50 protein-coding genes (1 of these 50 cut by a window edge) are annotated in these 55485 nt (G+C 74.0%); 30 read left to right on the forward strand and 20 right to left on the reverse strand.

The features are described 5' to 3' along the window. Window positions 1-342 precede the first annotated feature (342 nt). The gene (locus ABTX81_RS17045) at window positions 343-3318 is read right to left on the reverse strand and encodes an AfsR/SARP family transcriptional regulator (RefSeq protein ID WP_350545840.1); all 2976 of its coding nucleotides are present in this window, start codon (window positions 3316-3318) and stop codon (window positions 343-345) included. A gap of 177 nt (window positions 3319-3495) precedes the next feature. Here ABTX81_RS17045 and ABTX81_RS17050 point away from each other — a divergent pair, with 177 nt between their 5' ends. Then, window positions 3496-3927, forward strand: coding sequence for a carboxymuconolactone decarboxylase family protein (locus tag ABTX81_RS17050; protein ID WP_350545844.1), 432 nt, complete (start codon window positions 3496-3498; stop codon window positions 3925-3927). 101 nt (window positions 3928-4028) lie between these two features. Beyond that, on the forward strand, window positions 4029-4646 hold the full coding sequence (locus ABTX81_RS17055; protein ID WP_350545848.1) for a DinB family protein: 618 nt from the start codon (window positions 4029-4031) through the stop codon (window positions 4644-4646). Here the strand turns inward: ABTX81_RS17055 and ABTX81_RS17060 are convergent. Then, window positions 4619-5620 (reverse strand): helix-turn-helix transcriptional regulator, encoded by a 1002-nt coding sequence (locus tag ABTX81_RS17060; protein WP_350545853.1) that lies wholly within the window; start codon window positions 5618-5620, stop codon window positions 4619-4621. The two genes, ABTX81_RS17055 and ABTX81_RS17060, sit on opposite strands and share 28 nt — an antisense overlap. 127 nt (window positions 5621-5747) lie before the next feature. On the opposite strand from ABTX81_RS17060, the gene ABTX81_RS17065 reads away from it, so the two are divergent. After that, window positions 5748-6161, forward strand: a complete 414-nt coding sequence (locus tag ABTX81_RS17065; RefSeq protein ID WP_350545857.1) for a DUF3224 domain-containing protein — start codon at window positions 5748-5750, stop codon at window positions 6159-6161. Window positions 6162-6181: 20 nt separating this feature from the next. On the opposite strand, the gene ABTX81_RS17070 is transcribed toward ABTX81_RS17065, so the two are convergent. Further along, complete coding sequence (locus ABTX81_RS17070; RefSeq protein WP_350545861.1) at window positions 6182-7015, reverse strand: class I SAM-dependent methyltransferase; 834 nt, start codon at window positions 7013-7015, stop codon at window positions 6182-6184. Between the two features lie 91 nt (window positions 7016-7106). Next, window positions 7107-7508 (reverse strand): YciI family protein, encoded by a 402-nt coding sequence (locus tag ABTX81_RS17075; protein WP_350545864.1) that lies wholly within the window; start codon window positions 7506-7508, stop codon window positions 7107-7109. 151 nt (window positions 7509-7659) lie between these two features. On the opposite strand from ABTX81_RS17075, the gene ABTX81_RS17080 reads away from it, so the two are divergent. Beyond that, window positions 7660-8613 (forward strand): oxygenase MpaB family protein, encoded by a 954-nt coding sequence (locus ABTX81_RS17080; RefSeq protein WP_350545866.1) that lies wholly within the window; start codon window positions 7660-7662, stop codon window positions 8611-8613. Between the two features lie 78 nt (window positions 8614-8691). Here ABTX81_RS17080 and ABTX81_RS17085 read toward each other — a convergent pair whose 3' ends face one another. Beyond that, on the reverse strand, window positions 8692-9129 hold the full coding sequence (locus tag ABTX81_RS17085; protein ID WP_350545868.1) for a MarR family winged helix-turn-helix transcriptional regulator: 438 nt from the start codon (window positions 9127-9129) through the stop codon (window positions 8692-8694). A 97-nt stretch (window positions 9130-9226) separates the two neighbouring features. Between ABTX81_RS17085 and ABTX81_RS17090 the strand changes: the two genes are divergently transcribed. The 3 genes from ABTX81_RS17090 (at window position 9227) to ABTX81_RS17100 (ending at window position 12968) form a co-directional block, all read left to right on the forward strand. Beyond that, entirely contained in the window at window positions 9227-10342 is a 1116-nt protein-coding gene (locus ABTX81_RS17090) for a substrate-binding domain-containing protein (RefSeq protein WP_350545870.1), read from the forward strand. A gap of 170 nt (window positions 10343-10512) precedes the next feature. After that, a complete protein-coding gene (locus tag ABTX81_RS17095; protein WP_350545874.1) occupies window positions 10513-11952 on the forward strand; it encodes an APC family permease in 1440 nt (479 codons plus the stop codon). Then, the gene (locus tag ABTX81_RS17100) at window positions 11949-12968 is read left to right on the forward strand and encodes an acetamidase/formamidase family protein (RefSeq protein WP_350545878.1); all 1020 of its coding nucleotides are present in this window, start codon (window positions 11949-11951) and stop codon (window positions 12966-12968) included. The genes ABTX81_RS17095 and ABTX81_RS17100 overlap by 4 nt, the downstream gene beginning before the upstream one ends. Window positions 12969-12975: 7 nt before the next feature. On the opposite strand, the gene ABTX81_RS17105 is transcribed toward ABTX81_RS17100, so the two are convergent. Then, on the reverse strand, window positions 12976-13410 hold the full coding sequence (locus ABTX81_RS17105; RefSeq protein ID WP_350545881.1) for an SgcJ/EcaC family oxidoreductase: 435 nt from the start codon (window positions 13408-13410) through the stop codon (window positions 12976-12978). A 171-nt stretch (window positions 13411-13581) separates the two neighbouring features. On the opposite strand from ABTX81_RS17105, the gene ABTX81_RS17110 reads away from it, so the two are divergent. From ABTX81_RS17110 to ABTX81_RS17120, 3 genes are all read left to right on the forward strand, one after another. After that, a complete protein-coding gene (locus tag ABTX81_RS17110) occupies window positions 13582-14346 on the forward strand; it encodes a MerR family transcriptional regulator (RefSeq protein WP_350545884.1) in 765 nt (254 codons plus the stop codon). A 348-nt stretch (window positions 14347-14694) separates the two neighbouring features. Further along, window positions 14695-15747: an isopenicillin N synthase family dioxygenase gene (locus ABTX81_RS17115; protein WP_350545887.1), complete on the forward strand. Its 1053-nt coding sequence runs from the start codon at window positions 14695-14697 to the stop codon at window positions 15745-15747. 130 nt (window positions 15748-15877) lie between these two features. After that, window positions 15878-16669, forward strand: coding sequence for a MerR family transcriptional regulator (locus ABTX81_RS17120; protein WP_350545890.1), 792 nt, complete (start codon window positions 15878-15880; stop codon window positions 16667-16669). On the opposite strand, the gene ABTX81_RS17125 is transcribed toward ABTX81_RS17120, so the two are convergent. From ABTX81_RS17125 to ABTX81_RS17140, 4 genes are read right to left on the reverse strand one after another with little or no spacing between them, the layout of a single operon-like run. Further along, window positions 16670-18847 carry a 3-hydroxyacyl-CoA dehydrogenase NAD-binding domain-containing protein gene (locus tag ABTX81_RS17125; RefSeq protein ID WP_350545893.1) on the reverse strand — a complete coding sequence of 726 codons (2178 nt, stop codon included), beginning with the start codon at window positions 18845-18847 and terminating at the stop codon, window positions 16670-16672. It abuts the gene before it with no gap. A gap of 40 nt (window positions 18848-18887) precedes the next feature. Next, window positions 18888-20102 (reverse strand): acetyl-CoA C-acetyltransferase, encoded by a 1215-nt coding sequence (locus tag ABTX81_RS17130; RefSeq protein ID WP_350545896.1) that lies wholly within the window; start codon window positions 20100-20102, stop codon window positions 18888-18890. A gap of 53 nt (window positions 20103-20155) precedes the next feature. After that, on the reverse strand, window positions 20156-21298 hold the full coding sequence (locus ABTX81_RS17135) for an acyl-CoA dehydrogenase family protein (protein WP_350545899.1): 1143 nt from the start codon (window positions 21296-21298) through the stop codon (window positions 20156-20158). A 27-nt stretch (window positions 21299-21325) separates the two neighbouring features. Then, window positions 21326-22501 (reverse strand): CaiB/BaiF CoA transferase family protein, encoded by a 1176-nt coding sequence (locus ABTX81_RS17140; RefSeq protein WP_350545902.1) that lies wholly within the window; start codon window positions 22499-22501, stop codon window positions 21326-21328. A gap of 234 nt (window positions 22502-22735) precedes the next feature. Between ABTX81_RS17140 and ABTX81_RS17145 the strand changes: the two genes are divergently transcribed. The 6 genes from ABTX81_RS17145 to ABTX81_RS17170 all read left to right on the forward strand — a co-directional run bounded on the left by ABTX81_RS17145 (window position 22736) and on the right by ABTX81_RS17170 (window position 29670). Continuing rightward, on the forward strand, window positions 22736-23206 hold the full coding sequence (locus tag ABTX81_RS17145; protein ID WP_350545904.1) for a hypothetical protein: 471 nt from the start codon (window positions 22736-22738) through the stop codon (window positions 23204-23206). A gap of 30 nt (window positions 23207-23236) precedes the next feature. Then, entirely contained in the window at window positions 23237-25378 is a 2142-nt protein-coding gene (locus tag ABTX81_RS17150; RefSeq protein WP_350545907.1) for a DUF6571 family protein, read from the forward strand. After that, window positions 25378-26448: a hypothetical protein gene (locus tag ABTX81_RS17155; RefSeq protein ID WP_350545910.1), complete on the forward strand. Its 1071-nt coding sequence runs from the start codon at window positions 25378-25380 to the stop codon at window positions 26446-26448. The genes ABTX81_RS17150 and ABTX81_RS17155 overlap by 1 nt, the downstream gene beginning before the upstream one ends. Before the next feature lie 113 nt (window positions 26449-26561). After that, entirely contained in the window at window positions 26562-27635 is a 1074-nt protein-coding gene (locus ABTX81_RS17160; RefSeq protein WP_350545913.1) for a hypothetical protein, read from the forward strand. Further along, window positions 27632-28933 (forward strand): sensor histidine kinase, encoded by a 1302-nt coding sequence (locus tag ABTX81_RS17165; protein WP_350545916.1) that lies wholly within the window; start codon window positions 27632-27634, stop codon window positions 28931-28933. Before ABTX81_RS17160 ends, ABTX81_RS17165 begins: the two co-directional genes overlap by 4 nt. An 80-nt stretch (window positions 28934-29013) precedes the next feature. After that, entirely contained in the window at window positions 29014-29670 is a 657-nt protein-coding gene (locus ABTX81_RS17170; RefSeq protein WP_350546142.1) for a response regulator transcription factor, read from the forward strand. A 42-nt stretch (window positions 29671-29712) separates the two neighbouring features. Here ABTX81_RS17170 and ABTX81_RS17175 read toward each other — a convergent pair whose 3' ends face one another. Further along, window positions 29713-30084 (reverse strand): toxin Doc, encoded by a 372-nt coding sequence (locus ABTX81_RS17175; RefSeq protein WP_350546145.1) that lies wholly within the window; start codon window positions 30082-30084, stop codon window positions 29713-29715. 31 nt (window positions 30085-30115) lie between these two features. Next, window positions 30116-30328, reverse strand: a complete 213-nt coding sequence (locus tag ABTX81_RS17180) for a hypothetical protein (protein ID WP_344322900.1) — start codon at window positions 30326-30328, stop codon at window positions 30116-30118. A gap of 243 nt (window positions 30329-30571) precedes the next feature. Here ABTX81_RS17180 and ABTX81_RS17185 point away from each other — a divergent pair, with 243 nt between their 5' ends. Further along, window positions 30572-32047 carry a S41 family peptidase gene (locus ABTX81_RS17185; RefSeq protein WP_350545919.1) on the forward strand — a complete coding sequence of 492 codons (1476 nt, stop codon included), beginning with the start codon at window positions 30572-30574 and terminating at the stop codon, window positions 32045-32047. On the opposite strand, the gene ABTX81_RS17190 is transcribed toward ABTX81_RS17185, so the two are convergent. Beyond that, window positions 32048-33655 (reverse strand): ABC-F family ATP-binding cassette domain-containing protein, encoded by a 1608-nt coding sequence (locus tag ABTX81_RS17190; protein WP_350545921.1) that lies wholly within the window; start codon window positions 33653-33655, stop codon window positions 32048-32050. A 460-nt stretch (window positions 33656-34115) separates the two neighbouring features. Here ABTX81_RS17190 and ABTX81_RS17195 point away from each other — a divergent pair, with 460 nt between their 5' ends. From ABTX81_RS17195 to ABTX81_RS17210, 4 genes are all read left to right on the forward strand, one after another. Beyond that, window positions 34116-35363 (forward strand): hypothetical protein, encoded by a 1248-nt coding sequence (locus tag ABTX81_RS17195; RefSeq protein ID WP_350545924.1) that lies wholly within the window; start codon window positions 34116-34118, stop codon window positions 35361-35363. Between the two features lie 85 nt (window positions 35364-35448). After that, the gene (locus ABTX81_RS17200) at window positions 35449-37086 is read left to right on the forward strand and encodes an ABC-F family ATP-binding cassette domain-containing protein (protein WP_350545926.1); all 1638 of its coding nucleotides are present in this window, start codon (window positions 35449-35451) and stop codon (window positions 37084-37086) included. A gap of 79 nt (window positions 37087-37165) precedes the next feature. Beyond that, window positions 37166-37855, forward strand: coding sequence for a nitroreductase family protein (locus ABTX81_RS17205; RefSeq protein WP_350545928.1), 690 nt, complete (start codon window positions 37166-37168; stop codon window positions 37853-37855). Between the two features lie 74 nt (window positions 37856-37929). Further along, window positions 37930-38583, forward strand: a complete 654-nt coding sequence (locus tag ABTX81_RS17210) for a GNAT family N-acetyltransferase (protein ID WP_350545930.1) — start codon at window positions 37930-37932, stop codon at window positions 38581-38583. A gap of 4 nt (window positions 38584-38587) precedes the next feature. Here the strand turns inward: ABTX81_RS17210 and ABTX81_RS17215 are convergent, their stop codons facing one another. Both ABTX81_RS17215 and ABTX81_RS17220 read right to left on the reverse strand, forming a co-directional pair. Further along, window positions 38588-39544: an aldo/keto reductase gene (locus ABTX81_RS17215; RefSeq protein ID WP_350545933.1), complete on the reverse strand. Its 957-nt coding sequence runs from the start codon at window positions 39542-39544 to the stop codon at window positions 38588-38590. 83 nt (window positions 39545-39627) lie between these two features. Continuing rightward, window positions 39628-40293: a GDSL-type esterase/lipase family protein gene (locus tag ABTX81_RS17220; protein WP_350545936.1), complete on the reverse strand. Its 666-nt coding sequence runs from the start codon at window positions 40291-40293 to the stop codon at window positions 39628-39630. Between the two features lie 201 nt (window positions 40294-40494). On the opposite strand from ABTX81_RS17220, the gene ABTX81_RS17225 reads away from it, so the two are divergent. Then, the gene (locus ABTX81_RS17225; RefSeq protein ID WP_350545939.1) at window positions 40495-42021 is read left to right on the forward strand and encodes a carbohydrate binding domain-containing protein; all 1527 of its coding nucleotides are present in this window, start codon (window positions 40495-40497) and stop codon (window positions 42019-42021) included. Window positions 42022-42149: 128 nt separating this feature from the next. On the opposite strand, the gene ABTX81_RS17230 is transcribed toward ABTX81_RS17225, so the two are convergent. Beyond that, on the reverse strand, window positions 42150-42869 hold the full coding sequence (locus ABTX81_RS17230; protein WP_350545942.1) for a hypothetical protein: 720 nt from the start codon (window positions 42867-42869) through the stop codon (window positions 42150-42152). 249 nt (window positions 42870-43118) lie between these two features. Beyond that, window positions 43119-44216, reverse strand: a complete 1098-nt coding sequence (locus ABTX81_RS17235; RefSeq protein WP_350545945.1) for a restriction endonuclease — start codon at window positions 44214-44216, stop codon at window positions 43119-43121. 228 nt (window positions 44217-44444) lie between these two features. Between ABTX81_RS17235 and ABTX81_RS17240 the strand changes: the two genes are divergently transcribed. After that, a complete protein-coding gene (locus ABTX81_RS17240) occupies window positions 44445-45146 on the forward strand; it encodes a hypothetical protein (protein ID WP_350545949.1) in 702 nt (233 codons plus the stop codon). Between the two features lie 24 nt (window positions 45147-45170). Next, the gene (cutA, locus tag ABTX81_RS17245) at window positions 45171-45506 is read left to right on the forward strand and encodes a divalent-cation tolerance protein CutA (protein ID WP_350545951.1); all 336 of its coding nucleotides are present in this window, start codon (window positions 45171-45173) and stop codon (window positions 45504-45506) included. 382 nt (window positions 45507-45888) lie between these two features. On the opposite strand, the gene ABTX81_RS17250 is transcribed toward cutA, so the two are convergent. After that, the gene (locus tag ABTX81_RS17250) at window positions 45889-47127 is read right to left on the reverse strand and encodes a GNAT family N-acetyltransferase (protein ID WP_350545954.1); all 1239 of its coding nucleotides are present in this window, start codon (window positions 47125-47127) and stop codon (window positions 45889-45891) included. 400 nt (window positions 47128-47527) lie between these two features. On the opposite strand from ABTX81_RS17250, the gene ABTX81_RS17255 reads away from it, so the two are divergent. Beyond that, a complete protein-coding gene (locus ABTX81_RS17255; RefSeq protein WP_350545957.1) occupies window positions 47528-47962 on the forward strand; it encodes a hypothetical protein in 435 nt (144 codons plus the stop codon). A 4-nt stretch (window positions 47963-47966) separates the two neighbouring features. On the opposite strand, the gene ABTX81_RS17260 is transcribed toward ABTX81_RS17255, so the two are convergent. Continuing rightward, a complete protein-coding gene (locus ABTX81_RS17260; RefSeq protein WP_350545961.1) occupies window positions 47967-48767 on the reverse strand; it encodes an SDR family NAD(P)-dependent oxidoreductase in 801 nt (266 codons plus the stop codon). Window positions 48768-48906: 139 nt separating this feature from the next. Here ABTX81_RS17260 and ABTX81_RS17265 point away from each other — a divergent pair, with 139 nt between their 5' ends. The 5 genes from ABTX81_RS17265 to ABTX81_RS17285 all read left to right on the forward strand — a co-directional run bounded on the left by ABTX81_RS17265 (window position 48907) and on the right by ABTX81_RS17285 (window position 53497). Beyond that, window positions 48907-49506 carry a TetR/AcrR family transcriptional regulator gene (locus tag ABTX81_RS17265; RefSeq protein WP_350545964.1) on the forward strand — a complete coding sequence of 200 codons (600 nt, stop codon included), beginning with the start codon at window positions 48907-48909 and terminating at the stop codon, window positions 49504-49506. Window positions 49507-49739: 233 nt separating this feature from the next. Further along, entirely contained in the window at window positions 49740-50945 is a 1206-nt protein-coding gene (locus ABTX81_RS17270) for a cytochrome P450 (RefSeq protein ID WP_350545967.1), read from the forward strand. A 111-nt stretch (window positions 50946-51056) separates the two neighbouring features. Further along, window positions 51057-52217, forward strand: a complete 1161-nt coding sequence (locus ABTX81_RS17275; protein ID WP_350545969.1) for a type III polyketide synthase — start codon at window positions 51057-51059, stop codon at window positions 52215-52217. Continuing rightward, window positions 52214-52945 carry an NUDIX hydrolase gene (locus ABTX81_RS17280; RefSeq protein ID WP_350545972.1) on the forward strand — a complete coding sequence of 244 codons (732 nt, stop codon included), beginning with the start codon at window positions 52214-52216 and terminating at the stop codon, window positions 52943-52945. The genes ABTX81_RS17275 and ABTX81_RS17280 overlap by 4 nt, the downstream gene beginning before the upstream one ends. A 129-nt stretch (window positions 52946-53074) precedes the next feature. Next, complete coding sequence (locus ABTX81_RS17285; RefSeq protein ID WP_350545974.1) at window positions 53075-53497, forward strand: SHOCT domain-containing protein; 423 nt, start codon at window positions 53075-53077, stop codon at window positions 53495-53497. A gap of 115 nt (window positions 53498-53612) precedes the next feature. Here the strand turns inward: ABTX81_RS17285 and ABTX81_RS17290 are convergent, their stop codons facing one another. Next, on the reverse strand, window positions 53613-55485 hold the 3' portion of the coding sequence (locus tag ABTX81_RS17290) for a Tex family protein (RefSeq protein WP_350545976.1). It continues 605 nt past the right edge of the window; only the last 1873 of its 2478 coding nucleotides appear in the window; its start codon lies off the right edge, out of view; its stop codon occupies window positions 53613-53615.

A 55485-nucleotide genomic window follows, 5' to 3' on the forward strand; every position in this document is an offset into this window, starting at 1 on the left:
CCCGCCCACCGCACAGGCCGGGACCACCGAGCCAAAGCATCACCACGCACACGGCCACCGGAGCACCTGCCGGAGGCGGCTTGCCGGGTGCCGCCGCCCGACAGGCCCGGCATCCGCCCGGACCGGGTCGACGCCTCAGACCGAGAGCCAGGTGGCCACCGCCGAGTAGCACCACCGGCGTTCGGCCTCCAGCCGTCCAACCGGAGCCGGAATGCCAGGCACCTCCGCCCAACACGCCCCGCCCACCGCACAGGCCGGGACCACCGAGCCAAAGCATCACCACGCACACGGCCACCGGAGCACCTGCCGGAGGCGGCTTGCCGGGTGCCGCCGCTCGGCAGCTCAGGCGGGGAGCCAGGAGGGCCAGGAGCGGCGGGGTGGGCCGGGTGGGGGGAGGGTGCCGAGGAGGGGGGTGAGGCGGTCGGCTTCCGGGGAGCCGATCGGGGCCAGGATGCCGTGTGCCTCGGTCCAGCAGGCGCGGGCTCGGGACAGGTCGTTCGGGTGGTGGGCCGCCAGGGCGTCGCCGAGGGCGGCCAGGGCCAGGCCGCGGCCGCGGTGGTCGCCGTCCAGGGTGAGCGCCTCGACCGCGTGCTCCGCCGCCTCGACCGCCTCCGGGCCGCGTCCGGCCGCGCGCAGTGACTCGCCGAGCCGCAGCAGGAGCCGGCCGGTGCGCCGGTGGTCGTCCGGGTCGGTCAGGGCGAGGGCGGCCCGCCGGTGGGCGGCCGCCTGGTCGTGCCGGCCGAGGTCGTGGGCGATCGAGCCGAGCGAGTCCCGGGCGCGGGCCTCCAGTTCGCGGTCGGCCAGGTCGTGGCCGATCACCAGGGCCTGGTCGACCACCCGGCCCGCCGCGCCGAAGCGGCCCTGCCGGGCGAACGCCGCCGCCAGCTCCAGCAGTTCGGCGGCCAGCGCGCGCCGGTCGCCGATCCGCTGCCGGACCGCGACGGCGGCCGAGAACCCGGCCACCGCCTCGTCCGGGCGGCCGAGCTGGACGAAGCAGGCGGCGAGCGAGCCGTGGGTGAGCGCGAGCAGCGGCTGCGGCAGCCCGTGCGCGGTGCACAGGTCGCGGGCCCGGAGCAGCTCGGCGAGGGCCGACGACGCCGAGCCGACCTCGGCCAGCAGCCGGCCGAGCACCAGCCGCGCCCGGGCCTCCGCGGTCCGGTCGCCCTCCCGCAGCGCGGCCCGCAGCAGGGCGTTGGCGGCGTGCCCGAGCGGGCGGGTGGCGTGCCCGGAGTCCGCCGACAGGCAGACGCCCAGCAGGAGTTCGGCGAGCCGGTCGAGGCCGGGCGCCGCCTGCGGGGCGCGGCTCCGGAACTCCGCGCACTGGCGCACCAGCGCCCCGACGGCCACGTACCCCCCGACCGCCCGGGAGGCGGCCGGCGCGGTCGGCGAGCGGAGCGCGGCCGTCACCCTGGCGTGATGGTGGTCCACCAGCCGGGCCAGCGCGGCGGCCCGCTCGCCGTCCCGCTCCGCCTCGTCGCGCGGGCCGCCCGGGCAGACCCGGTCGACCCGCTGGGCGAAGGCCCGCAGCAGATCGTGGTAGCGGTAGCGGTCGGGACTCGCCGAGACCTCCAGCATCGAGCAGTCCACCAGCGATTCGGCCAGCGTCTCGGCGGCCGGGTCCGGCCGGTCCAGGACGGCGGCCACCTCCGCCGCCGACAGGTCCGGCACCTCCGGGACGGCCAACAGCCGGAAGGCGCGCGCCTGTTCGGCGTCCAGCAGGTCGAAGCCGAAGCGGAACGAGGAGTCGACGGCGAGGTCCCCGCTGCGCAGTGCGTCCAACCGGTAGCGCTCACCGCCCAGTTGCTCGACCAGTCGGGCGACGCTCCAGCCCGGGCGGCAGGCCAGGCGCGCCGCGAGGATCCGCACCGCGAGCGGCAACTGCCCGCAGAGGCTGACGAGTTCACGGGCCGAGGAACTCTCGGCGGCCACCCGCTCGGCACCGACCACCCGGGTCAGCAGGGTGACCGCCTCCTCGACGGGCAGCACCGGCAGTTCGGTGAAGCGGGCGTTGGGCAGTGCCCCGATCCGGGTCCGGCTGGTGACCAGGACGGCGCAGCCCGCGCCGCCCGGGAGCAGCGGCCGGACCTGCTCGGCGTCGCGCGCGTTGTCGAGCAGCACGAGGACCCGCCGCCCGGCGAGCAACGACCGGTAGCGGGCGGCCCGTTCGGCCGGTCCCGCCGGGATCGCCTCGCCGGGGACGCCGAAGGAACGCAGGAAGACCGCCAGCGCCTCCTCGGGCCGGGTCGGGCGGCCGTCCGCGCCGTGCAGGTCGAGGTAGAGCCGGCCGTCCGGGAACTCCTCGGCGAGGCCGTGCGCGACGTGCAGGGCGAGCGCGGTCTTGCCGACCCCGCCCATGCCCGCGATCGCCGCCACGGGCATCCGGCCCGGTTGCCGCAGGGCCGTCCGCACCTCCTCGACCTCGGCCTCCCGGCCGGTGAAGTCAGCCATGGCGGCCGGGAGTTGGTCGGGCCTGAGGACGGTGGGCGGATCCGTCGCGGCCGGCGGTCCGACCTCGGTAGCGGCACCGGTCGCGGGCGACGGCACCGGCCCCGTCAGGCTCTCGTCCGCCGCGAGGATCCGCCCGTGCAGGTCGCGCAGCCCCGGGCCGGGGGCGACGCCCAGCTCGGTGCGCAGCCGGCGGTCCGCCGCCCGGTACACCTCCAGCGCGTCCGCCTGCCGTCCGGAGCGGTACAGCGCGAGCATCAGCAGCTCCGAGAGGCGCTCGCGCAGCGGGTGCTCCTCGGCCAGGGCGGTCAGCTCGGCGACCGACTCCGCCCACCGGCCGCCCTCGACCTCCGCCTCCAGGGACGACTCCAGGACGGCGAGCCGGCGCTCCTCCCACTCCCGGCGCTGGCGCTGCACATAGGGGCCGGGCACCCCGGACATCGGCTCGCCGCGCCAGAGCGCCAGCGCCGTCCGCAGGACGCCCGCCGCCTCGGCGGGCCGGCCCTCGGCCCGCAGCGTCCGGGCCCGGGCCAGCAGCGTCTCGCAGCGCGCGGTGTCCAGGCTCCCGGGGTCGGCCACCAGCAGGTACCCGCCGCCGAGCGAGGTCAGCACCTCGGGCCCGAGCACCCGGCGCAACCGGTGCACATAGGTGCGGATGACGCCGTGGGCGCTGGCCGGCGGCTCCTCGCCCCACAGGTCGTCGATCAGCTGGGCGCCCGAGACCTGCCGGTTCGCCCGGAACAGCAGGGCGAGCAGCAGCCCCTGCTGCTGCGGCGAACCGAGCGCCAGCTCCACCCCGCCCCGCAGGCCCCGCACCGGCCCGAGCACTTCGAACCGCAGCCCGTCCGACCGCGTCCCCTGGTCCATCGACATCCCCCCGTACCTGCGCGACTCCCCCGTCCGCATGATAACCACCGGCATTCCCGCTGCTCAGCTCCGGCGGAGCGGCGCCGCCGCGGCCGCACTGGCGATGCTTGCCTTCGAGTGGACTCCAACTCGTAGCTTCGATCGCACCACGCACCGCGCACGACCCGGGAACGGAGAACCCCCATGAGCACGGACAAGGACAATGACACCGCCGCCGCCACGCGGGAGGAGCGATTCGAACGGGGGCTGGCCGTCCTCACCTCCGTCGACGGCGAGGCCGGGCGGCGGGTGGTCGACGCGCTCGCCGACATCCACCCCGAACTCGCCCACCAGATCGTGGCCTGGGGCTTCGGCGAGATCTACAGCCGGCCCGGACTGCCGCCGCGCGACCGGCAGTTGGTCACCCTGGGCATGCTCACCGCGCTCGGCGGCTGTGAGCCGCAGCTCGAGGTGCACCTCAACGCCGCCCTCAACGTCGGCCTCACGCCCACCGAGATCACCGAGGCCCTGCTGCACTCCGCCGCCTACTGCGGCTTCCCCAAGGCCCTGAACGCCACCTTCGTCGCCAAGAAGGTCTTCGGCGAGCGTGGCCTGCTCCCCGTGGACGGGCGGTGACCGCGGACGGGCGGTGACCGCGGACGGGCCGCAGGCCGCGCCGAACTCCCGGGCCGGGAAAAGGTGGTGAAGGGCGGGAGGGGCGGCGGCAGACTGACCGGATGACCGAGGAAACGTTCGAGACGTTCAAGAAGGACCTGCTCGTCTATCTGCAGGACGCCCGGGACGCCCTGCTGTGGAAGCTCGAAGGGCTCTCCGAGTACGACATCCGCCGGCCGCTGACACCGACCGGGACCAATCTGCTGGGGCTGGTCAAGCACGCGACGGCGGCGGAGGCCCTGTACTTCGGGGAGACCTTCGGGCGGCCGTTCGACGCGCCCCGGCCGTGGATCACCGGGGACGCCGAGCCGAACTCCGACTTCTGGGCGACCCCGGAGGAGAGCCGGGAGCAGATCGTCGACCTCTACCGGGCGGCCTGCGCGCACGCCGACGCGACGATCGCCGCGCTGCCGCTGGACGCGGTCGGCCGAGTGCCGTGGGGAGGGCGGAGCGAGGTGACACTGCACCACAGCCTCGTCCACATGACCGCCGAGACCCAGCGGCACGCCGGGCACGCCGACCTCGTCCGCGAACTCGTCGACGGCGCGACCGGCCAGCGGCGGGGCGGGGAGAACACGGCCCCCGGCGACGAGGCCTGGTGGGCCGCCCACCGGGAGCGCGTCGAGCACGCCGCCCGGGAAGCCTCCCGGTCTCAGGCGGAGCCGTCGGCCCAGGCGTAGTGACGGGCGACGGCGGTGGCCGCCGCCGCGACGGCCTCGCGCAGGCCGGGCGGGCCGAGCACCACGGCCTCCGCCCCCAGCCGCAGCAGGTCCCCGACGGCCACCGTCGTGCTCTCGACGGCGAGGTCCACCTCCACCCACCCGTCGGCGTCGGGCGGGCCTGCGGTGGCCAGCGCCCGGGTGCCGGCGGCGCCGAACTGCATCGGGAGCAGCCGGCGGGCCTGCGGGGAGACCCGCAGCCGGGCGGTCTGCTGGTGGAGGGCGGCGGTCAGCCGGCGGGCGGTCTCCGCCCAGTGGGCCGCCAGGTCGAAGCCGGCGGGGCGCTCGAAGGCCTCCTCGGCGACCTCGACGGCGAGCAGCCGGGAGACCCGGTAGGTGCGGACGGCCGGCTCGGCGGCGCCCGGCGTGTCCACCGCACCCGCGACCAGGTACCAGATGCCGCCCTTGAGGACGAGGCCCAGCGGGTGCAGCTCCCGGTGCACCTCGCCGCGCCAGCGGCGGTAGTGCACGCGCAGCACCCGCTGCTCCCAGACCGCCCGCGCGACCGGGGCCAGGTGGGCGACCGGGTCGGCGTCGCGGAACCAGGCCGGGGCGTCGAGGTGGAAGCGGTCCTGGACGCGGCGGGTGCGGTCGGCGAGTTCGGCGGGCAGCGCGGCCTGGAGCTTGAGCTGGGCGGTGGTCAGCACGGCGCCGAGGCCGAGGTCGCGGGCCGGTCCGGGGGCACCGGTGAGGAACAGCGCGTCGGCCTCGGCGTCGGTGAGCCCGGTGAGCCGGGTGCGGTAGCCGTCCATCAGCCGGTAGCCGCCGTCGGGCCCCCGGTCGGCGGTCACCGGGACGCCGGACGCGGCCAGCGCCTCGACGTCCCGGTAGACGGTGCGGACCGACACCTCCAGCTCGGCGGCGAGGTCGCCGGCGGTCATCCGGCCCCGGTTCTGGAGCAAGAGCAGCAGGGCGAGGAGCCGGTCGGCGCGCATGGCCCCATTCTGGCGCCCGTACCTGACAAAAGGTGTCAGGTACGGGCGCCAGAGTGATCACCGAGCGCCCGGCACACCCGTCGCGCGCCGGCCCGTGCACCACGCACGCACCACCCCGAGGACGACCATGAGCGCATCCACCACCGTCACCGGCAGCTTCGGCTACGCCGACTGGACGGAGACCCCGATCGGCCCGGCGGAGGTCCTGCCCCGGCTGGCCCGGGCCTCCGTCGTCAACGCCTTCACCGGCGGCATCGAGGCGGCGGCCACCGTCTGCGAGTACGTCTTCGTGTACGCCACCGAGAAGACCGGCACCTTCTCCGGCCTCCAGCAGCTCACCGGTCGGCTGGACGGCCGGGCCGGCGGCTTCGTCGTGGAGGAGCGCGGCACCTTCGCGGAGGACGGCACCGTCCGCTGCGCCTTCGAGGTGGTCCCCGGCACCGGCACCGGCGACCTCGCCGGCCTGCGCGGGACCGGCGGCTACCTCTACCACCCCGGCGAGTCCCCCGTCCCGTACACCTTCAGCTACGAGCTCGACTGACCCCGGCGGGGGCGGCGGCGCTACGCCCGGCCGGTGAGCAGGGAGACCCGCACCTGCTCCGGGTAGCCGGCGGCGGTGGGCGGGGCGGGCAGGGCGGCGCGCAGGCGGGCGGCGAAGGCCGGGCGTTCGGCCGGGGAGGGGAGCTGCGGGGCGGGGATGGCGGAGTAGAGGGTGCCCAGGAGCTGATCGGGGGTCAGGGCGTCCTCGTACGCGATCACCGTCTCCCGCACGTCCGTGAAGCCGGCGCCCGCCAGCGCGGCGGCGTAGCCCTCGCGTTCGGCGGCGCCGGTACCGCAGGAGGCGGTGATCGGGCGGCCGAAGTGCTCCTCCAGCGCGGCCCGCAGGGCACGCGACCAGTCGGTGTCCTGGGCCCAGACCGGGGCGCCGTTGGCGATCACGGCGACCCCGCCGCCGGGGCGGGTGAGCGGACGCAGCGCGCGGAACAGCTCCGCGGGCCGCATCCAGTGCAGGGCGTTGCCGATCACGGTGACGCCGAGCGGGCGGTCGCCGGACAGCAGCGCCGCGAGGGCCGGGACGTCCGTGTCGGTGCCGAGCAGCCAGAGCGCGTTGCGCACGCCCGCCCGGTCGGCGGCGGCCCGCGCCTCACGGAGCATGTCCGGCTCCGGGTCCATGCCGATGACGCTCCGCACGCGGCCGGCGAGCGGCAGGGCGAGTTGGCCGGTGCCGCAGCCGAGGTCGAGCGCGAGGTCGCCGATGCCGGGGTGGGCGTCCAGGCCGAAGGTGTGGGCGAGGGTGTCGAGCACGGCCGGCGGATAGCCGCGGCGGTACTCGGCGTAGTGGGTGGCCACCTCGCCGGAGAAGTCCGGGAGGGCGGGGGCGGAGGAGGAGGTCATGGCCGGGAACCTGCCCGCCCGGGCCGGGCCCACGCGGCTGATCGCTGTGGGCGGACGGCCCGGGGCCGGGCTGCCGGGCCGGACCGGGTGCTCAGACCTCGACGGGCGGCTCGGACATGATCCGGCGCACCTCGACCGGCATGCCGAGCGGCCCGCCCCCGGGACCGGGCGCGGCGGAGACCCTGGCCGCGATCTCGACCGCGCGCGACTCGGCGTCGCAGTCCACGATCCACCAGCCGGCCACCCACTCCTTGGTCTCCGGGAACGGCCCGTCGGTGACCACCGGCGCGCCGTCGCCGCCGGCCCGGACGAGCCGGGCGGTCTGCGGCATGGCCAGGCCCTGGGCGTCGACGAGTTCGCCGGTGGCGTGGAGTTCGGCGTTCAGGTCCCGCATGTACCGCACATGGATCCGGACGTCCTCGATCGGCCACTCCTCGACCTTGGGGATGTCCAGGTCCTGCGCGCTGAACTGCATCAGCAGCATGTACTTCATCGTTCCGCTCCTCGGTCGTCCACGGGCTCTCACCGTAAGGTCGGCGCACGCCGCGCGATCTCGACATCCCCGACCGGAATCCGCGGGGAAGAGTCAGCCCCGGCGGCGACCGCCTGGCGTGACCCGGAAGAGAGGGCCTAGGGTCGGGACGGTGAAGCGATACGACTGGCTGAAGAAGATTCAGCGCATGGACCCGGAAACCGAGTTCACCGAGATCTACCGGATCAGCAGCTGGTACGAGTTCCCCTGGGACTACACCCAGTCGCTCGGCTTCGCGCTCTACCGCACCTACGCCGTGCCCAGCATCGGCCGGCTGCTCGCGCGGACCGGCGAGTTCACCGGGCGCACCCAGAAGCGGTACGACGACACCCTGCTGATCCTGGAGGCGGTGGTCGAGCACGGCTTCGACTCCTCCCAGGGGCGCGAGGCGATCCGCCGGATGAACCAGATGCACCGCCGGTACGACATCTCCGACGACGACTTCCGCTACGTGCTCGCCACCTTCGTGGTGACGCCCAAGCGGTGGATGGACGACTACGGCTGGCGGCGCCTGTCCCCGCACGAGATCCGGGCGGCGGTCAACTACTACCGCGAGCTCGGCCGGCACATGGGCATGACCGGCATCCCGGAGACCTACGAGGAGTTCGAGCGGCTGCTCGACGACTACGAGCGCGAGCACTTCGCCTTCGACCCGGGCAGCAGGGCGGTCTCCGACGCCACGCTCGGCCTGATGGCCTCCTGGTACCCGGCGCCGCTGCGGCCGTCGATGCGGACCTCCTCGGTCTGCCTGCTCGACGACCCGCTGCGCGAGGCGTTCGGCTACCCCGCCCCGCCCGCCGCGCTGCGGAGCGCCGTCCGCGCGGGGATGCGGCTGCGCGGGCGCTTCGTGCGGCTGCTGCCGCCGCGCCGCAGGCCGCACCTGGGCCGGGACGGCTGGCAGGTGCGCAGCTACCCCGGGTACCCGTACGGCTATCGGATCGGCGACCTGGGGACCTTCGAGACCAAGGGCCGCACCGGACCCTCCTCCGGCGGCTGCCCCTTCCCGCACGCCGCGGCCGCCGGGGACGAGGGCGGGAGCGGGACGGGCGGCCCGGACATCGGCTGAGCCGCAACAGCCGCAACCGCCACGGCGGGCCGCACCGTGGACTGGCACCGCGGCCCCCGGCCCCTCAGGGGCGGGGGGCTACACCCCCGTGAGGTGGCGCAGCAGCGGGCCCGGGTCGTGGCTGCCGCAGGCGGTGCGGACGGCGGCGTCGTGGGCGGCGGCGAGGGCGTCGAGGCGGGCGAGCCGGGTGTGGCCGAGCCGGGACAGGTGGGCGGTGACGCGGCGGCGGTCGTGCTCGTCCTGCCGGCGGTAGACCCAGCCGGCCTCGGTGAGGGCGTCGACGATGCGACTGAGGCTGGCCTGCGGGATGAGCAGGCTCTGGGCGAGGTCGCCCATCGAGCGGCCGGTGCCCTCGGTGAGGGCGCGCATCACGCGCCACTGGTCGAGGGTGCAGCCCTCGGCCTCCAGCCGGGCGGCCAGATCGCGGGCGAGGCGGCGCTGGGCGACGGTGAGCAGCTCGATCAGCAGGGGCTGGTCGGTGGCCACGGCGTCGGGGGTGGTGACTGGTGGTGTCATGGCCGTGTCTCTTTCCCCGTCGCTCGTCCTGGTCGCCGGTCCCGGTGGTGCGGCCTCGTTTGGCCGGATCGGCTGGCCATGACGATACTCGCAAGCGATGAGCGCCGATGTGAAGCTGCTGGAGCCGCTCGACGCGCGGTTCCTCCCCCGGGAGACGCCGGCGCTGCGGGTGTGCCTGGTCGTGCCGCAGTCCGGCCCGCTCGGCCTGACCGGGCCGTCGGCGCTGGACGGGGCGCTGCTGGCCGCGCACGAGGTGAACGCGGGCGGCGGGGTGCGCGGGCTGCCGCTGGAGCTGGTCCTGGTGGACGGCGGCGGCGCGCCGGCGGCGGTGGCCCGGGAGGTGGCGCTGCTGCTGGACGCCGGGGCGGTGGACGCGGTGGCGGGCTGCCACTCCAGCGATGTGCACCGGGCCGTGGAGCCGGTGACCACCGGGCGGAGCGCGTACGTCTACACGCCGCCGCACGAGGGCGGTGACCGGCTGCCGGGCGTCTTCTGCACCGGGACGGACCCGGCGCGGCAGCTGGCGGGGGTGGTGGAGCGGCTCACCGGGCGGCACCGGCTGCGCCGGTGGGCGCTGGTCGGCAACGACTACATCTGGCCGCACGCGGTGCACCGGGCGGCCGGGCGGGCGGTGGCCCGGTCCGGGGCGCGGGTGGTGCTGGAGCGGCACCTGCCGTTCGGGACGGCGGAGCGGGCGCTGGAGCCGCTGCTGGACGCGCTGCGCGCGGAGCGGGCGGACGCGCTGCTGCTGAGCCTGATCGGCGCCGACCTGGTGCGGTTCAACCGGGCGCTGCGCCGCACCGGCCTGGACCGCCGGCTGGTGCGGCTGTCCGGCGCGCTGGAGGAGAACAGCCTGCTCGCGTACGGAGGGGACGCCACCGGCACGCTGTACGCCGCGATGCCGTCGTTCGCGTCGCTGACGGAGGAGCGCCGGGTGCGGCTGGCGGAGCAGCACCGGGCGGTGTTCGGGCCGTTCGCGCCGGTGCTGGACGCCTACGCGGTCGGCTTGTACGACGGGCTGCACCTGCTGGCGGCGCTGGCGGCGCGCGGGGAGCTGGTCCCGGACGACGGGCTGGGGCGGGCGGCGGCGCGGCTGCTGCGCGGGGACGGCGCCGCGGTGCGGCAGGCATGGGCGCGGGCGCCGCTGGGGCCGGCCCGCGGCGGGGTGCACCTGGCGCGAGCGGAGGGACTCGGGTTCACGGTCCTGCCGTAGGACCGCCACCGGCGCGGCCGTGATCCGCCGCACGCCCGTGTCCCGCTCTGAGCCCGTGTCCCGCCATGCGGACACGGCCGCCAAACCCTTCCATTTGGAAATAACTGGCTCTAGTGTCTCCCCACCACCTCGGGTCGCCCCGCCACGGGTCGTCACGGAAGAGAGCCCCCATGCCCGAAGCACCCCCTTCCCCCGCCGGCATCGAGAGCTACGGCTACAAGCAGGAACTGCGCCGCTCCCTGCGCTTCACCGATCTGCTGGTCTACGGCCTGGTCTTCATGGTGCCGATCGCCCCCTTCGGCATCTTCGGCAGCGTCTTCCAGGGCTCGGGCGGCATGGTCGCCCTGGCCTATGTGCTCGGGATGGTGGCGATGATGTTCACCGCCCTCTCCTACGCCCAGATGTCCCGGGCCTTCCCGATGGCCGGCTCGGTGTACACCTACGCCGGGCGCGGCATCGCGGCGCCGGTCGGCTTCCTGTCCGGCTGGATGATCCTGCTGGACTACGTGCTCGTCCCCGGCCTGCTCTACCTGATCGCCGGCGTGGCGATGAACTCGCTGGTGCCGGCGGTGCCGGTCTGGCTCTGGCTGGTCGGCTTCGTGCTGCTGAACACCGCCGTCAACTACCTCGGCGTCGAGATGACGTCGAAGGTCAACAAGGCGATGCTGATCGGCGAGCTCGTGGTGCTGGTCGTGTTCATCGGCTTCGGCGTGGCGGCGCTGGCCTCCGGCAAGGGCCGCGGCTTCGACTTCACGCCCGTCTACAACTCCCAGACGTTCTCCTGGAGCCTGGTGTTCGGCGCGGTGTCGATCGCGGTGCTGAGCTTCCTCGGCTTCGACGGCATCTCCACCCTGTCCGAGGAGAACCGGGACTCCACCAAGGCCATCGGCCGGTCGATGATCGCCGCGCTGGTGCTGGCCGGCTCGCTGTTCATCGCGCAGACCTGGATCGCCTCGCTGCTCGTCCCGGACCCGGACGCGCTGATCGCCGACGGCGATCCGAACGGCACCGCCTTCTACGACGCGGCCCGGGTCGCCGCCGGCGGCTGGCTCGCCACCGTCACCGCCGCCGCGACCGCCGTGGCCTGGGGCTTCGCCAACTCCCTGGTCGCCCAGGCGGCCACCTCGCGGCTGCTGTTCGCGATGGCCCGCGACCGCCAGCTGCCCGCGTTCCTCGCCAAGGTCCACCCGCGCCACCGCGTCCCGGTGAACGCGACCCTGCTGACGGCGGGCGTCTCGCTCGTCCTCGGCCTCTACACCGCCTCCCGCGAGGACGGCATCACTCTGCTGTCCACGCTGGTCAACTTCGGCGCGCTGACCACCTTCCTCGTGCTGCACGTGTCGGTCGTGGTGCACTACGTCTTCCGCCGCCGCAGCCGCGACTGGTGGCGCCACCTGATCGCCCCGGTCATCGGCTTCGCGATCCTCGCGTACGTGGTGATCAACGCCGACATCGCCGCCCAGCGGCTCGGCTTCGTCTGGCTGGCGGTCGGCGGGCTCGTCCTGACCGGGCTGCTGCTGTCCGGCCGCCGCCCGAACCTGGCGGCGGTGGCCACCGACGCGACCCCCGATTCCGCCTCCGCTTCCGCCCCCGGCAAGGAGAACCCGTGAACCTGCCCGACGTCGTCTCCCTCTCCCCCGAGCCCGACGCGTACGCCTACACCTTCGGCGGACGCGCCCCGCTGGTGACCGTCCAGCCCGGCACGGTGGTCGAGCTGACCACCGAGGACTGCTTCGGCGGCCGGGTCCGCGACGTCACCGATCTGCCGAGCGCGGTCTGCGAGTTCCCCTACCTCAACCCGGTCACCGGGCCGATCGCGGTGGCCGGCGCCGAGCCCGGCGACACCCTGGCCGTGCACTTCGTGGAGATCACCCCGGCCCGCGACTGGGGCATCTCCAGCACCTTCCCGCACTTCGGCGCGCTCACCACCACCCACAGCACGGCGATGCTGCACGCCCCGCTGGAGGAGCGGGTCTGGGTGTACGAACTGGACGTCGCGGCCGGCGTCTGCCGGTTCCGGGCCCGCAACAGCGACTTCACCGCCGACCTGCCGCTGGACCCGATGCACGGCACGGTCGGCGTCGCCCCGGCCGGCGGCGAGACCCTGATGTCGATCACCCCGGGCGCCCACGGCGGCAACCTCGACACCCCCGAGATGCGGGCGGGCACCACCGCCTACTTCGGCGTCAACGTGCCCGGCGGACTGCTCGCCATCGGCGACGGCCACGCCCGCCAGGGCGAGGGCGAGGTGTGCGGGACGGCGATCGAGACCGCGATGCGCACCACGGTGGTGGTCGACCTGATCAAGGGCGGCGGGCCGGCCTGGCCCCGGCTGGAGGACGACCGGTACCTGATCTCCACCGGCTCGGCCCGGCCGCTGGAGGACGCCTTCCGGATCAGCCAGCACGATCTCGTGTGCTGGAGCGGCGAGTTGCTCGGCCTGGACACCCTGGACGCCTACCAGCTGGTCAGCCAGGCCGGCCTGGCCCCGGCGGCCAACGTGTGCGACACCAACTACACGATGGCCGCCAAGCTGCCCAAGTCCCTGCTGGGCCGTGTCCGGGCGTACGACGGCCTGCACGACCGGCTCCGCGCGATCGCCGCCGGCTATCTGCGCGGCCGTTGAAGAGGGGTCAGGTTCCCTGCACAACGGTGTTCTGATTGGCGGTGAGCAGCCACCGGCCGTCCTCCTTCGCCATGACGTACAGCGGGCTCCCCTCCTCCCCGATCTGCCCGCCGTCGCCGTCGAGGTAGCGCTGGCGCACCTTGACGGCGGCGACGTCGGGCCGGATGAAGAGCACGTGCACCACCTCGTAGCCGGCCGTGGTGCCGCTGCCCGCGAAGGTCCCGGGCAGCACCTTGCGGGTGAACTCCGCGATCTCCTCCCGCCCCCGCAGCAGCAGGCCGTGGCCGGTGGTCCAGATCGCGTCCGCCCGGAACAGGCCGATGAACTCCTCGGTGAGCTCGTTGACCTGCGCGTGCTGGACGGTGGCGACCACCTGCCGGATGGCGGCGATCTCGGTCTCGACGGAGCCGGCGTTCATCAGGGTGTTCCCGTTGGTGTCCATGACGTCCATGATGAAACCTCACGCCGACTTCAGGTCAAGGGCGGACGTGACCGGGGTGACTCCGGACGGCTCGTGCGCGCCGCGGACTTGAAGCTGCCGCAGCGGCAGCTTCTACCGTTCTCGACGGGGCCGGACGGACCGGCCCCGGTGAGGGACGTGAGGGAGGGCGGGATGGCTTCCTGGCCGATCGCCGAGGTCGCGCGGATGTCCGGAGTGACGGCGCGGACCCTGCGGCACTACGACGAGATCGCGCTGCTGCCGCCCGCCGGGATCGGCAGCAACGGCCACCGCTACTACGAGGAGGCGCAGCTGCTGCGGCTCCAGCAGATCCTCGTGCTGCGGGCGCTGGGCCTGGGGCTGTCCGAGATCAGCCGGGTCCTGGCCACCCGGGTGGACGAGCTGGAGGCGCTGCGCGGCCACCACCGCCGGCTGCTCGCCGAGCGCGACCGCCTGGACGCGCTGGCCGCGACGGTCGCCCGCACGATCACCGATCTGGAGCGATCCAGGAAGGACGGTACGCCGATGACCGGGATCAACCGGCCCGAGAACCTCTTCGAGGGGGTCCGGGCCGCCGACTACGAGGAGGGCCTGCGCGACTTCCCCGAGCTGGCCGAGGCCACCGGGCGCGCCACGGCGGAGCTGAGCCCGGAGGAGGTCGAGGCGGGGCAGCGCGAACGCACCGCGCTGATGATCCGGCTCGCCGAGCTGATGGCCGCCGGGGTGCCGGTGGACGCCGCGGAGGTGCGGGCCGAGATCGCCGGGCAGTACCGGGCGCTCACCGCGATCCAGCCGGTCTCCCCCGAGGAGTTCCGGGCGATGGGGCGCGCCTGCGTGGAGAACGAGCCGTGGCGGGCGGCGTACGAGTCGATCGCCCCGGGGCTGGCCGAGTACCAGCGGGACGCGATCGAGGCGTACGCGGCGGCGCTGCCGGCCTGAGCCGCGGGGCGGCCGGACGACCGGGGGTGACCGGCTGACCCGGTGAGCGGGCGGGCGCGGGCGGGTGGACGGGACCCGCTCGCGCCCGCTCCCGCCGTCCCCACCCGAACGGGTGATCTAGGCTGGTGAGGTGCCCCTTCTCGTTCGCCGCCGCCACGTGGACCTGCTCCGCGTGACCAGCATGTCCTGTCGACGCTCCGGCTGAACCTCGCGCCCCTCCCCCTCAGCGCGGCCCGCAGCGGCCGCGTCCCCCCTCCCGGCCCCGGGCACACCGCCGCACCAGGCGCGTCCCCGGTGTTCCCGGTCACCACCGGAGCCGGCCGGGACGAGACCCAGCGGATGTCACCCATGTCGCAGCAGCACCAGCCCACCACCAGCCCCGCCGGCGCCCCCGCCGAGGCCCCCGTCGACGCCCTTCCGGTGATCGACCTCTCGCTCGCCGGCGGCAGCCCGGCGGACCGCACCCGGCTGCACGACGGGCTGCGGACCGCGGCCACCGGCGTCGGCTTCTTCCAGCTCGTCGGCCACGGGGTCACCCCGGCCGAGACGGCCGCCCTCACCGACGCCATGCGGGCCTTCTTCGCCCTCCCCGAGGCCGACCGCCTCGCCGTCGCCAACCTGCACTCCCCGCACTACCGCGGCTACACCCGCACCGGCGACGAGCGCACCGGCGGCAGCCGGGACTGGCGCGACCAGCTCGACATCGGCGCCGAGCTGCCCCCGCACGTACCCGCCCCCGGCGAGCCCCCGTACTGGTGGCTGGAGGGCCCCAACCAGTGGCCCGCCGCACTCCCGGAACTGCGCGCCGCGGCCCTGGCCTGGATCGACCGGCTCGGCGCGGTCGCCCGCACGCTGCTGCACGAACTCCTCGCCGCGATCGGCGCCCGCCCGGACTTCTACGACCCCGCCTTCGCCGGCCACCCGCACCTGCGGCTCAAGCTGGTCCGCTACCCGGGCACCGCCCCCGACGGCGCCGCCCAGGGCGTCGGCGCCCACAAGGACTACGGCTTCATCACCCTGCTCCTCCAGGACACCGTCGGCGGCCTCCAGGTGCAGCGCCCGGACGGCTCCTTCCTGGACGTCCCGCCGCTGGAGGGCGCCTTCGTCGTCAACCTCGGCGAGCTGCTGGAGGTGGCCACCGACGGCTACCTCAAGGCCACCAGCCACCGCGTGGTCAGCCCGCCCGGCGCCCGCGAGCGCTTCTCCGTCCCGTTCTTCTACAACCCCCGCCTCGACGCCCACATCGAGCCGCTGGACTTCCCGCTCGCCCACCACGCCCCCGGCGCCACCCAGGACCCGGCCAACCCCCTCTACGCCGACTTCGGCTTCAACGAGTGGAAGGGCTACACCCGGGCCCACCCCGAAGTCACCCGCCGCCACCACCCCGACCTCGCCGCCTGAGCCGGCCGGACCCGGGCCCGCGCTCCTCTCCGGAGCGCGGGCCCGTCCGGTGTCCGGGGCGTGGACCCGGTGGGACAGTGGTGTCACACTGGCGGTGTCACAGTGCTGGTGCTACGGACGGGAGGCGGGGGTGGAGGTGCGGCTGACGGTGGACGAGTTGGCGGCGCGGGCGGGGGTGACGGTGCGGACGGTGCGGTTCTACGGGACGAAGGGGCTGCTGCCGCCGCCGGAGCTGGGGGCCCGGCGGGTGGGGTGGTACGGGGCGGAGCACCTGGACCGGCTGGGGCTGATCGAGGAGCTGCAGCGGCAGGGGCTGACGCTGGCCGCGATCGAGCGGTACCTGGCGCGGCTGCCGCAGGACTCCACTCCGCTGGATCTGGCGATCCACCGGGCGCTGGTGGCGTCCTGGACCCCGGAGGTGCCGGAGCAGGCGGGCCGGGAGGAGGTGGAGCGGCGGGCCGGGCGGCGGCTGTCGGTGGAGCAGCTGGACCGGCTGGCCGCGATGGGGGCGCTGGAGCGGACGGCGGACCCGGAGGTGTTCCGGGTGGACCCGGGACTGCTGCCGCTGGGGGTGCGGATCCTGGACGTGCCGATCCCGCTGGAGACGCTGGTGGCGGCGCGCGCCGTGGTGGTGGAGCACAGCCGGGCGACGGCGCGCGAGCTGCAGCGGCTGTTCCGGGAGACGGTGTGGAAGCCGTACCGGGAGAGCGAGCCCGCGCCGGACGAGGTCGAGCGGATGAAGGCGCTCACCGACCACATCCAGCCGATGGTGGCGCAGGCGCTGGTGACGGCGTTCCAGAAGTCGCTGCGGGAGGAGATGGGCAGGGGCATGGGCGCGGGGACGGGCGGGGCGGCCGCCGAGGAGCGGTGGACCGCCCCGCCCGAGACCGCCCCGCCCGAGACCGCCCCGCCCGAGCGCTGATCAGTCCGTGAAGGTGCGGCCCTCGGCGGCGATCCGCTCCAGCAGGGCCGGCGGCGCGAACCGCTCGCCGTACGCGGCGGCGAGTTCGCGGGCGCGCGCCGCGAAGCCGGCCGGGCCGCCCGGGTAGCCGTTGATGTACTGGAGGACGCCGCCGGTCCAGGCCGGGAAGCCGATGCCGAGGATGGAGCCGACGTTGGCGTCCGCGACCGAGGTGAGCACGCCCTCCTCCAGGCAGCGCACCGAGTCCAGGGCCTCGCTGAACAGCATCCGCTCCTTGAGGTCCTCGAACGGCACGGCGACGTCCGCGCGGGTGAAGTGCTCGCGCAGGCCCGGCCAGAGGCGGCCGCGCACGCCGTTCTCGTCGTACTCGTAGAAGCCGGCGCCGCCGCTGCGGCCGGGGCGGCCGAACTCGTCGACCATCCGGTCCACCACCGCGTCCGCCGGGTGGGCGGTCCACTCGCCGCCCGCCGCCTCGACGGCGCGCCGGTACTCGTCGCGGATCCTGCGCGGGAGGGTGAGGGTCAGCTCGTCGAGCAGCGAGAGCACCTTGGCCGGGTAGCCCGCCTGGGCGGCGGCCTGCTCGACGCTGGCCGGCTCGACGCCCTCGCCGATCATGGCGACGCCCTCGTTGATGAACTGGCCGATCACCCGCGAGGTGAAGAAGCCGCGCGAGTCGTTGACCACGATCGGCGTCCTGTTGATCTGCCGGACCAGGTCGAAGGCGCGGGCCAGCGCCTCGTCCCCGGTCTCCGGACCGCGGATGATCTCCACCAGCCGCATCTTGTCGACCGGCGAGAAGAAGTGCAGGCCGATGAAGTCGGCGGTGCGCTCCACCCCCTCGGCGAGCAGGCCGATCGGCAGGGTGGAGGTGTTGGAGCAGAGCAGCGCGTCGGGGGCGACGACACCCTCGATCTCCTGGAACACCTTGTGCTTCAGCTCGGGGTTCTCGAAGACCGCCTCGATCACCGCGTCGCAGCCCGCCAGGTCGGCGGCGTCGGCGGTCGGGGTGATCCGGGCGAGCAGCTCGTCGCGTTGCGCCTCGCTGCTGTGCCCGCGCGCCACCGCCTTCGCCAGCAGGCCCTCGGAGTAGGCCTTTCCACGCTCGGCGGCCTCGACGGTGACGTCCTTGAGCAGCACCTCGATGCCGGCCTTGGCACAGGCGTGGGCGATGCCGGCGCCCATCATGCCGGCGCCGAGCACGGCGACCTTGCGGACCGTCCGCTTCTCCACCGAAGCCGGCCTTCCGGCACCTGAGTTGACCGCCTGGAGGTCGAAGAAGAGCGCCTGGATCATGTTCTTGCTGGTCTGCCCGCAGGCCAGCTCGGTGAAGTAGCGGGCCTCGATCACCATCGCGGTGTCGACGTCCACCTGGGCGCTCTCGACGGCGGCGGCGAGCACGTTGCGCGGCGCCGGGTAGGGGGCGCCGGCCAGCTGCTTGCGCAGGTTGGCCGGGAAGGCGGGCAGGTTGGCGGCGAACGCCGGGGTGCTGGGGGTGCCGCCGGGGATCTTGTGGCCCTTGACGTCCCAGGGCTGGACGGGGGCGGGGTTTGCCTCGATCCAGGCCCGCGCCCGGGCGGCCAACTCCTGCGTGGTCTCGACGAGTTCGTCGACCAGGCCGTGTTCGAGGGCCTGCGCCGGGCGGTACTGGCGGCCCTGCAACAGGAACTTCAGCAGGGCGTCGGTGATGCCGAACATCCGGACGGTGCGGACGATCCCGCCGCCGCCGGGGAGCAGACCGAGGGTGACCTCGGGCAGGCCGATCCGGCTCGCGGGAGTGTTCAGGGCGATCCGGTGGTGACAGGCGAGGGCCAGCTCCAGGCCGCCGCCGAGCGCGCTGCCGTTGACCGCGGCGACGACCGGCTTGCCGAGCGTCTCCAGGGTGCGCAGCGCGCGCTTGATCCGCATCGACTTCTCGAAGACGGCGGCCGCGTCCCCGGGTCCGGCGGCGGAGAGCATCCGCAGGTCGCCGCCGGCGAAGAAGGTCTTCTTGGCGGAGGTGACGACCACGCCGCGCAGCCCGCCCTCGGCGGCCAGGCCGGCCAGCCGGGCGACGACGGCCTCGAAGTCGGCGGTGAACGCCTCGTTCATGGTGTTGACGGACTGCGCGGGGTCGTCGAGGACGAGGGTGACCACGCCGTCCTGGTCCTGCTCCCAGCGGATGGTGGTGGTGTCGCTCATGGGTTCGGCTCTCCGGAGGAGGTGGGGAGGAGGACGGGGGTCAGACGCGCTCGACGACGGTGGCGATGCCCATGCCGCCGCCCACGCAGAGGGTGGCCAGGCCGTAGCGCAGGTCGCGCCGCTCCAACTCGTCGACCAGGGTGCCGATGAGCATCGCGCCGGTGGCGCCCAGCGGGTGGCCGAGGGCGATCGCGCCACCGTTGACGTTCACCTGCTCCGGGGAGAAGCCCATCTCCCGGATGAAGCGCAGGGCGACGGCGGCGAAGGCCTCGTTGATCTCGACCAGGTCGATGTCGGCGGCGGTCAGCCCGGCCTTGGCGAGCGCCTTGCGGGTGGCGGGCGCGGGGCCGGTGAGCATGATGGTCGGCTCGGAGCCGGAGACGGCGGCGGAGACGATCCGGGCGCGCGGCCGCAGTCCGTAGCGCTCGCCGATCGCGCGGTTGCCGATGGCGACCAGGGCGGCGCCGTCGACGATGCCGGAGGAGTTGCCGGCGTGGTGCACGTGGTCGATGGCCTCCACCCAGTGGTACTTCTGCAGGGCGACGGCGTCGAAGCCGCCGGCCTCGCCGATCGCGGCGAAGGAGGGCTTCAGCGCGGCCAGCGTCTCCACCGTGGTGCCCGGGCGGATGAATTCGTCGCGGTCCAGCACCACCAGGCCGCTGCGGTCGCGGACCGGGACGACCGAGCGGTCGAAGAGGCCGTCGGCCTGGGCCTTGGCGGCGCGGGCCTGGGACTCGGCGGCGAACGCGTCGACGTCGGTGCGGGAGAAGCCCTCGATGGTGGCGATGAGGTCGGCGCCGATGCCCTGCGGCACGAAGTTGGTCTCGTAGGCCGTCATCGGGTCGGCGAACCAGGCGCCGCCGTCGGAGGCCATCTTCACCCGGGACATCGACTCCACGCCGCCGGCCAGGATGAGGTCCTCCCAGCCGGAGCGGACCTTGGCGGCGGCCAGGTTGACGGCCTCCAGGCCGGAGGCGCAGAAGCGGTTCTCCTGGACGCCGGCGACGGTGTCGGGCAGGCCGGCGGCGATGGCGGCGATCCGGGCGATGTCGGAGCCCTGGTCGCCGACCGGGCTGACCACGCCGAGCACGATGTCGTCGATCGCCGCCGGGTCCAGCTCCGGGAAGCGGTGGCGGATCTCCCGGATCAGGCCCACGACCAGGTCGATCGGCTTGGTGCCGTGCAGGGAGCCGGTGGCCTTGCCCCGGCCGCGCGGGGTGCGGATCGCGTCGTAGACGTACGCTTCGGTGGTCACGGTGGGGAGCCTTTCGGGGCGGGGGGGGTGACGGCGGGGTCGGGTGGTGGGGATCAGTCGAGGAGGGAGCGGCCCACGATCTCCTTCATGATCTCGGTGGTGCCGCCGTAGATGGTCTGGATGCGGCCGTCGGTGAACGCCCGGGCGACCGGGTACTCGGCCATGTAACCGTAGCCGCCGTGGAGTTGGAGGCAGCGGTCGGCGGTGCGCTTCTGCAGTTCGGTGGCCCACCACTTGGCCATCGAGGCGTCCGCCGGGGTGAGCGCGAAGCGGTTGTGCTCGGTGATGCAGCGGTCGACGAAGGTGCGGGTCACGGCGCACTCGGTGGCCAGTTCGGCGATCTCGAAGCGGACGTGCTGGAGCTTGGCCAGCGGCCGCCCGAACGCCTCGCGCTGCTTGACGTAGTCGGTGGTGATCTCGACCAGGTACTCGGCGCCGGCGATCGCGGAGGCCGCGATGGTGAGCCGCTCCTGGGCGAGGTTGCGCATCAGGTACAGGAAGCCCTGGTTCAGCTCGCCGAGCAGGTTCTCCTTGGGGACGCGGACGTCCTGGAAGAACAGCTCGGCGGTGTCCTGGGCCTTCTGGCCGATCTTGTCGAGGTTGCGGCCGCGCTCGAAGCCGGGCATGCCGCGCTCGACGACCAGCAGGCCGAGGCCGTGCGCGCCGCCCTCGGGGGTGGTGCGGGCGACCACGACCACCAGGTCGGCGAGGATGCCGTTGGAGATGAAGGTCTTGGCACCGTTGAGCAGGAAGTGGTCGCCCCGGTCGACCGCCTGGGTGCGGATGCCCTGGAGGTCGGAGCCGGTACCGGGCTCGGTCATCGCGATGGCGGTGATCAGCTCGCCGCTGCAGAAGCCGGGCAGCCAGCGGCGCTTCTGCTCCTCGGTGGCGAGCGAGGTGAGGTAGGGGCCGATGATGTCGTTGTGCAGCCCGAGCGCCAGACCGGAGGCACCGGCCCGGGCGAACTCCTCGGCCAGCACGGCGGCGTAGCGGAAGTCGGCGGTGCCCCCGCCGCCGTACTCCTCGGGCACGGCGAGGCCGAGCAGGCCCTGCCGGCCGGCGGCCGACCAGGCCTCGCGGTCGACGATGCCGGCCTTCTCCCAGCGGTCGTAGTGCGGCAGCACCTCCTTGGCGAGGAAGGCCCGGACGGTGCTCCGGAAGTCCTCGTGCTCGTCGGTGAAGAGGTCGCGTTGCACGGCAATCTCCTTGGCGGGATGGGTGGTTCAGACGGCCGTTGGATCGGTGAGCCCGGGCAAGCCCCAGTCGGCGGCGACCTCGGCGGTGTCGGCGCCCGGCCGGGCCGGCGGGCGGCGCAGCGCGCCGGGGGTGGCGGAGAACCGCGGGGCGGGCGCGGGCTGGGTGACGCCGTCCGCCTCGACGTACGTCGCCCGGCTCGCCAGGTGCGGGTGGGCATGGGCCTGACGCATCGTCAGCACCGGTTCCACACAGGCGTCGGAGCCGGCGAAGACGGCCTCCCATGCGTCGCGCGGGCGGGTGGCGAAGCGGGCGGCGATCCGGGCCCGCAGCTCGGGCCAGCGGGCGGTCTCCCACTGGCCGGGCGCGTCCGGGCCGAGCTCCAGCAGCCGGGCGAACTCGGCGTAGAACTGCGGCTCCAGGGCGCCGACCGCGAGGTGGCCGCCGTCGGCGGCCGGGTAGACGGCGTAGAACGGCGCGCCGCCGTCCAGCAGGTTGACGCCTCGGCGCTCCTGCCACCGTCCGCCGGCCAGCAGGCCCTGGAGGACGGCGGTGAGGTGGGCGGCGCCGTCGACGATGGCGGCGTCGACGACCTGCCCGGTGCCGGTGGCGCGGGCGTGGTGCAGGGCGGCGAGCAGACCGACGACCAGGTAGAGCGAGCCGCCGGCGTAGTCGCCGAGCAGGTTGGCGGGGAGGGCGGGCGGGCCGTCGACCGTAGCGGGGGCGACCAGGCCGAGCGCGCCCGACACCGCCGTGTAGCCGATGTCGTGTCCGGCCCGGGCGGCCAGCGGCCCGTGCTGGCCCCAGCCGGTCATCCGCCCGTACACCAGCGCGGGGTTGCGGGCCAGGCAGGCCTCCGGCCCGACGCCGAGGCGTTCGGCGACCCCGGGCCGGTAGCCCTCGATCAGCAGGTCGGCGCGGGCGGCCAGGTCGAGCACCAGGCCGGGCCCGCCGGGGGACTTGAGGTCGACGACCACCGAGCGCTTGTTGCGGCCCGCGACGTCGTACGCCGGCTCGATGCCGAGCGGCGAGGGCTCGGGCCGGTCGACCCGGACCACGTCGGCGCCGAGGTCGCCCAGCAGCATCGCGGCGAACGGCCCAGGGCCGATCCCGGCGAGTTCGACCACGCGGACACCGGCCAGCGGACCGCCGCGCCCGCCGCGCCCGCCGCGCTCGCCGTCGTCGCTCTCACGTTCGAACGCCACTGCCCCTCCGGGGGTCGACGAAGTCTGACAGTAAAGCTGTCACACTCGCGATGATAGGGAAGCGACCGTTCAGTAACAAGACCTTCGGGCCTCGGCGCGGGCACCTTGACGCACACCGTGCGAGCGCCGCCACGGAGGGTGGGTAGGTACACGTCGGACCCTCCCGGTACCGTCTTCCCCGGCGGGGGGCTGCTGACCTTCCGTCGGATCCGGAGGAAGGAAGAGCAGCCGCACATGGTCTACCCAGGGTTCACCACCGGGCCGGTCGCGCCCAGTACCTCGCCGTTCGCCAGTCCCACGCCCCGCCCGACCCCGGCCCCCGGCCCGGCCCCGGCGGCCGCCGCACCGGCGCTGGTGCCGTCCCCCTCCCCCGGTGTGAACCCAGGCGGCACCACCACCCGGCTCGACCGCCCCTACGAGCTCAACGCCTCGGCCGGCATCGCCCGCCAGATCGCCGCCGACCTGGACAAGGCCAACGGCAAGGGCGGCAACAACCTCGCCGAGCACGCCTCCACCGCCGCCGGGAGGATCCGCGGCTTCGCCTTCGGCGGCGCGCTCACCGGCTCCACCGAGCGCTGGCTCCAGCAGTGCAAGACCCTGCACGACAAGCTGACCGGCACCGCCGACAACCTGGACGCCACCCAGCGCGCCTACCAGTCCAACGAGACGTCCACCGCCGGCCAGTTCGGCCAGGCCGGCCGCTGAGCCGCTGACGGAGAGGAGAGGAGCAACCCCATGGTGTCCTTCAAGGAACTCCACGAGGCCGACTTCGCCGGCGTCACCGAGACCGCCGAGGCCTGGACCTCGATGGCCACGGCCCTCGACGCCCTCGACTCGCGCGTCGCCCGCGACCTCACCGGCACCCCGCAGCGGGCCGGCTGGGAGGGACCCGCCGCCATCCGGGCGGGCGCCACCCTCAAGGGCGTCGACACCGACGTCACCCAGGCCGCCGGCGTCGCCAAGGCGCTCGCCGCGATCATCCGCGACGCGGCCGCCGACTTCACCGCCGCCCGCAAGGCCCTCGACACGGCGATCCACGACGCCGAGAGCCAGACCATGACCGTCGGCGCCGACGGCGCGGTCCGCTGGCCGCCGATGCCCGGCTCGCACAACGACCCGGACGCCGGTCCGGCGATCAAGAAGTACGACGAGGAGATGAAGGCCAAGGCCGAGGCGATATCCGCCCGGCTCACCAAGGCCGTGCAGCAGGCCACCGCCGCCGACCAGCGCGCCACCGTCGCCCTGCAGACCGACATCGGCACCAGCACCACGGCCTTCAACGCCAAGCCCTACGGCGGCGGCGACACGGCCGACGGCAAGCGCGCCGCCGACCTGATGGCCAAGGCCGGCAGCCTCTCCGACGACGAGCTGAAGCGGCTGCAGGACCTGATGGCCACCGGATCCGGTTCCAAGGAGTTCTCCACCGGTCTGCTCAACAGCCTCAACGCCGGCGGCCGCGGCGGCCCCGAGGCGCTGCTCGACTACGCCAAGGTCTACGGCGACCTCGCCCGGGGCGACCACAACGCCCGGCAGTACCAGGAGCTCTACGGCAACCTCGGCCAGGTGCTCGCCACCGCCACCAAGGACGGCGGCATGGGCAGGTCCTGGGAGGACGACCTGCTCAAGGCCGCCCGCAAGCCGGGCGGGTCGGCGGCCGGGTACAACGACAACTACCGGGCGCTCACCGAGCTGATGGGCGCCAAGGGCGACTTCGACAAGCCGTTCCTGACGAAGGTCGGCAACGACCTGGTCGACTACGAGCGCGGCAGCAAGCTGAAGGGCGAAGAGCTCTGGGGCCCCGACTACGGCAACATCACCGGGAAGCAGGGCGACCCGATGCGCGGCCTGATGAAGGCCATGAGCCACAACCCGGAAGCGGCCAAGGAGTTCCTCGACCCGGGCGCCAACAAGAACCTCGACTACCTGCTCAAGGACCGCAAGTGGCCCAACCAGGGCTACGAGCACAACCAGATCGACGCCCTCGCCCGGGACACCTCACGCGGCGCCTTCGGCGAAGCCCTCCAGGCCGCCACCACCGGCCGCGACCCGTCCAACGACCAGCTCCCGGCCCGCCCGCACGACAAGGCGATGGCGCAGATCATGTCCGACACCCTCACCCACTTCGGCGGCGACCACGCCGGCGCCGAGAACGATCTGCCCGCCGCACTGCGCCGGCCGTTCGGCAAGATGATCGCCGACTACGCCGCCGACACCTACGAGGTCCTGGGCAAGGAGACCGGCGGAACCTCGGAGGCCAGCGGGCTCACCATCAGGCAGGACCAGATGCTGCGTGTCATCCGCGGTATCGCCGAGGACCCCGAAGCGTTCCAGTCCATCACCCGCGCCGAGACCGAGGAGATCGCCCGTCGGTTGGAGGGGTATCCGGACGAGGCCTTCCAACCGGATGGCACGGGCCGTCCCAACCACCGGATCGAGGGCTTCGCCCACGAGGCGGCCGAGGTGATGGGCGCGCTCAGCGGCGTGCGTACCGACGTCATCGACGACCACCGGGACGACCAGAACTTCCGCGCCAACTGGACCTCCAAGATGCAGTACCACGTGATCGGCGCTCCGCTCACGCCCATCCCCGTGGTGGGCGATGTGGCTCAGCGACTGGTCGACATCGGCACCGCCGCCCACGCCAACGAGATCATCACCAAAAATGATCGGGAGGCCGCTGCACAGATCTCCGACGCCTTCCGAGCCGGCGACGAGCAGCTCAAGGCAATGATCCGCGGGCGCGCCCAGGCCGCAGGAATCCCGCTGCACGAGGTCGACGCCACCGGTGGCGTCACCACGGCGCTGCTGAACGAGGTCGACAAGAGCTACCAGACCGGCGTCGACAACGCCCACCGCCAGGCACTCGGACGGGACTGATGAACGAACCGACGAACGAGCACCCGCCCCTGAGCGAGCGGGTCGACACGGCGCTCTCCAAGCGCGGCTTCACCACCCGGGCGCTGCGGCTGCGGGCGGCCGGGGTGCTGCTGGCCATCACGGCCGGGGTGGCGGGGCTGCTGCTGTTCAGGTTCACCAACGTCTTCGGACCGGACAGCGTGTGCGGGGGCGCGGCGAGCGCCGACGCCGTGCACGCCGCGCTGGGGCCGGGGCGGATCAGCGAAGAGAAGTCCCCCGGCTACTCCGCCACCGCCGTCGACCCGCTGCAGCACTGCGCCGCCACGGTGAGCTTCGGGCTGTTCGGGGACACCGAGCAGAGCGTCTCGTTCGGGCTCTCCGTGAGCCGGAACGTACACGCCGAATCCCACCCGGGGGCACGGCTCTTCGCCGAGCACGGTGCGGTGGGTGCGGTGACTCCGGGTGGCGCGTGGGCGCTGCTCCCGGAGGGCTGCCCCACCGGCTTGCAGGCCTCGGTCGGAACCGGCCACAACGGAGAGGACGGCGACCACGCAGAAGGCATCGCCCGGCTCGCCGTCGAGCTCGCCGGTCTCGCCGCGAAGGACCGCAACTGCGGCAGCACGCCGCCCGCGCCGAAGACGCTGTCCACGGCGGGCGCCGAGCAGCCGGTCGACTGGGGGAACCTCTGCGGCCTGCCCGGCATGGCGGTCACCAAAGCACCCGACGCGAACCATGACGAGTGGTACCGCCAGCAGGCCACCACGGCCTTCTCGCCCATCTGGTCCTGCGACGTGACCGACAAGCCGTCCGGGGACCTCGTGGCATCGTTCATCGTCGTCACCGAGCCCCGGACGTTGGACCTCCCGCCGGAAGGGGAGCGTTCCACGGCGTTCGGGCGGAGCACATGGACCGGTAGCTCGAACGAGGACGTGGTGGCCCTCTGCCAGGGCCGGAAGACGTACTTCCACTACGACCAGCGCCCGGCACCGGCCCTCAGGAATCGGCGCCTGCTGCCCGACACCGAGGCGGTCTGGACGCAGTTCCTCACCGCCGCCGGCCAGGCGATCGGCTGCGAGCCGATCATCCCCTAGCCGCCCCTCCTCCCCCAGGACCCCCGCCTCCTCCTCCGGTTCACCCCGGTGGGGGAGGCGGATCGGGTTGCCGGAGGACGTGCGGGTGGGTGGGGGCGCGGGAGCGTGGGGGCATGACCTCGACGCTTCCGCGCCTTCCCGCCGCTCCGCCCGCCTCCGCGACCCCGCCCGTCGGCCGGGTGCGGACGGCGGCTGCCTGGGTGGCCGTCGCGGCTACCGTGCCGTACCTCACCCTCAAGCTGCTCTGGCTCACCGGCCACCCGGTCGGGGTCGGCGACGCCGACGCCATGGACGACCTGTGGCTCGTCAACCTGCTCACCTTCGGCATGGACGCCGTCGCCGTCGTCCTGGCGCTGGCGTTCGTCCGGCCGTGGGGGCGGCGGGCGCCGGCCGGGCTGCTGGCCTTCCCGATGTGGGTCGCGACCGGACTGCTCGGCACCCTGCTGGTCGCCCTGCCGCTCTTCCTGATCTCCACCCTGGTCCTCGGCCCGGAGCAGCACACCGCAGGGGCCGACGACGGGCCGAGCGGCTGGGTGTTCACCCTGGTCTACGGCGGCTTCGCCGTCCAGGGACTGGCGTTGATCACCGGGTTCCTGCTGTACGCGCGGGAGCGCTGGGCCGGGCTGCTGCGCCGCGACCGGGTCGGCGATCTGCCGCACTCCCCCACGCTGACCACCCAGCGGGCCTTCGCGTGCGTCGCCGCGCTGCTCGCCGCCGGGGTCGCGGCGGCCCGGCTGTACTGGGCGTCCGGCGGGTCGGCGGGGCTGCCGGTGGCGTGGTTGGAGGAGCGCGGCCGGAGCGTGGCGATCATGGACGCGGTGACGGCCGTGATGGCGGTGGCCGCGGTCGCGGCGCTGCTGGTGCTGGTGTTCCGGCGCCGCCCGGGGTGGCGGCTGCGCGGGCCGCTGGCGGTGGTGTGGACCGCGGCCGGATCGGTGTTCGCCTGGGGTGCCTGGCAGTTGGTGGCGTTCGGGACGACGGTCAGGGCCTCCGACGACCCGCGCAAGGCGGTGCCGGGGCTGATGCCGCTGGTGGAGGCGGGCCAGGTGGTGACCGGACTGCTGGTGCTGGCGGTGGGCGCGGTCGCGCTGGCCGAACGGGCGGCGATCGGCGCCGTCCCGGACACCGCCTGGGCCGCGACGGCCGTCGTCCGGACCGGGGGCGCTGACGTAGAGTCGGCGGAATGATCACGGGGGCGGGTCGGGGGCGGGACGAGGACGGCGGCGGCGTGCTGCGGCGCTCGGCGGGTGCCCTGCTGGGGCGCCGGGCGCGGCTGCGCTGGGTGCACCTGGTGCTCGGCGGAGCGCTGCTGATGCCGTACTGGTTGCTGTCCACGGTGGTGCTGGGCGCGCTGGACCCGCGCAAGGGCTCGCTGATGCAGATCCTGCTCTACTTCGCCGCGCTCGGCGCCTCGCTCCCGATGGCCGCCGTCACCGCCCTGGTCCCGACCGTCCGGGCGCTGGAGGGGGCGGCCGCCCTGGCGCTGTGCGCTCCCCGGCGGGCGGCGGAGGTGGTCACCGGACCGGCGCGGTCCTGGGCGGCCCGGCGGCGGACGGCCGGGTGGTTCGTCCTGCACCTGCTGTTCGGCGGCATCGTCAGCGGGATGACGCTGGCCGGCGGGCCGTTCGGCGTGCTGCTGATCCTCCGGCCGACCGGCTCCTCGGAGTTGGTGCGGTACTGGGAGGCGCGGGGCGTGCCCGGCTGGCTGCCCGGTCCGGTGCTGGGCGCGGCACTGCTGGCCCTGATCGTCGCCACCAGCGCCGGCCTCGGCGCGCTGCTGGCACGGTGGGCGCCCGTGCTGCTCGGCCCGACCCCGGACGAGCGGCTGGCCGGCGCCGAACGGCGGGCCGCCGTACTCGCCCAGCGCAACCGGCTGGCCCGCGAACTGCACGACTCGGTCGGCCACGCGCTGAGCGCCGTCGGCATCCAGGCCTCGGCCGCCGCCCGGGTGCTGCGCTCCGACCCGGAGTTCGCGGCGGAGGCGCTGGCCGCCATCGAGGAGACCGCGCGCGGCGCCGTCGCCGAACTGGACGCGGTGCTGGGGCTGCTGCGCGAGGAGGACGGCGACGCGGCCGGGGCCGCCGGACCGACCCTCGCCGGGCTGGACGACCTGCTGCGGCAACTGGCCCGCACCGGGCTGGCGGTGGACGCCGAGGTGGCCCCCGGCCTGGACCGGCTGCCGGCCGCGTTCTCCCGCGAGGCCTACCGGATCGTCCAGGAGGGCCTGACCAATGTGCTGCGGCACGCCGGACCGGCCGGGACCGCGCCCGCCCGGCTGCGGGTCGCCCGGGCCGGCGGGCGGCTGGAGATCGAACTGACCAATCCGCTCGGCCGGTCACGGCCCAGCCGGCCCGGCGGCGGGCGCGGGCTGCGCGGGATCGGCGAGCGCGCGGCGGCGCTGCGCGGGGGCTGCGAGGCCGGGCCGGTGGACGACGGGACGACGTGGCGGCTGGCCGTCTGGCTGCCGGTGGGAGAAGAGCGGTGAACGGGACCGGCAACGGGAACGTCGCGGGCGGTTCGAACGGGACGGACGGTGCGGCCGGTGCGGCCGGTGGGCCGGTCCGGGTGGTGATCGCCGACGACGAGCGGCTGGTGCGCACGGGCCTGCGGGTGGTGATCGATGCCGAACCGGACCTCGCCGTGGTCGGCGAGGCGGCCGACGGCGCCGAAGTGGTGCCGCTGGTCCGCGAGTTGCGCCCGCACGTGGTGCTGATGGACGTCCGGATGCCGGGGATCGACGGCATCCGGGCCACCGAGCAGCTGGTCGCCGGGATGGCCGACCCGCCCCGGATCCTGGTGGTCACCACCTTCGAGCACGACGACCACGTCTACGACGCGCTGCGGGCCGGGGCGGCCGGGTTCCTGCTGAAGCGGGCGCGGGCCGAGGAGATGGTGCAGGCGGTGCGGCTGATCGCGCGCGGCGACTCGCTGCTGTTCCCGGCGGCCGTGCGGGAACTGGCCCTGCGGTACGCGGCGCCGGCCGCGCGGGCTCCGCGACCGGTGACCGAGCGCGGCCCGATCGGGCGGCTCACCGAGCGGGAGGGGCAGGTGCTGCGGCTGATGGCGACCGGGCTCAGCAACGGGGAGATCGCCGCGAAGCTGGTGCTCAGCCAGGAGACGGTCAAGACGCACGTGGGCGGGGTGCTGGCCAAGCTGGGCGCCCGGGACCGCACCCAGGCGGTGATCGCGGCGTACGAGTCGGGGTTCGTGCTGCCGGGCTGAGCACTTCGGACGGCGGCCGGCGCCGGCGCTCCGATCCGCGCCTCAGATCCGCCAGCACCGGATCCGGTCGGCCGCCGCGAACACGTCCGCCCGCCCGTCGGCGATGTCCCGGGCCAGCTCCACCAGCACCCCGTACGGCGGGTCGATGCCCTCCCCGGCCGCGTGCATGTACGCCGCCGTCGTCATGCAGGCGTACAGGTTGTTGCGCACCGGAAGCGGCCGCAGCAGCACGATGGTGTGCATCAGGGTGGCCGCGCACCAGGCCGGATCGGCGTCGTGGCCGAGCTGCGCGGTGTTCACCCGGTGCCGGGCGACGGCCGCCTGCAGCGCCGAGTAGTCCCGCACGCTCAGGTCCTCCGGCGAGGCCAGCTCCTGGACGTCGAGCAGCCAGCGCAGATCGACCCGCAGCAGCATCATCGCGGCACCCCCGTCGCCCGCGCCCGGCTCAGGCGGCCGGCGCGTCCTCCGGGAACTCCCGGTCGAACTCCTCGCGGTGCGCGTTCCAGAACGCCACCGCGTGGGAGACGAACACCCGGCGCTGCTGCTCCCGCACACTCAGGTCGTGCACATAGGCCTTGACGCTCTTGCCGTCGGCGGCGGCCGCCTCGCGGATGGCGGCGAGTTCGTGCTCCGTGTACTCGATGTTGAGTGCTGGCATGGCGCCGATGGTACTGGAGCGCACGGGAGTTGGACACCGAGCCGGCCACCCTGAGGCCGCTCCGGGAAGGCGTACGCCGCCGGTCGGAGCCCGGCGCGCCCCGGCGTACCTCCGTGGTCCCGGTGCGGACCGCTCCACGGGCTGACGTGCGGCGACCGCCTCCGTCCGTACCGTCAACTCGTGGGCGGCGGAGGGGTTCCGCGGGGGAGGCCCGGACATGGAGGCACAGGGAACGGCATGGGTATGGGGCACAGGAAGTCGACGGCCAGGGCGGCGGGGATCGCGGCGATCGCGCTCGCGATCACCGCAGGAACGGCGGGCGCGGCGGGCGCGGCGGGAACGGCGGGCGCGGCGCCCGAGGGGAACGGCGCGGCGCAGCGGCCCGGTGTCAACCGGCTGGAGGGCGTCTGGCGGACGGACGGCTACGGCACGATCGCGGAGATCCACGGAACCACCTTCACCACGTACGACGTCACCCGGATCAGCTGCACCCCGGGGTTCCTCACCGGCGCGCAGGTCGGTGCGCCCGGGCACGGCGGCGCCGTCCGCTACGGCCTCCCGGGCAAGGGGTACGGCGAGCTGACCGTCACCCCGCAGGGCCGCGACCGGGCGGTGTACAAGGACGACGGCGCCACCTCGACCAAGGACCTGTCCCGGCTGCCCGGCGGACTGCCGGCCCGCTGCACGCAGCCGGCGCCGCAGGACGCGCTCGCGGTCTTCGACCGGTTCTGGGCGACCTTCGAGGAGAACTACCCCTTCTTCGCCGCCAAGGGCATCGACTGGCACGCCCAGGGAGCGGCGGCCCGGGCGGCCATCACCCCGCAGACCGGCACCGCCGAGCTCGAGAAGATCATCACGGGCCTCCTGGAGCCGCTCGGCGACGCGCACACCGCGCTGGGCCGCAAGGCGGCCGACGGCGGGTTCGACCTCGTCTTCGGCGGGCTGCGCCCGGGCACCCAGGAGCCCACCGACGAGGTCCGCGAGCAGGCGGGCCGGGCGGTCGCCGCCCAGCTCCTCGCCCCCGAGCAGACCTTCGGCCAGGGCCTGCTGGGCGTCGGCGAACTCTCGGGCGGCATCGGCTACCTGCGGGTGAGCGGCTTCGACGGGTACGTGGACGACGGCCCCTACCAGGCCCACGCGGCCGAGCTGGACAAGGCGCTGGACGCGCTGCTGGCCCATCCGCAGCGGCTGAACGGCCTGGTGATCGACCTGCGGCTGAACGGCGGCGGCTCGGACGAGCTGGGGCTGCGGATCGCCTCCCGGCTCACCGACCGGCCTTTCCTCGCCTACCGCAAGGTGGCCCGCAACGACCCGGCCGACCCGGCCCGCTTCACCGCGCCCCAGCCGAGCGTGGTCCGCCCGGCCGCCGGCACCACCCGCTTCACCGGACCGGTCGCCCTGCTCACCGCCGGCTCGACCGTCAGCGCGGGCGAGACCTTCACCCAGGCCATGGCGGAGCGGCGGCCGGCAGCGGTCCGCGTCGGCGAGAACACCCAGGGCGTCTTCTCCGACATCATGTTCAAGCCGCTCTCCGCCGAGCTGCTGGCCGTCCTGCCGAACGAGAAGTTCCTCACCCGCGACGGCAGCACCTTCGACGGCCCGGGCATCCCGCCGGACGTCCGCACCCCCGTCTTCACCCCGGAGGAGCTGGCCGGCCTCAAGGACTCCGCCCTGACCGAGGCCCGGCGGCTGCTCGCCGCCGGGGCCGGCGGGCGCTGATCACATCGGGTCCACCGCCCTCAGTTCGCCGTCCAGCTCCAGCCAGCGCGTGACGCCCAGGCCGCGCAGGAACGGCACATCGTGGCTGGCGACGATCAGCGCGCCCTGGTAGGCGGCGAGCGCCTGGGTGAGCTGGCGGACGCTGGCCAGGTCGAGGTTGTTGGTCGGCTCGTCGAGCAGCAGCAGCTGCGGCGGCGGGTCGGCCAGCAGCAGCGCGGCCAGGGTGGCGCGGAACCGCTCGCCGCCGGAGAGCGTGCCGGCCGGCTGGTCGGCACGCCCGCCGCGGAACAGGAACCGGGCCAGCCGGGCCCGGACCGCGTTGTCCCCCGCGCCCGGCGCGAACAGCTTGACGTTGCCCACCACGGTCAGCTTGTCGTCGAGCAGGTCGAGCCGCTGCGGGAGGTGGCGCAGCGGCACCGGGGTGACCACCTCGCCCCGCAGCGGGGGGAGTTCGCCGGCGATGGCGCGCAGCAGGGTGGACTTGCCCGCGCCGTTGCGGCCGACCAGGGCGATCCGCTCGGGCCCGCGCAGGTCGAGGTCGGCGGTGATGCCGTGCGGCAGCCGGACCTTGTCCAGGGTGAGCACGGTGCGACCGACCGGCACCGCGGTGCGGGGCAGGTCGATCCGGATCTCGGCGTCGTCCCGGACGGCCTCCTCGGCGGCGGTCAGCTTGCGTTTGGCCTCCTCCAGCCGTTCGGTGTGCATGCCCTGCAGCCGGCCCGCGGTCTCCTGGCCCTGGCGTTTGAGCTTGCCGGCGAAGATGTGCGGGTCGTTGCGGGTGACCGAGCGCTTCCGGCCGTAGCTGGCGCTGCGGTCCAGCCGCATCCGGGCCTCGGCCAGGTCCCGCTTCTGGCGGTGGACATCGGCCTCGGCGTTGCGCAGCAGCCGCTCGGCCGTCTCCTGCTGGGCGGCGACGGTGCGCTCGTACTCGGCGAAGTTGCCGCCGTACCAGGTGACCTGACCGTCCCGCAGTTCGGCGATCTGGTCGACGTGCTGGAGCAGCTCGCGGTCGTGGCTGACGATCACCATCACCCCGCCCCAGCCGGCCACCGTCTCGTAGAGCCGCTCGCGGGCGGAGCGGTCGAGGTTGTTGGTCGGCTCGTCGAGCAGCAGGACGTCGGGGCGGCGCAGCAGCAGCGCGGCGAGCCGCAGCAACACGGCCTCGCCGCCGGAGAGTTCGCCGGTGGTGCGGTCGAGGCCGAGCCGGTGCAGGCCGAGCCGGTCGAGCAGCGCGCGGGCGCGCTCCTCGACGTCCCAGTCGTCGCCGACCGCGTCGAAGTGGCGCTGGTCGGTGGAGCCGGTCTCGATGGCGTGCAGGGCCTCGCGGGCGGCCCGGACGCCGAGCGCCTCGTCGACCCGCAGACCGGTGTCCAGGGTGAGGCCCTGCGGCAGGTGGCCGATCTCGCCGGCCGCCTTCACGGCGCCCGAGGTGGGGGTGAGTTCGCCCGCCAGCAGGCGCAGCAGGGTGGACTTGCCCGCGCCGTTGAGCCCGATCAGGCCGGTGCGGCCGGGGCCGACGGCGAGGTGGAAGCCGTCGAGGACGGGCCTGCCGTCCGGCCACTCGAAGGAGAGGTCGGTGCAGAGGAGTGAGGTGGTGGGTTGTGCCATGGAGGCCTCCCGGTGGTCGCCGACGTGGTCGTGAAGCAACACGGGGAGACACCGCGGCGCGGGCGGGACCGGGAAGGGGAGGGCCGGGCCGTCAGAGCGACGGGGGACGCCGGACCGGCTCACCACTGAGGTCGGGCACGCGCACACTCACGGACCGCGGGCAGGGGCACGGTCGGCGGCGGGGCCGGCGACCTGGCTGCGATGCGGCGGGGGCGGTGTCTCGGGACCTCAGTAGATCAATGGCCTGCTCCTGTTCTGGCGGGTGGCAGGGATCACGCTACGGAGGGCCTTCGAGGCCCGCAACCGGTTTTTTCGGTGCCGATCACGTGCCGATCCGGTGACAGCCCTGCCCCGGAACGGTCGGCGGGCGGGAGCCGTCCGCCCCGCATGGCAGACTCCTCCCCTGCCACCCGCTCGACACTCGCGGCCGTGGCGTGCATTCACAGGGGGAACCGAACTCATGTCACCGATATCCCGGGCGACGCGTGCCGCGCTGGGCGCGTCCGCCGTCGCACTGACCATGGTCGTCGCGACCGCGTGCGGCCCGGAGAACAGCGACCCGGTCGCCGCTCCGAGCGACGCGCAGACCGCCGCGACCACCGCGGCCACCGCGGGCTCCACCGGCAAGCCGGGCGGACTGCCGCCGGTCAAGCTGCCGAGCGCCGACGAGCTCAAGAAGTGGACCTTCGACGACTGGGACAAGTGGGCCCGGCAGAACGTCATCACCCCGGCGGTCAAGGGCTTCTGGGACCTCCAGAAGATCCTCGCGGCCAAGCCCGCCAAGCCGGGCCCGGGCAACCAGCCCAGCGCGCAGCCGACCACGCCGCCCAGCGCGCAGCCGACCTCGGCGGCCCCGACGGCCCAGCCGACCAGCGCCGCCCCGGCCCAGCCGGGCAGCGGCGGCGGCCAGAACGACCCGCAGCCGAAGCTGGTCGAGATGAAGCCCGTCGCCCACCCGTACGCCAAGCCGGCCCACGTCAACGGCAAGCTGTTCTTCCAGGACGGCAACCAGGACTACGTCTGCTCCGGCACCGTCGTCTCCGACCCGGCCAACCCGGGCCGGAGCAACCTGGTCTGGACGGCCAGCCACTGCCTGCACGGCGGCAAGGGCGGCAAGTACCACACCAACATCACCTTCGCCCCGGCCTTCAACAGCAGCGGCGCGGTCAGCGGCGGCAAGAAGGGCTCGCTCGCCGAGGCCGAGCCGTACGGCGAGTGGGGCGCCGTCGCGGGCATGGTCTCCCCTCAGTGGGCGGCCGAGGCCGACCCGGAGAACGGCGGCCCGTGGAGCCAGTACGACTTCGGCATCCTCAAGGTGGCCAACCCGGACGGCAGCGGCAAGTCGCTGGAGGAGGTCGTCGGTGGCTCGGTGCCGGTCTGGTTCAACGCCCCGCGCGAGCAGATCGCCACCGTGAGCACCTACGGCTACCCGGCCGGCAAGCCGTTCGACGGCATGGAACTGGAGCACTGCGAGGCCGGCAAGCCCGCCCGCCGCTCGATGGACCCGGCCCGGCCGACCATGCTGATGACCGGCTGCAACGGCACCGGCGGCGACAGCGGCGGCGGCTGGTTCACCACCAAGGACGGCAAGCAGGTCCTGGTGTCGGACACCTCCATCGGCGGCTTCGACAACACCTGGGAGGCCGGCCCGTACCTGGACGACGTCGCCCAGCACGCGCTGGAGTACTTCGCCAAGAAGAGCAAGTGACCCCGGTCACGCGCTGAACGCTCGCCGCCGGGGGAGCTCCCTCCCCCGGCGGCACCGGTTCCCGGCGGCCTAGAATCGGGGCATCATGAGCGCCACACTCGTCGTCAAGGACCTCGCCGCCGGCCACGGCGAGCGCACCCTCTTCTCCGGCCTGGACCTGGTCGTCGCCCCCGGCGACGTGATCGGCCTGGTCGGCGTCAACGGAGCCGGCAAGTCGACCCTGCTGCGGCTGCTGGCCGGCCTGGACGCCCCGGAGGGCGGCTCGCTGCGGCTCAGCCCGGCCACCGCGAACGTCGGCCACCTCCCGCAGGAGCCGGAGCGCCACCCGGACGAGTCGGTCCGCGACTTCCTGGCCCGCCGCACCGGCGTGGGCGCCGCGCAGGCCGCGCTGGACGAGGCCACCCAGGGCCTGGTCGACGGCGTTCCCGGCGCCGACGACGCCTACGCCGTCAACCTGGACCGCTGGCTGGACCTCGGCGGCGCCGACCTGGACGAGCGGGCCGAGGAGGTCGCCGACTCGCTCGGCCTCAAGGTCTCCCTGGACCTGCCGATGACCGCCCTCTCCGGCGGCCAGGCGGCCCGGGCCGGCCTCGCCTCACTGCTGCTCTCCCGCTACGACGTCTTCCTGCTCGACGAGCCCACCAACGACCTCGACCTGGACGGCCTGGAGCGGCTGGAGGCCTTCGTCAAGGGCCTGCGCGCGGGCACCGTGGTGATCAGCCACGACCGCGAGTTCCTGGCCCGCACCGTCACCAAGGTGCTGGAGCTGGACCTGCACCAGGGCCAGGTCAACCTCTACGGCGGCGGCTACGAGGCGTACCTGGAGGAGCGCGCCACCGCCCGCCGGCACGCCCGCGAGGAGTACGACGAGTACGCCGACACCAAGGCGGGCCTGGAGGCCCGGGCCCGGATGCAGCGCGGCTGGATGGAGAACGGCGTGCGCAACGCCCGCCGCAAGTCCAGCGACAACGACAAGATCGGGCGCGCGATGCGCACCGAGTCCACCGAGAAGCAGGCCGCCAAGGCCCGCCAGACCCAGCGGATGATCGAGCGGCTGGAGGTGGTCGAGGAGCCCCGCAAGGAGTGGGAGCTGCGGATGGAGATCGCCACCGCGCCGCGCTCCGGCTCGGTGGTCGCCACCCTGCGCGGGGCCACCGCCCGGCGCGGCGACTTCACGCTCGGCCCGGTGGACCTGCAGATCGACTGGGCGGACCGGGTGGCCATCACCGGCGCCAACGGCGCGGGCAAGTCCACCCTGCTGGCCGCCCTGCTGGGCCGGCTCGACCTCGACTCCGGCAGCGCCGTGCTGGGCTCCGGGGTGGTGGTCGGCGAGGTGGACCAGGCCCGTGGGCTGTTCCTCGGCGGGGAGCCGCTGCTGGAGGCGTTCGCCGCCGCCGTCCCGGAACTCGCGCCGGAGGAGGTGCGCACCCTGCTGGCCAAGTTCGGCCTGAAGGCGGTGCACGTGCTGCGCCCGGCGGACACCCTCTCCCCCGGTGAGCGGACCAGGGCGGCGCTGGCACTGCTCCAGGCGCGCGGGGTGAACCTGCTGGTGCTGGACGAGCCCACCAACCACCTGGATCTGCCCGCGATCGAGCAGCTGGAGTCGGCGCTGGGCACGTACACCGGCACGCTGCTGCTGGTCACGCACGACCGGCGGATGCTGGACACGGTGGCGGTGAACCGGCGGATCGAGGTCGGCGGCGGCGGCGTCCGCGAGCTGTAGGCGATCACACGGCGGGCGGGCCGGGAGAGGAGGTCCAGACCTCTTCCCCGGCCCGCCGTCATGTGCTGTGCTGTCGCCCATGGTTGACAGCACAGCGCTCGACAGCGCGGTGGCGGACGCGTCCTACCCGACCGTCTTGCTCACCCCCATGACCGTGCCCGCCCACGAGGCCGAGGCCCGCAGCAGGTCCTTCCACGACGTGATGGCGCAGCGCCGGACCGTCCGCGACTACGCGACCCGCCCGATCCCGGACGGCGTGGTCGAGTGGGCGATCCGCACCGCCAACACCGCGCCGAGCGGCGCGCACGTACAGCCCTGGCGGTTCGTGGTGATCACCGACCCGGAGCGCAAGCGCCGGCTGCGGGAGGCCGCCGAGGCCGAGGAGCGGGAGTTCTACGCGCACCGGGCCTCCGAGGAGTGGCTGGCCGCGCTGGCGCCGATCGGCACCGACTGGCGCAAGCCCTTCCTGGAGGACGCGCCGGCCGTGATCGTCGTCTTCGAGGTGCACAAGGGCCCCACCTCGCCGCGTCCGTACTACACCAAGGAGTCGGTGGGGATCGCGGTCGGCCTGCTGCTCGCCTCGCTGCACCAGGCCGGTCTGGCCACGCTCACCCACACGCCGAGCCCGATGAAGTTCCTCAACGAGGTGTGCGAACGGCCGCAGGAGGAGCGGGCCGCCTATGTGATCCCGGTGGGCTACCCCGCCGAGGGGGCGCGCGTGCCGGACCTGCGGCGCAAGGAGCTCGACGAGGTGCTGATCCGCCTCTGACGCGCCCCCGGCGGGCCCCGGCGCGCGGCGGCGGTCGGTGGTGACAGGTACAGGACGGCGACATAATCGCTGTCATGAATCACGTCATGCCGCCGCCGTGCGGGGGCGCGCCCGCGTTCGGTGCACCCGGTGCGCCCGGCACGCCTGGTGCACCCGGTGCGCCCACCCCCGGCCGGCCGCCCGAACTGCTGCGGCCGGCCGGGGGGATCACCCTGCGGCGGCGCTCCCCGGCCCAGGCACGCGCGCTCAACGCCGCCGTCCGGGCCAACCTGGAGCATCTGCGCCCCTGGCTGGAGTGGGCCGCCGAGGCGCCCACCCCGGCCAGGACCGCCGGGCTCACCGCGGCCGGCGTCGCCGCCTGGGACGCCGGCACCGACTTCATCTACCTGGTCGGCCTGGACGCCGAACCGGGCCGGGTGATCGGCTCGTTCGGCCTGCACGGCCGGATCGGCCCGGGCGCGCTGGAGATCGGCTACTGGGTGAGTGCCGAGCACGGCCGGCGCGGCATCGCCACCGCCGCCGCCCGCTCGGTCGCCGAAGCGGCGCTCGCCCTGCCCGGGATCCACCGGGTCGAGATCCACTGCGACCCCGCCAACACGGCCAGCGGCGCGGTGGCCCGCCGGCTCGGCTTCCGGCTCGACCGCGTGGTCGACGCGCCGGTGCGGGCACCGGGCGAGACCGGGCGCAAGCAGATCTGGGTCCAGGAAGGCCAGGGCCTCTCGCTCTAGCGCCTCAGTACCGCTCGCCGGCCGCCGGCGGCAGCGCGTCCAGCTCGGCGAGGTCCGCCGGCGAGAGCACCAGGTCGGCCGCCGCCGCGTTCTCCTCCAGGTACTTCGGCGTCTTCGTCCCCGGGATCGGCAGCACGTACCGCCCCTGCGCCAGCACCCAGGCGAGCGCCACCTGCGCGGGCGTCGCGCCGAGCCGCGCCGCGACCGCCCGCACCCGCTCCACCAGCGCCAGGTTGGCCTTCAGCGCCTCCTGCTGGAACCGCGGCAGCCCGCGCCGGAAGTCGTCCGCCGGCAGCTCGTCGAAGGACGCGATGCCGCCGGTCAGGAAGCCCCGGCCGAGCGGGGAGAACGGCAGGAAGGCGATCCCCTGCTCCTCGGTGTACGGCAGCACCTCGGCGAGCGAGTCCCGGGTCCAGAGCGACAGCTCGTTCTGCACCGAGGCCACCGGGTGGACGGCCTGCGCGCGCTCGATCTCCTCGACGGTCACCTCGGAGAGCCCGATCCGCCGCGCCTTGCCGGCCGCGACCGCCTCGGCGAGCGCGCCCCAGGACTCCTCGACCGGCACCTCCGGGTCGATCCGGTGCAGCTGGTACAGGTCGACGTGGTCGGTGCCCAGCCGGCGCAGGCTGTCGTCGATCGAGCGCCGGATGTGCTCGGGGCGGCCGTTGCGCAGCACCCGCTCCTCGGCGTTGCCCGGCACCAGGCCCACCTTGGTGGCGAGCACCGCGCGCTCCCGGTACGGCCCGGCCAGCGCGGCGCCGACGACCTCCTCGTTGGTGTAGGGGCCGTAGATGTCGGAGGTGTCGATCAGCGTGACGCCGAGGTCCAGCGCCTGCCGGATCACCCGCACCGAGTTCTCGTCGTCACGGTTGTGGACGTCGTAGGCCCAGGTCATCCCCATGCAGCCGAGGCCGACGACCCCGACCTCGGGACCCTCACTGCCGAGCGTGGCGTTGCGCATCACGTACTCCTCACTGGTGCCGGCCCCGGTGGCGCCGACCGCTGTCGGATCAACGGGGAACAGCCTCTCCCTTCGAGTGCGCTCTAGGTCAAGCCCGTTCCCACGAGGGGGTGATGCTCCGCCGGCCAGTCCCGGAACCCTCCCCGCAGCACCAGGTCCGCGAGCCGCCGGTACCCGCCCGCGCCCGGGTGCGCACCGTCCCCGGCCAGGGCCTCCGCCGTCCACACCGGGTCCGCCGCCAGCTCCCGGGTCACGCCGACGAACGGCACCCCGCGTCCGGCGCAGACCCCGGCGATCCCGTCGGCCAGCGCCAGCAGCCGCTCCAGGTGCGGGGCGCCCGCGCCGACCACCGGGGGCGGACCCACCACCAGGGGCGCGAGCCCGCGTTCGCGCGCCCCGTCCAGCAGCGCGGTTACGTTGGCCAGGCACGCGTCCGGCGCGACCCGTACCCGGCCGTCCTCCTCCACCGCATCGTTGCTGCCCACCGACAGCACCAGCCGGTTGTCCGCACCCGGCAGCGCCCGCACCGCCGTCTCGGCCCAGCAGCGGGCCAGTACGTCCGCCGAAGTGTTGCGCCGCACACCGAGGTTGAACGCCGTCACCCCGTCCGGCCCCGCCGCGAGACCCGCCCAGCAGTCCGCCATCACCCGGCCCACCCAGCCGCGGTACTCCGGGTCCCCGACCCCCTGGGTGAACGAGTCGCCGAGGAAGACGATCCGCAGATCCCTGCCGCCCATGTCCTTGCTCATGGCGGAACCTTAAGGTCCGCGTAAGCCTTGCTACGAGGTGCCTTTGCTGCACCGGAGATCCTTGACGCGCCCAGGTGGTCTAGTCCAGGTTGAAGCACAGCACCGCGCACTCCCCCACCGGACCACCCCTCCACGCCGCCCGCCCCGCGCCTCCTCCCCCTGCGCGCGGCGGGCGGCGCCCCCGTCCTGAGAGGCACCCCCATGCCACGTGCGCCGCATGACGCTGCCGTCCGACACCGCCGCCCCGCCGTCCGCACCAAGGTGCTCGGTCTCGCCACCGCCGTCGTCCTGGCCGGCGGCGGCCTCGCCACGGTCGCCGGGAGCGCCGGCGCCGCCGACGGCAACCTGCTTGGCAACCCCGGGTTCGAGAGCGGCTCGCTGGGCGCCTGGAGCTGTACCGGCGGGGCCGGCAGCGTGGTCGGCTCCGGCGCGCACGGCGGCTCGTACGCGCTGCGCGGCGAGGTCACCGGTGCCGGCACCGCGCAGTGCGGCCAGGACGTCGCGGTGAAGCCCAACACCACCTACACGCTGAGCGCCTGGGTCCAGGGCCAGTACGTGTACCTCGGCGCGACCGGCACCGGCGTCACCGACCCGGCCGTCTGGACGCCCGGCGGCTCCGGCTGGCAGCAGCTGACCGCCACCTTCACCACCGGCGCGGCCACCACCAGCGTCAACGTCCATCTGCACGGCTGGTACGGCCAGGGGGCCTACCTCGCCGACGACATCACGCTCAGCGGCCCCGGCGGCACCCCGAGCACGCCGCCGCCCACCACGGTCCCCCCGACCACCGTGCCGCCGACGACCGTCCCCCCGACCACCGCGCCGCCCACCACCCCGGCGCCGAACGTCGCCCTCCCGGTGGCCCCGTACATCGACATGGGCGCCTGGCCCACCCCGTCGATGCCCGCGATGGCCAAGGCCGGCAACCTCAAGTCCTTCACCATGGGCTTCGTCACCGCCGTCGGCTGCAAGGCCAGCTGGTTCAACGCCTATGACCCGCGCACCGGTTGGGCCAAGGACCAGATCGACGCGCTGCGCGCGGGCGGCGGCGACGTCAAGCTCTCCTTCGGCGGCGCCAGCGGCACCGAACTCGCCGCCGCCTGCACGAGCGTGGACTCCCTGTTCGCCGAGTACGACGCCGTCGTCAACGCCTACAACCTGCGCTACGTCGACTTCGACATCGAGGGCGCCGCGATCGCCGACACCGTCGCCAACGAGCGCCGCTCCGCCACCCTCGCCAAGCTGCAGAAGGCGCACCCCGGCCTGAAGGTCTCCTTCACCCTGCCGGTCCTCCCCGAGGGCCTGACCACCGAGGGCGTCGCCATCGTCCGCTCCGCCCGGGACGCGGGCGTGGACGTCGACGTCGTCAACGTCATGGCGATGGACTACTACCGCGCCGGCACCGACTACGGCGACGCCGCCGTCCAGGCCGCGCAGTCCCTGTACGGCCAGCTCAAGGCGCTGCACCCGGCCAAGAGCGACGCCCGGCTGTGGGCCATGGTCGGGGTCACCCCGATGCTCGGCGAGAACGACGACCACCAGATCTACAACCAGGCCGACGCCCAGCAGCTGGTCGCCTTCGCCCGGCAGCACCACCTCGGCACGCTGGCCTTCTGGGACGCCACCCGGGACGCCAACGCCTGTACCGGCGGCGGCCTGTTCAAGTGCACCAACATCCCGCAGCAGCCGTACGAGTTCGCGAAGATCTTCGCCCAGTACACCGGCTGAGCCCGCACCCGGCCCCACGGCGCCGGCGGTCCCCCTCCCGGGACCGCCGGCGCCGCCGCCAGGGCCGGCGCACCGAAATCCGGGCCATCGACGCCGAGTTGCCGCCTGGTGAGGCGGCCACTGCACCACTACGCCGGGGCGGTGACCTTCTCCACCGGGCCGAAGTCCCGGAAGGTGCCGTAGGTGCGCAGCGGGACTCCCTTCAGCTCGGTCTTCCGGTCGAAGCGGACGGTGCGGCCCTGGGCGTCGATCCACTGGTCGAGCTGGAAGTTCACCACGCCCTTGCCCTTGAGGATCTTGTACTGCTCGGGCTCCACCGCCTTCATCCGCTCCAGGTCGACGGTGCCGGAGAGATGGAAGCACGGGGTGCCCTCGCAGTCCTCCATCCCCTTGCGGGCGGACGGGCCGAGGGCCAGCAGCGCCTTGGCGTAGCCGTGGTAGTCGGCGATCCGGTCGCCGAGCGGGGAGGTGCGCCAGCCGCTGCCGCTCTTGATGTAGTTGGTGCCGTCGTCGGTGACGATGGCCGTCGGCCCGCCGTCGCCCCCGCCGCCGAGGACCTCGCTGCCGCCCGCGCTCATGGATTCGGTGATCCGGCCGGAGCGCACCGGCCCGTTGAGGTTCACCCGGGCCTTGGTCACCGCGCCGAGCGCGCCGCCCTCGGTCTTGAAGTCCTGAGTGGCCGCGTACGGCGTCTTCTCCGCCAGCGCGAGCGCCTTCTCCGGGTCGATCGGCCCGCCCGCCGTGGTGGCGGCGGGGGCGGCGCTCGCGGTGGGCGTGGGGGTCGCCGTGGGCGTCGGCGTCGGCGTGGGGGTGGGAGGCGCGGCCTCGGCCGTCACGGAAGCGGTCACGGAAGCGGTCACGGAAGCGGTCGAGGACGCGGCCGGCGCCGCACCGTCCTCGCAGCCCACCAGACCGGCAAGGGAAGCCGCCACGACGGCGGCGGCGAGCACAGTGGAACGGCGCATGATCAGGAGAACCCCCGGTCGAACAAAGAGACGGGGCGCATCCTGACACACCATCCGGTCCGTGGTCGAACCGTTTCCTCCCGGCCCCCGCGCAGGAAGTCGGACCCGCCGACTTCCTGCGCAGACCAGGCACTACGCCCCGGCCACCGCCGGCTCCTCGTCCGCGACCTCCAGGCCGTAGGCGACGACCGCCTGCCGCAGGCCGCCCGGGTAGCCCGCCAGGGCAGGGGTGAAGTCCCAGTTCCCGGTGTCGTCGCGGTCGAAGCGACCGAGGCGCATCGCGATGTTGGACTCCGCGCCGTCCGCCAGGTGCACGATCGCCGCGTCCTGGTCGGCGCCCGCCTCCAGGATCAGCGCCGGCCCGGCGAACCCGGCCATGGTGGCCTCGGGGTGGTTCTCGGTGTCGGCGGCGGCGATGATGACCAGCCGGTCCGCCTCGGCGGGCAGCGCCTCGAAGTCGACCATCAGGCAGGCGTTGGCGTCCTCGTAGCCGGTGACCAGGCGCACCGAACCGTCGGGCGTGGAGGCGTTGTTGTAGAAGACCAGGTGGTCGTCGGAGAGCGCGCGGTTGCTCTGGCAGACCAGGGCGGCGATGTCGTACTCCTCCTCCCCGGTCCAGTGCAGCAGCAGCCGGGCCGGCTCGGCGGCCACCTCGATCGCCGGCTGCCCGGCCCCGGCGCCCGCGGCCTCCGCCGCCTCCGCGTGGGCCGGCGCGAAGATCTCGTGGAAGCCGTGGTGCTTCAGCAGGCCGACCAGCTCGGAACCGTTGATCAGCGTGATCGGCTTGCCGGACACGAACTGGTGCGAGCTGGGCCCGAACTTGCTGGTGGTGACCAGCACCGCCTTGGTGGCCGCCCCGTCGTGCTGCAGCGTCCCGAAGAGGTCCCGGACGGCCGACGGCGTCACCGTGTCCCGGTACCGCTTGACCTGCACGATCACGTTGCCGCCCCGGAACGGATCGGCGTCGATGCCGCGCACGTCCACCCCGCCGTCCTTCGACCGGGCCGTGAGCTCGACCCGCATGCCCATGGACTCCATCAGCCGGGCTATCAGCTGCTCGAACTCGATCGGGTCCATGGCCAGAAGGAGCTGGAGTTCGCGCACCCGCCGCGCCATCCGGCCGCGGTTCGCGTTGGTGTCGTCGCGGAGGTGCCGGAACAGCATGCGCTGCGCGCGGCGCTCGGCGGTGTCGGGGTTGCTGAGGCGGTGGAGCTTGCGGCTCCGGGACATAGGTACTCCCTCGAACGCGCCGGGACGGACGAGTCGTCAGGCACGTGTCAGAAATGGCGAATTCAGGACGGATTGGGCGATCCCCCGCTGGGTAAGCGAGTAGGTTACCGCCGCTGGACGAACGATCTCGACAACTTCGCTACAAGCAGGCCCCCTCGCGCATTCGTGGACCGTCTCGTTGGAACCATCCCCCTCAGCTGCCTGTGAACACGACCGTTGGGGGTTGCGATGGACACTCGGACCAAGGACACGACACAACCGCCCGCCGCGCCCCGGCTCTCCACGGCGGTCGCCCGCGCGGTGATACCCGGCCTGTTCCTCCTGGCCGGACTCGCCACCGCCGTTCTCGGCTTCAGCCGGTTCGTCGACGCCAACGACGTGGCCGTGGCCTACCGCTCCGCCCCGGTGTGCGGCGCGGCAGGGCACACGGCCGGGACTGACTGCGTGCGCCGCGAGACCGGCAAGGTCACGGACCGGTACACCATGGAGGGCGATGGAACCACCTACCTGGTGAAGGTGGCGCGCGAGGCGTCCCCCGGACAGCGTTACGAGGTCAACCGGGACTTCTACTCCGCCACGAAGGTGGGCGTGGACGTGGACCTGACGGTCTACCGGGGGCGGGTGGCCGAGGTCTCCTACCAGGGCCACCGCACCACGAACTCGGGCACGCCCTGGCTGTCCTCCCTTGGGGTGGCCCTCCTCGCCGGACTGGGAGCGGCACTCGCGATCACCGGACTGACCTGGTCACGGGCGGGCGCGCGAGCGGCCTCGTTCGCGGCCTCCATGGGCGGCTTCACCGCCGCCATGGCGATGATCGGCTGTCTCGTCCTCATGACGGCGCAGCTGTCACCGGCCGCCCTCCTGGCCGTCCCGGTCCTCGGCTGGCTGTTCATGACCACCGCTGCCACGATCGTCGTCCGGGACTCCTGACGCTCCCGCGCCTACGCTGTCGGCATGGTGACGAACAGCGGTGACCTCCTCCTCATGACCACGACCCACGACGACGAGGCGAAGGCCCGGACCCTCGCGGCGGACGTCGTACGGGCCCGGCTCGCGGCCTGCGCGCAGGTGTACCGGATCCAGTCGGTGTACTGGTGGGAGGGCGAGGTCCAGGACGCGGCGGAGTGGCGGATCGACTTCAAGACCCGCGCCGAACTGGCCGACGCCCTGACGGACTTCGTGAACGAGCACCACGACTACGGCACCCCCGAGGTCATCGCCGTCCCCGTAGTGACGGGCAGCGCCGCCTACCTGGAGTGGGTGAGGGCGGAGACGGAGAAGAAGCGGTGAGAGCGCAGGAAGTCGGTGGGGCCGACTTCCTGCGCGGGATTCAGGGGGGCGGGGTCGCGGTAGCGACGGGGGTGGGGGGCGGATGCTCGGCGGGGTGGGGGAAGACCCACGCGGCGAGCGCAAGCAGGAGAGCGATCGGGAGCACGGTCAGGACGGCGGCCGTGGTGGGGGTCGCGGAGGAGCGGGCATGGGAGGCTCGTTCATCCTCCTCACCCCCAAGGGCCGGCCGCAGATCGCCTTCGCCGAGGTCCAGCACGTCGGCCGCGATGTTCGGGAACGTCAGGTCTCGGCGCACCCGGAGATGCGCGACGGGTACATGCAGCCACTCGTGGTGGCGGCTGTGGTTGGTGGATTGATGCACCGGCCGGCCGGGGGCCGCCGGTCAGAACCAGTGCAGGCAGAACGGGGCGCGGTCGGTGTGGAAGAGGGCGTCGGCCCTGGTGGCGGCCGCGGGGTGGTGGGCGTGGATGTGGCCGGCGCGGACGAGGGTGGAGGGGGTGGTGCCGCCGAGGTAGATGGAGCCGAGGTCGCTGACGTCGAGCGTCAGATCGGGCTCCTGGCCGGTGGGGGTGCACTCGGCCTTGCCGTCGCGGACGGTCAGCAGGTAGCGGCCGGGCTCGCCGAGGAAGCGGTCCGTGACGTCGAGGACGAGCTCGCCGTCGGCGAACCAGCCGCGCGCGGTCAGGGCGCGCGGGATGTCCAGCAGCCGCACCCAGAGCCAGTCCATGCCCGAGCCCGCCACCCCGGCCCGGAAGTCCGCGAGCTGCCAGCGCAGCGGGTGGTCGGCGGGGACGTGCTTGAACACGATCTCGGTGATCAGGTCGTGGCCGAGCGCGTACCGGGCCAGGGCCGTGTACGCCGTGTCGTCGAGGGCGATGATCTCGTCCACCGTCAGGGTCACCGTGCGCCGGACGGCGTCGGGGACGCCGTCGCTGAGCGAGTAGCTGGCGTACCCGTCCGGGTTGCCGTCGGCGTCGCGGTGGAGGGCGATGTAGCGCGGGGTCGCGGAGATCGGGGGCTGCCCGGCGCGCAGCTCCCACCAGCGGTGCGGCCGGGAGATCGCGCCGGGCTGGGCGCGGCGGTACCGGTCGTAGACGTCCTCCAGGATGTCGCGGCACTCGCCGCTCTTCAGCACCTCCACCGAACCGGCGTCCGCGCCCGAGCCCGCCGCGCGGGCGACGGCGAGGTCGGCCCGCTCGCGCGGTACCGTCAGCCGCCCCGTGTAGGTCGCGGGCCCGTAGCCGAACCTGCGGTAGATCACGGCCTCGGAGGCCAGCAGCACCGAGAGGTACTCCCCCCGCTCACGCAGTTCGGCGAGTTGGTGGCGCATCATCGCGGTGAGCACGCCGCGGCGGCGGTGCGAGGGGACCACGCCCACCACGGTCACCCCGGCGACCGGGACGACGGACTCCCCGGGGAGGGTGAGTTCGAAGGAGTACGCCCCCGCCGTCCCCACGGGCCGACCGTCCGCCACGGCCAGCACGCCGCGGTCCATCTCGACCGCCGACCACCAGGCCCCGCCGCCGTCCTCGCCGGTGGGCTCCGGGAAGCGCCCGAACGCCGCGTGGAAGGTGTCGACGAAGACCTCGCGGTCCTGCTCGGTCGTGGAACGGATCTCCATCACTACTGCTGCCTCCCGGGTCACGGACACCACCCACGTGGTATCCGGCCACCATGCAACGCCACCCGGCGACGAGGTCAAGCGAATTAGCTCACACGTGGCGAAGGGTGGGGCGGACCAGGAGGCCGAGGAGGGCGCCGAGGAGCGAGTCCAGGGCGTCCTGGGCGTCGCAGGCGCGGCCGAGGGCGGGGACGGCGTACTGGGCGGCCTCCAGGGCGAAGGGGAGGCGAACAGCCCGGCCAGAACATCGGCAGCCCGTTCAGCACGGTTTTGATCACGCCCGCCCGGACGCCGCCGGCCGCCCGCGCGGTTCTCCCCGGAACGGGGTTCGTCTTCGACCGACCCTTGAGCTGACGGGCTGTTAGAGTCGCCTGTCGTTCCGACCAAGGGGGGTCAGCCGATGAAGCGCCGTCTGGTGCTCGCGTTCTACGGGACCATTGCCACCACCATGATGATCGGCTTCATCGACCCCAAGCCCTCCGCGCCGCCGACGCACCACACCCGGCCCGCCTACGCGCCGTCCGTCATGCCCACGGCGCCCTGGGTCGCGAACAGCGCCGCCGGCTTCACCCAGTGGGTCGAGCGGCACGGCACCGAGGAGCAGCGGGCGGCCGTCCTGGGTCACATCACCAGACTGCTCCAGTCCGTACCGCAGGAGGGTCACTTCAACACCTACGTGGCCACCGACCACCTGACGGCGGAGGACGCCCGGACCCGCGCCATCGTCGACGCCTACCTGGCCTGGGCCGGACGGTACGACCCGACCCGGATGCTCGTTCTCTACGACATCCGCGGCAAGGTGATGGGCGCGGTCAACGTCCCCGACCAGCGCTGAGCCCTCATACCGCCGCCATGGCGTCGCGCACCCCGCGCGACATCCGCTCGGCCACCGCCGCGACGAGGGCGCGCGGGCGGCGCGGGGCGAGGTGGGCGCTGATCCGGTTGGCGAGGCCGGGGACGACGTAGGGGCGGTCGGCGTCCAGGGCCCGCAGCGCGGCCCGGACGACCGGCTCCGAGGTGGTGAACGCGCCGGTGACGGCGGCCTTCCGGGTGCCGATGACGTCGAAGAACCCGGTCTCCACCGGCCCGGGGCAGAGGGCCAGTACCCGGATGCCGCGCCGCCGGTACTCCTGGCGCAGCGCGAGGCTGAAGTTGAGCACGAAGGTCTTGGACGGGCCGTAGACGGCGAAGTACGGGGTGGGCTGGAAGGCCGCCGTGGACGCCACGTTGACCACCGCGCCCCGGCCGCGCGCGAGCATGCCGGGCAGCAGTTCATGGGTGAGGTCGACGAGCGCGACGACGTTGACCATCAGCTGGTCGTGGTCGCGCTGCCCGTCGACCGTCTCGAACGGGCCGCAGGTGCCGAAGCCGGCGTTGTTGACCAGCAGGTCCACGGTGAGGCCGCGGTCGGCGAGTTCGGCGCCGATCCGGCGGGCGGCGTCGGGGGCGGAGAGGTCCTGGACGATCACCCGGGCGGTGACGCCGTGGGCCTCGCCGAGGCGCTCGGCGAGGGCGTGCAGGCGGTCGGCGGAGCGGGCGACCAGGACGAGGTCATGGCCGCGCGCGGCGAGCTGGGCGGCGAACTCGGCGCCCAGCCCGGAGGAGGCGCCGGTGATCAGAGCAGTGGTGGCGGTGCGCACGGTGGTGCTCCTTGTCTCGCGATCTGTGACACGAGAGTATCGAATAATCGATGACATGCAACAGGCTTGTATCACTTAATCTCCGAGCCGTTTCGCCGCTGTACCGTTCCCTGGGTACGCCCGAGCTGGAGGCACCGCGATGACCCACACCCCGCCGCCCGGCCGCCCGCTGCGCGCCGACGCCGAACGCAGCGTCCGCGCGATCCTCGCGGCGGCGGAACGCGTGCTGGCCGAGACGCCGGGCGCGTCCATGGAGCAGATCGCGGAAGCCGCCGGGGTCACCCGGACCACCGTCCACCGCCGGTTCGCCAACCGGCAGGCGCTGGTCGACGCGCTCGCCACCGAGGCCGCGGCCAAGCTCGCCGAAGCCATCGAGGACGGCCGGCCGGAGACCGCCCCGCCGCTGGTCGCGCTGCACCGGGCGACGGCCAACGTGCTGCGGGTGAAGGCCGCCTGGAGCTTCGCGCTCGGGCCGGCGGTCGCCCAGAGCGAGCAGGCCGCCCGGACGCACGACGCGATCGCCCATCGCTGCGTCGACCTGCTCGCCCGGATCCGCGAGCAGGGCGGCATCGCCGCGGACGCGGACCTGGAGTGGGTGCGCCGGGTCTACTACGCGCTCATCGGCGAGGTCATGCACAGCACCGACGACGCGCCGCCGGCCGACGCCGATCCGGACGTGCTGGCGGCCCGGATCGTCGACACCCTGCTGTACGGCGTGGGCCCGCGCGGCACGCGCTGACACGCCGGGCGGTGCGCCCGGCCGCGCGCTCGCACGGTCAGCCCCGCCCTTCCTACGCAGGCCAGGGCCCTGCCACCCCAACTCGCCGATTTCACATGACAATCGTCTATATCCCTCGATCGAGGGAACTATCGCCCGTGTCCCCACTTTCTCGGTCCGATGAGGCAGCATCAGCACGTCCGCGCCCGAACGACCTCCGTCCGGGCGGTAGAACCGGCCGTTGGGACCCGCCCGTGACCACCTCCGCCCCCGCCTGGGACTGCCCCTTCAACCACACCGACGGCCTGGAGTTCGACCCCCTCCTCAAGCGCCTGCTGACCGAGGAACCGATCGCCAGGATCCGACTGCCGCACGGCGAGGGCGAGGCCTGGCTCGCCACCCGCTACGAGGACGTCCGGGTGGTCACCACCGACCGCCGGTTCAGCCGCGCCGCCGGCATCGGCCGCGACCTGCCCCGGATGACGCCCGCCCCGATCGCGCAGGTCGAGTCGATCAACCTGATGGACCCGCCGGCCCACAACCGGCTGCGCCGCCTGGTCGCCCAGGGCTTCACCAACCGCCAGGTGGAGCGGATGCGCGCGCACACCCAGCGCGTCGTCGACGGCTACTTCGACGAGATGGAGGAGCACGGCGCGCCCGCCGACCTGGTCCGCTTCCTCTCCGCCCGGCTCCCGCTCACCACCATCTGCGAGCTGCTCGACATCCCCGCCGACGACCGCGCCGAACTCCGCGGCCACGCCGTCGCGATGATGTCCATGGGCCCGGGCAGCGGCGCCGGCCAGGTCACCGCCAAGGCCGCCCTGCGCGCCTACTTCGCCGAACTCACCGCCGCCCGCCGCCGCTCGCCCGGCGAGGACCTCATCAGCGCGCTCGCCACCGCCCGGGACGGCGCCGAACTGCTGGACGACGACGAACTCGCCGTCATGGCCATGGTCCTGCTGGTCACCGGCCACGACACCAGCACCTACCAGCTCTCCAACATCACCTACACCCTGCTCACCCACCCCGAGCAGCTCGCCAAGCTGCGCGCCGAGCCGGACCTGCTGCCGCGCGCCCTGGAGGAGCTGCTGCGCTTCATCCCGTTCCGCCAGGGCGTGGGCATCGCCCGGGTCGCCACCGAGGACGTCGAGCTCGGCGGCGTGCTGATCAAGGCCGGCGAGCCGGTGCACGTCTCCTACCTGGCCGCCAACCGCGACCCGGCGGTGTACGAGCGGCCCGACGAGCTCGACCTCGACCGCGGCGCGCCCACCCACATGACCTTCGGCTACGGCACCCACCACTGCCTCGGCTCCCACCTGGCCCGGATGGAGCTCCAGGTGGCCATCGGCACCCTGCTGAACCGGTTCCCCGGACTGCGGCTCGCCGTGTCGCCCGCCGAGCTGGACTGGCAGACCGGATCCATCTGGCGCTACCCGCAGACCCTGCCGGTCGCCTGGTGACCACCGCCCGGTGACACCTCCCGGTGACCGCGCCGCGGAACCCCCCGCCGTACCCGGCCGCGGCCCCGGGCCCCCTGCCCCCGGCCACCCGCCCCATCGGAGACCCCCACCATGGCCACACTCTGCCGCCCCGCCATCGCCGTGCCCGAGCACGTCATCACCCTCGACGAGACCCTCGACCTGGCGCGCACCCTGCACGCCGACCACCCGCAACTCGGCCTCGCGCTACGGCTGATCGAGAACACCGGGGTGCGCACCAGGCACCTGGTCCAGCCCATCGAGGAGACCCTGCACCACCCCGGCTTCACCGTCCGCAACAGCGTCTACGAGCGGGAGGCCAAGCGGCGCGTCCCCGAGGTGGTCGAGCGCGCCCTCGGCCACGCCGAACTCGCCGCCCGGGACATCGACCTGATCCTCTACGTGTCCTGCACCGGCTTCATGATGCCCTCGCTGACCGCGTGGCTGATCAACGCCATGGGGTTCCGCTCCGACACCCGGCAGCTGCCGATCGCCCAGCTCGGCTGCGCGGCCGGCGGCGCCGCCGTCAACCGGGCGCACGACTTCTGCCGCGCCTACCCCGGCGCCAACGTGCTGATCGTGGCCTGCGAGTTCTGCTCGCTCTGCTACCAGCCCACCGACATCGGCGTCGGCTCGCTGCTCTCCAACGGCCTGTTCGGCGACGCGATCGCCGCCGTGGTGCTGCGCGGCCGCGGCGGCACCGGCGTCCACCTGGAGCGCAACGGGTCGCACCTGGTACCGGACACCGAGAACTGGATCTCCTACGGGGTCAAGGACACCGGTTTCCACTTCCAGCTCGACAAGCGCGTCCCGGGCACGATGGAGATGCTCGCCCCCGCCCTGCGCGCGCTGGCCGTCGAGCACGCCTGGGACATCTCCGGCCTCGGCTTCTACATCGTGCACGCCGGCGGCCCGCGGATCCTCGACGACCTCTGCCACTTCCTCAACCTGGAGCCGGCCGCCTTCCGGTTCTCCCGGGCCACGCTCACCGAGCGCGGCAACATCGCCAGCGCCGTGGTCTTCGACGCGCTGGCCCGGATGTTCGAGGAGGGCGGGGTCGAGGACGGCACCCACGGGCTGATCGCGGGCTTCGGCCCGGGCATCACCGCCGAGATCTCGCTGGGCAGTTGGGCCGGCAAGCCGCTGGGGGCGGTGGTCCCGCGGCGGACGCGCGCGATCGACACCGCAGAGCTGACGCTCACTCAGCCGACGGCCCCCCTGCCGCGTCCGGCCGGGACTACGATCACCGAATGACCGATACCACGGATGCCACCCATGCCACCGGCACCACGGGAACCGCGGGAACCACCGGAACCGCGGGGACCACGGGGACCACGGGGACCACGGCCGCCAACGGAAGCACCGGCCGCAGCACGCCACCGGACGGCGCCGGGGCCCCGCTGATCCCCAGACCGCCGCGCCCCGCCGAGGCCGCCCGGGCCGCCGAGCTGGCCGCGCTCTTCCCCGCCCTGCACGCCCCGCAGTACTGGGCCTGGGGCCGCTACGAGGCACAGTTCTCCACCGTCCTGCCGCCGGACGAGCTGGTCACCAACATCCACCTGGTGGGCTTCACCGACGGCGGACAGGTGGTGCTCTGCCGCGACGAGCGCGACCACTGGTTCCTGCCCGGCGGCACCCGCGAGCACGGCGAGTCGGTGGACTCCTGCCTGGTCCGCGAGCTGCGCGAGGAGGCCGGCGCCCGGCTGCTCGGCGAGCCGGTCTGGCTGGGCGCGCACCGCTGCGTGACCGACGACCCGGTGCCCTACCGGCCGTGGCAGCCGCACCCCGAGAAGGCCTGGCTCTGGGGCTGGGCCGAGGTCACGGTGGACTCCGTCCCGACCAACCCGGACGACGGCGAGCAGGTGGTCGAGGTCCGCGCGGCGGACCCGGCGGAGGCGCAGCGGCTGCTGCTCAGCGGCCACGACGCCTGGTGGGGCGAGCTGATCGGCCTGGCGGTGGAGCTGCGGTCGCGTCCGCGCTGAACCGCGGCCATTCCCGTCCTCCCGGAAGACCACCGGAATGGCGCAGCAGCGGACCACGGTGTCCGATGTCCGGTGATATGACTCGAAGGGACTCGGGTCCTTCTCGGGCCCGCACCGACGGGAGCCGTCATGGACAACTACCCGCTGCTCAACATCTTCTGGACGATGCTGGAGCTGTTCCTCTGGATCCTCTGGTTCTTCCTGCTCTTCAAGATCATCACGGACATCTTCCGCAGCCATGACATGGGCGGCTGGGCCAAGGCCGGCTGGCTGGTCCTGGTGATCCTGCTGCCGCTGATCGGCGTGCTGGCGTACGTGATCGCGCGCGGCAAGAGCATGGGTGAACGCGACGTCGCCCAGGCCCAGAAGGCCGACGCCGCGTTCAAGGCGTACATCCGCGACGCGGCCGGCACCGCGCCCGCGGAGGGGGCCGGGGAGGCGACACCCGGCCGCAGCCACGTCGACGACCTGGCCAAACTGGCCGACCTCAAGGCCAGCGGGGCCATCTCCGAGGAGGAGTACCAGAAGGCCAAGGGGAAGCTGCTGGTGTGAGCACGAGCGGCAGCACGAGCAGGGGCACGAGCGGGGGCGGCCGGTGGACGGGAGGTGTCCACCGGCCGCCCCCACCTCGTACGCGGAGCAGCGTCAGCGCCGCGACAGCACCGCGTCAGCGCCGCCCGGAACGGCGGTCGCCGGAGCGGCGGTCGTCCGAGGAGCCGCCGCCGGCCAGGCCGGCCCGGCGCAGCGCGTCCGCCATGGCGCTGTTGCCCAGCGGCGCCGACCCGCCGGAGCCGCCCCGGTCACCGCGGTCGCGGCGGTCCTGCCCGCGCCCACCGCCCTGACCGCCGCCCTGACCGCCCTGGCCGCGCCGCTCCTGGCGCGGCGGACGGGCCTGCCGGTCGCCGCCGCGCCCGCCGCCCTCGCCGCCGCGTCCCACCTCGTCGTCCAGCCGCAGGGTGAGCCCGATCCGCTTGCGCGGCACGTCCACCGAGGTCACCCGGACGGTCACGATGTCGCCCGGCTTGACCACCTCGCGCGGGTCCTTGACGAAGTTCTTCGACAGCGCCGACACGTGCACCAGGCCGTCCTGGTGCACGCCCACGTCGACGAAGGCGCCGAACGCGGCCACATTGGTCACCACGCCCTCCAGCACCATGCCGACCTCCAGGTCGCCGATCTTGTCGACGCCCTCCTTGAAGGTCGCGGTGCGGAACGCCGGGCGCGGGTCGCGGCCCGGCTTGTCCAGCTCGCCGAGGATGTCGGTGACGGTCGGCACGCCGAAGGTGTCGTCGGCGAAGTCGCCCGGCCGCAGGGCGCGCAGCTTCCCGCTGTTGCCGATCAGCTCGCGCAGCTCCCCGCCGGTCGCGGCGAGGATCCGGCGCACCACCGGGTACGCCTCCGGGTGCACGCTGGAGGCGTCCAGCGGGTCGTCGCCGCCGGGGATCCGCAGGAAGCCCGCGCACTGCTCGAAGGCCTTGGGACCGAGCCGGGACACGTCCTTCAGCGCCTTGCGGGTGCGGAACGGGCCGTTGGCGTCACGGTGGGCGACGATGTTGTCCGCGAGCGTGCCGGTGATGCCGGAGACCCGGGTGAGCAGCGGCGCGGAGGCGGTGTTGACGTCCACGCCGACCGCGTTGACGCAGTCCTCGACGACGGCGTCCAGCGAGCGGGAGAGCTTCACCTCGCTCAGGTCGTGCTGGTACTGACCGACCCCGATCGACTTGGGGTCGATCTTGACCAGTTCGGCCAGCGGGTCCTGGAGCCGGCGGGCGATCGACACCGCGCCGCGGATCGACACGTCCAGGTCCGGCAGCTCCTGCGAGGCGAAGGCGGACGCCGAGTAGACCGAGGCGCCGGCCTCGCTGACCATCGCCTTGGTGAGCTTCAGCTCCGGGTGGCGCTTGAGGAGGTCCTCGGCGAGCTTGTCGGTCTCCCGGGAGGCGGTGCCGTTGCCGATCGCCACCAGGTCGACGTCGTGCTTCTTCGCCAGCGTGGCCAGGGTCGCCAGCGCCGCGTCCCACTTGTTGGCCGGCTGGTGCGGGTAGATCGTGTCGTGGGCGACCACCTTGCCGGTGGCGTCCACCACGGCGACCTTCACCCCGGTGCGGAAGCCCGGGTCCAGGCCCATGGTGGCCCGGGTGCCGGCCGGGGCGGCGAGCAGCAGGTCCCGCAGGTTGGCGGCGAAGACGCGCACCGCCTCGTCCTCGGCCCCGGCGCGCAGCCGGCCGCGCAGGTCGATGCCGAGCCGCACCAGGATCCGGGTGCGCCAGGCCCAGCGGACGGTGTCGCCGAGCCACTTGTCGGCCGGGCGGCCGTGGTCGGCGATGCCGAAGCGGGCGGCGATCCGCTGCTCGTAGTCGCTGGCGCCGGGCAGGTCGCCGGCCTCCTCGCCGTCGTACGGGGACAGGTCGAGGTCCAGCACCTCCTCCTTCTCGCCGCGCAGCATCGCCAGGACGCGGTGCGAGGGGAGCTTGGTGTACGGCTCGGCGAAGTCGAAGTAGTCGGCGAACTTCGCGCCCTCCTGCTCCTTACCCTCGCGG

The organism is Kitasatospora sp. NPDC097605 (assembly GCF_040302725.1).
Classification (GTDB): Bacteria; Actinomycetota; Actinomycetes; order Streptomycetales; family Streptomycetaceae; genus Kitasatospora.

What these genes read in the sequence shown, in the direction of transcription:
- ABTX81_RS17045 (WP_350545840.1), bottom strand. Translation starts at nt 3,318, where the DNA reads ATGTCGATGGACCAGGGGACGCGGTCGGACGGGCTGCGGTTCGAAGTG.
- ABTX81_RS17050 (WP_350545844.1), top strand. Translation starts at nt 3,496, where the DNA reads ATGAGCACGGACAAGGACAATGACACCGCCGCCGCCACGCGGGAGGAG.
- ABTX81_RS17055 (WP_350545848.1), top strand. Translation starts at nt 4,029, where the DNA reads ATGACCGAGGAAACGTTCGAGACGTTCAAGAAGGACCTGCTCGTCTAT.
- ABTX81_RS17060 (WP_350545853.1), bottom strand. Translation starts at nt 5,620, where the DNA reads ATGCGCGCCGACCGGCTCCTCGCCCTGCTGCTCTTGCTCCAGAACCGG.
- ABTX81_RS17065 (WP_350545857.1), top strand. Translation starts at nt 5,748, where the DNA reads ATGAGCGCATCCACCACCGTCACCGGCAGCTTCGGCTACGCCGACTGG.
- ABTX81_RS17070 (WP_350545861.1), bottom strand. Translation starts at nt 7,015, where the DNA reads ATGACCTCCTCCTCCGCCCCCGCCCTCCCGGACTTCTCCGGCGAGGTG.
- ABTX81_RS17075 (WP_350545864.1), bottom strand. Translation starts at nt 7,508, where the DNA reads ATGAAGTACATGCTGCTGATGCAGTTCAGCGCGCAGGACCTGGACATC.
- ABTX81_RS17085 (WP_350545868.1), bottom strand. Translation starts at nt 9,129, where the DNA reads ATGACACCACCAGTCACCACCCCCGACGCCGTGGCCACCGACCAGCCC.
- ABTX81_RS17090 (WP_350545870.1), top strand. Translation starts at nt 9,227, where the DNA reads ATGAGCGCCGATGTGAAGCTGCTGGAGCCGCTCGACGCGCGGTTCCTC.
- ABTX81_RS17095 (WP_350545874.1), top strand. Translation starts at nt 10,513, where the DNA reads ATGCCCGAAGCACCCCCTTCCCCCGCCGGCATCGAGAGCTACGGCTAC.
- ABTX81_RS17105 (WP_350545881.1), bottom strand. Translation starts at nt 13,410, where the DNA reads ATGGACACCAACGGGAACACCCTGATGAACGCCGGCTCCGTCGAGACC.
- ABTX81_RS17110 (WP_350545884.1), top strand. Translation starts at nt 13,582, where the DNA reads ATGGCTTCCTGGCCGATCGCCGAGGTCGCGCGGATGTCCGGAGTGACG.
- ABTX81_RS17115 (WP_350545887.1), top strand. Translation starts at nt 14,695, where the DNA reads ATGTCGCAGCAGCACCAGCCCACCACCAGCCCCGCCGGCGCCCCCGCC.
- ABTX81_RS17125 (WP_350545893.1), bottom strand. Translation starts at nt 18,847, where the DNA reads ATGAGCGACACCACCACCATCCGCTGGGAGCAGGACCAGGACGGCGTG.
- ABTX81_RS17145 (WP_350545904.1), top strand. Translation starts at nt 22,736, where the DNA reads ATGGTCTACCCAGGGTTCACCACCGGGCCGGTCGCGCCCAGTACCTCG.
- ABTX81_RS17150 (WP_350545907.1), top strand. Translation starts at nt 23,237, where the DNA reads ATGGTGTCCTTCAAGGAACTCCACGAGGCCGACTTCGCCGGCGTCACC.
- ABTX81_RS17155 (WP_350545910.1), top strand. Translation starts at nt 25,378, where the DNA reads ATGAACGAACCGACGAACGAGCACCCGCCCCTGAGCGAGCGGGTCGAC.
- ABTX81_RS17160 (WP_350545913.1), top strand. Translation starts at nt 26,562, where the DNA reads ATGACCTCGACGCTTCCGCGCCTTCCCGCCGCTCCGCCCGCCTCCGCG.
- ABTX81_RS17165 (WP_350545916.1), top strand. Translation starts at nt 27,632, where the DNA reads ATGATCACGGGGGCGGGTCGGGGGCGGGACGAGGACGGCGGCGGCGTG.
- ABTX81_RS17175 (WP_350546145.1), bottom strand. Translation starts at nt 30,084, where the DNA reads ATGCTGCTGCGGGTCGATCTGCGCTGGCTGCTCGACGTCCAGGAGCTG.
- ABTX81_RS17180 (WP_344322900.1), bottom strand. Translation starts at nt 30,328, where the DNA reads ATGCCAGCACTCAACATCGAGTACACGGAGCACGAACTCGCCGCCATC.
- ABTX81_RS17185 (WP_350545919.1), top strand. Translation starts at nt 30,572, where the DNA reads ATGGGGCACAGGAAGTCGACGGCCAGGGCGGCGGGGATCGCGGCGATC.
- ABTX81_RS17190 (WP_350545921.1), bottom strand. Translation starts at nt 33,655, where the DNA reads ATGGCACAACCCACCACCTCACTCCTCTGCACCGACCTCTCCTTCGAG.
- ABTX81_RS17195 (WP_350545924.1), top strand. Translation starts at nt 34,116, where the DNA reads ATGTCACCGATATCCCGGGCGACGCGTGCCGCGCTGGGCGCGTCCGCC.
- ABTX81_RS17200 (WP_350545926.1), top strand. Translation starts at nt 35,449, where the DNA reads ATGAGCGCCACACTCGTCGTCAAGGACCTCGCCGCCGGCCACGGCGAG.
- ABTX81_RS17205 (WP_350545928.1), top strand. Translation starts at nt 37,166, where the DNA reads ATGGTTGACAGCACAGCGCTCGACAGCGCGGTGGCGGACGCGTCCTAC.
- ABTX81_RS17210 (WP_350545930.1), top strand. Translation starts at nt 37,930, where the DNA reads ATGAATCACGTCATGCCGCCGCCGTGCGGGGGCGCGCCCGCGTTCGGT.
- ABTX81_RS17215 (WP_350545933.1), bottom strand. Translation starts at nt 39,544, where the DNA reads ATGCGCAACGCCACGCTCGGCAGTGAGGGTCCCGAGGTCGGGGTCGTC.
- ABTX81_RS17220 (WP_350545936.1), bottom strand. Translation starts at nt 40,293, where the DNA reads ATGAGCAAGGACATGGGCGGCAGGGATCTGCGGATCGTCTTCCTCGGC.
- ABTX81_RS17225 (WP_350545939.1), top strand. Translation starts at nt 40,495, where the DNA reads ATGCCACGTGCGCCGCATGACGCTGCCGTCCGACACCGCCGCCCCGCC.
- ABTX81_RS17235 (WP_350545945.1), bottom strand. Translation starts at nt 44,216, where the DNA reads ATGTCCCGGAGCCGCAAGCTCCACCGCCTCAGCAACCCCGACACCGCC.
- ABTX81_RS17240 (WP_350545949.1), top strand. Translation starts at nt 44,445, where the DNA reads ATGGACACTCGGACCAAGGACACGACACAACCGCCCGCCGCGCCCCGG.
- cutA (WP_350545951.1), top strand. Translation starts at nt 45,171, where the DNA reads ATGGTGACGAACAGCGGTGACCTCCTCCTCATGACCACGACCCACGAC.
- ABTX81_RS17250 (WP_350545954.1), bottom strand. Translation starts at nt 47,127, where the DNA reads ATGGAGATCCGTTCCACGACCGAGCAGGACCGCGAGGTCTTCGTCGAC.
- ABTX81_RS17255 (WP_350545957.1), top strand. Translation starts at nt 47,528, where the DNA reads ATGAAGCGCCGTCTGGTGCTCGCGTTCTACGGGACCATTGCCACCACC.
- ABTX81_RS17265 (WP_350545964.1), top strand. Translation starts at nt 48,907, where the DNA reads ATGACCCACACCCCGCCGCCCGGCCGCCCGCTGCGCGCCGACGCCGAA.
- ABTX81_RS17275 (WP_350545969.1), top strand. Translation starts at nt 51,057, where the DNA reads ATGGCCACACTCTGCCGCCCCGCCATCGCCGTGCCCGAGCACGTCATC.
- ABTX81_RS17280 (WP_350545972.1), top strand. Translation starts at nt 52,214, where the DNA reads ATGACCGATACCACGGATGCCACCCATGCCACCGGCACCACGGGAACC.
- ABTX81_RS17285 (WP_350545974.1), top strand. Translation starts at nt 53,075, where the DNA reads ATGGACAACTACCCGCTGCTCAACATCTTCTGGACGATGCTGGAGCTG.